This is a genomic window from Shewanella sp. SM68, assembly GCF_025653925.1.
Classification (GTDB): domain Bacteria; phylum Pseudomonadota; class Gammaproteobacteria; order Enterobacterales; family Shewanellaceae; genus Shewanella; species Shewanella oncorhynchi.
Genome location: NZ_JAKKRU010000001.1, coordinates 403,701 through 461,371, shown reverse-complemented (window position 1 = coordinate 461,371; position 57,671 = coordinate 403,701). Strand labels below are relative to the sequence as shown.

At 46.1% G+C, this 57,671-nt stretch carries 47 protein-coding genes and 1 pseudogene (1 of these 48 only partly in view); 21 read left to right on the top strand and 27 right to left on the bottom strand.

The window, feature by feature from the left end:
- Nucleotides 1-530 precede the first annotated feature (530 nt).
- The 14 genes from L5M40_RS01975 to L5M40_RS01910 form a co-directional block, all read right to left on the bottom strand.
- The gene (locus tag L5M40_RS01975) at nucleotides 531-866 is read right to left on the bottom strand and encodes a YdbL family protein (protein ID WP_173244577.1); all 336 of its coding nucleotides are present in this window, start codon (nucleotides 864-866) and stop codon (nucleotides 531-533) included.
- Between the two features lie 24 nt (nucleotides 867-890).
- Nucleotides 891-1,109 (bottom strand): YnbE family lipoprotein, encoded by a 219-nt coding sequence (locus tag L5M40_RS01970; protein ID WP_263256210.1) that lies wholly within the window; start codon nucleotides 1,107-1,109, stop codon nucleotides 891-893.
- A gap of 13 nt (nucleotides 1,110-1,122) precedes the next feature.
- On the bottom strand, nucleotides 1,123-4,560 hold the full coding sequence (locus tag L5M40_RS01965) for a YdbH domain-containing protein (protein ID WP_263256208.1): 3,438 nt from the start codon (nucleotides 4,558-4,560) through the stop codon (nucleotides 1,123-1,125).
- Between the two features lie 305 nt (nucleotides 4,561-4,865).
- Nucleotides 4,866-6,053 carry an aromatic amino acid transport family protein gene (locus L5M40_RS01960; protein ID WP_263176740.1) on the bottom strand — a complete coding sequence of 396 codons (1,188 nt, stop codon included), beginning with the start codon at nucleotides 6,051-6,053 and terminating at the stop codon, nucleotides 4,866-4,868.
- A gap of 776 nt (nucleotides 6,054-6,829) precedes the next feature.
- On the bottom strand, nucleotides 6,830-7,486 hold the full coding sequence (gene hisIE / locus L5M40_RS01955; protein ID WP_263176739.1) for a bifunctional phosphoribosyl-AMP cyclohydrolase/phosphoribosyl-ATP diphosphatase HisIE: 657 nt from the start codon (nucleotides 7,484-7,486) through the stop codon (nucleotides 6,830-6,832).
- 40 nt (nucleotides 7,487-7,526) lie between these two features.
- Nucleotides 7,527-8,300: an imidazole glycerol phosphate synthase subunit HisF gene (hisF, locus tag L5M40_RS01950; RefSeq protein ID WP_006081894.1), complete on the bottom strand. Its 774-nt coding sequence runs from the start codon at nucleotides 8,298-8,300 to the stop codon at nucleotides 7,527-7,529.
- A complete protein-coding gene (hisA, locus tag L5M40_RS01945) occupies nucleotides 8,282-9,019 on the bottom strand; it encodes a 1-(5-phosphoribosyl)-5-[(5-phosphoribosylamino)methylideneamino]imidazole-4-carboxamide isomerase (RefSeq protein WP_263176738.1) in 738 nt (245 codons plus the stop codon). The genes hisF and hisA overlap by 19 nt, the downstream gene beginning before the upstream one ends.
- A 70-nt stretch (nucleotides 9,020-9,089) precedes the next feature.
- Nucleotides 9,090-9,884, bottom strand: coding sequence for an imidazole glycerol phosphate synthase subunit HisH (gene hisH / locus L5M40_RS01940; RefSeq protein WP_263176736.1), 795 nt, complete (start codon nucleotides 9,882-9,884; stop codon nucleotides 9,090-9,092).
- A gap of 31 nt (nucleotides 9,885-9,915) precedes the next feature.
- Complete coding sequence (gene hisB / locus L5M40_RS01935) at nucleotides 9,916-11,007, bottom strand: bifunctional histidinol-phosphatase/imidazoleglycerol-phosphate dehydratase HisB (protein WP_263176735.1); 1,092 nt, start codon at nucleotides 11,005-11,007, stop codon at nucleotides 9,916-9,918.
- Nucleotides 11,008-11,112: 105 nt separating this feature from the next.
- Nucleotides 11,113-12,294, bottom strand: coding sequence for a histidinol-phosphate transaminase (hisC, locus tag L5M40_RS01930; RefSeq protein WP_263176734.1), 1,182 nt, complete (start codon nucleotides 12,292-12,294; stop codon nucleotides 11,113-11,115).
- A gap of 90 nt (nucleotides 12,295-12,384) precedes the next feature.
- Entirely contained in the window at nucleotides 12,385-13,707 is a 1,323-nt protein-coding gene (hisD, locus tag L5M40_RS01925; RefSeq protein WP_263176732.1) for a histidinol dehydrogenase, read from the bottom strand.
- 3 nt (nucleotides 13,708-13,710) lie between these two features.
- Nucleotides 13,711-14,610, bottom strand: coding sequence for an ATP phosphoribosyltransferase (gene hisG, locus L5M40_RS01920; RefSeq protein ID WP_006086295.1), 900 nt, complete (start codon nucleotides 14,608-14,610; stop codon nucleotides 13,711-13,713).
- 711 nt (nucleotides 14,611-15,321) lie between these two features.
- On the bottom strand, nucleotides 15,322-16,536 hold the full coding sequence (locus L5M40_RS01915) for an IS4 family transposase (protein WP_263256207.1): 1,215 nt from the start codon (nucleotides 16,534-16,536) through the stop codon (nucleotides 15,322-15,324).
- A 397-nt stretch (nucleotides 16,537-16,933) separates the two neighbouring features.
- Nucleotides 16,934-17,434, bottom strand: coding sequence for a GNAT family N-acetyltransferase (locus L5M40_RS01910; RefSeq protein WP_263177587.1), 501 nt, complete (start codon nucleotides 17,432-17,434; stop codon nucleotides 16,934-16,936).
- A 435-nt stretch (nucleotides 17,435-17,869) separates the two neighbouring features.
- Here L5M40_RS01910 and L5M40_RS01905 point away from each other — a divergent pair, with 435 nt between their 5' ends.
- Nucleotides 17,870-19,879 (top strand): ATP-dependent DNA helicase, encoded by a 2,010-nt coding sequence (locus L5M40_RS01905; RefSeq protein ID WP_263177586.1) that lies wholly within the window; start codon nucleotides 17,870-17,872, stop codon nucleotides 19,877-19,879.
- Nucleotides 19,880-20,116: 237 nt separating this feature from the next.
- Here L5M40_RS01905 and L5M40_RS01900 read toward each other — a convergent pair whose 3' ends face one another.
- Nucleotides 20,117-20,407 carry a cytochrome c3 family protein gene (locus L5M40_RS01900; protein ID WP_028759787.1) on the bottom strand — a complete coding sequence of 97 codons (291 nt, stop codon included), beginning with the start codon at nucleotides 20,405-20,407 and terminating at the stop codon, nucleotides 20,117-20,119.
- A gap of 535 nt (nucleotides 20,408-20,942) precedes the next feature.
- A complete protein-coding gene (locus tag L5M40_RS01895; RefSeq protein ID WP_263177585.1) occupies nucleotides 20,943-22,931 on the bottom strand; it encodes a TonB-dependent receptor domain-containing protein in 1,989 nt (662 codons plus the stop codon).
- 432 nt (nucleotides 22,932-23,363) lie between these two features.
- Between L5M40_RS01895 and L5M40_RS01890 the strand changes: the two genes are divergently transcribed.
- Nucleotides 23,364-23,942 carry a nuclear transport factor 2 family protein gene (locus L5M40_RS01890; RefSeq protein WP_263177584.1) on the top strand — a complete coding sequence of 193 codons (579 nt, stop codon included), beginning with the start codon at nucleotides 23,364-23,366 and terminating at the stop codon, nucleotides 23,940-23,942.
- Between the two features lie 7 nt (nucleotides 23,943-23,949).
- Here L5M40_RS01890 and L5M40_RS01885 read toward each other — a convergent pair whose 3' ends face one another.
- Nucleotides 23,950-24,615: a class I SAM-dependent methyltransferase gene (locus L5M40_RS01885; protein ID WP_263177582.1), complete on the bottom strand. Its 666-nt coding sequence runs from the start codon at nucleotides 24,613-24,615 to the stop codon at nucleotides 23,950-23,952.
- Nucleotides 24,616-25,102: 487 nt separating this feature from the next.
- On the opposite strand from L5M40_RS01885, the gene L5M40_RS01880 reads away from it, so the two are divergent.
- Nucleotides 25,103-26,392 (top strand): NAD(P)/FAD-dependent oxidoreductase, encoded by a 1,290-nt coding sequence (locus L5M40_RS01880; RefSeq protein WP_263256206.1) that lies wholly within the window; start codon nucleotides 25,103-25,105, stop codon nucleotides 26,390-26,392.
- Between the two features lie 45 nt (nucleotides 26,393-26,437).
- Here L5M40_RS01880 and L5M40_RS01875 read toward each other — a convergent pair whose 3' ends face one another.
- The gene (locus L5M40_RS01875; RefSeq protein ID WP_263169021.1) at nucleotides 26,438-27,316 is read right to left on the bottom strand and encodes a LysR family transcriptional regulator; all 879 of its coding nucleotides are present in this window, start codon (nucleotides 27,314-27,316) and stop codon (nucleotides 26,438-26,440) included.
- A 176-nt stretch (nucleotides 27,317-27,492) separates the two neighbouring features.
- Here L5M40_RS01875 and L5M40_RS01870 point away from each other — a divergent pair, with 176 nt between their 5' ends.
- Together L5M40_RS01870 and fghA are read left to right on the top strand one after the other, a co-directional pair.
- The gene (locus L5M40_RS01870; protein WP_025007830.1) at nucleotides 27,493-28,632 is read left to right on the top strand and encodes an S-(hydroxymethyl)glutathione dehydrogenase/class III alcohol dehydrogenase; all 1,140 of its coding nucleotides are present in this window, start codon (nucleotides 27,493-27,495) and stop codon (nucleotides 28,630-28,632) included.
- 164 nt (nucleotides 28,633-28,796) lie between these two features.
- Nucleotides 28,797-29,639, top strand: a complete 843-nt coding sequence (gene fghA / locus L5M40_RS01865) for an S-formylglutathione hydrolase (protein WP_248085055.1) — start codon at nucleotides 28,797-28,799, stop codon at nucleotides 29,637-29,639.
- A gap of 118 nt (nucleotides 29,640-29,757) precedes the next feature.
- Here the strand turns inward: fghA and L5M40_RS01860 are convergent, their stop codons facing one another.
- Nucleotides 29,758-31,134 carry an L-serine ammonia-lyase gene (locus L5M40_RS01860; protein ID WP_263256204.1) on the bottom strand — a complete coding sequence of 459 codons (1,377 nt, stop codon included), beginning with the start codon at nucleotides 31,132-31,134 and terminating at the stop codon, nucleotides 29,758-29,760.
- Between the two features lie 385 nt (nucleotides 31,135-31,519).
- On the opposite strand from L5M40_RS01860, the gene nagZ reads away from it, so the two are divergent.
- A complete protein-coding gene (nagZ, locus tag L5M40_RS01855) occupies nucleotides 31,520-32,548 on the top strand; it encodes a beta-N-acetylhexosaminidase (RefSeq protein ID WP_263256203.1) in 1,029 nt (342 codons plus the stop codon).
- Nucleotides 32,549-32,627: 79 nt separating this feature from the next.
- Complete coding sequence (gene ycfP, locus L5M40_RS01850) at nucleotides 32,628-33,167, top strand: alpha/beta hydrolase YcfP (RefSeq protein WP_028759796.1); 540 nt, start codon at nucleotides 32,628-32,630, stop codon at nucleotides 33,165-33,167.
- A 402-nt stretch (nucleotides 33,168-33,569) separates the two neighbouring features.
- On the opposite strand, the pseudogene L5M40_RS01845 reads toward ycfP, so the two are convergent.
- Nucleotides 33,570-34,327: pseudogene (locus L5M40_RS01845) on the bottom strand (EAL domain-containing protein); the annotation flags it as partial.
- A 27-nt stretch (nucleotides 34,328-34,354) separates the two neighbouring features.
- Here L5M40_RS01845 and L5M40_RS01840 point away from each other — a divergent pair.
- Nucleotides 34,355-34,945 (top strand): hypothetical protein, encoded by a 591-nt coding sequence (locus L5M40_RS01840; RefSeq protein ID WP_263256201.1) that lies wholly within the window; start codon nucleotides 34,355-34,357, stop codon nucleotides 34,943-34,945.
- A gap of 228 nt (nucleotides 34,946-35,173) precedes the next feature.
- On the opposite strand, the gene L5M40_RS01835 is transcribed toward L5M40_RS01840, so the two are convergent.
- The 3 genes from L5M40_RS01835 to L5M40_RS01825 form a co-directional block, all read right to left on the bottom strand.
- A complete protein-coding gene (locus L5M40_RS01835; RefSeq protein WP_263199571.1) occupies nucleotides 35,174-35,689 on the bottom strand; it encodes a hypothetical protein in 516 nt (171 codons plus the stop codon).
- 396 nt (nucleotides 35,690-36,085) lie between these two features.
- Complete coding sequence (locus L5M40_RS01830; protein WP_263256199.1) at nucleotides 36,086-36,808, bottom strand: hypothetical protein; 723 nt, start codon at nucleotides 36,806-36,808, stop codon at nucleotides 36,086-36,088.
- 127 nt (nucleotides 36,809-36,935) lie between these two features.
- Nucleotides 36,936-37,580 (bottom strand): hypothetical protein, encoded by a 645-nt coding sequence (locus L5M40_RS01825; protein WP_263256198.1) that lies wholly within the window; start codon nucleotides 37,578-37,580, stop codon nucleotides 36,936-36,938.
- A 534-nt stretch (nucleotides 37,581-38,114) separates the two neighbouring features.
- Between L5M40_RS01825 and L5M40_RS01820 the strand changes: the two genes are divergently transcribed.
- The 3 genes from L5M40_RS01820 to L5M40_RS01810 all read left to right on the top strand — a co-directional run bounded on the left by L5M40_RS01820 (nucleotide 38,115) and on the right by L5M40_RS01810 (nucleotide 42,944).
- The gene (locus L5M40_RS01820) at nucleotides 38,115-40,358 is read left to right on the top strand and encodes a hypothetical protein (protein ID WP_263256196.1); all 2,244 of its coding nucleotides are present in this window, start codon (nucleotides 38,115-38,117) and stop codon (nucleotides 40,356-40,358) included.
- 10 nt (nucleotides 40,359-40,368) lie between these two features.
- Nucleotides 40,369-42,069 (top strand): toxin-antitoxin system YwqK family antitoxin, encoded by a 1,701-nt coding sequence (locus L5M40_RS01815; protein WP_263256195.1) that lies wholly within the window; start codon nucleotides 40,369-40,371, stop codon nucleotides 42,067-42,069.
- Nucleotides 42,070-42,668: 599 nt separating this feature from the next.
- Nucleotides 42,669-42,944: an acylphosphatase gene (locus tag L5M40_RS01810; protein WP_263256194.1), complete on the top strand. Its 276-nt coding sequence runs from the start codon at nucleotides 42,669-42,671 to the stop codon at nucleotides 42,942-42,944.
- A 67-nt stretch (nucleotides 42,945-43,011) separates the two neighbouring features.
- On the opposite strand, the gene L5M40_RS01805 is transcribed toward L5M40_RS01810, so the two are convergent.
- The 3 genes from L5M40_RS01805 to L5M40_RS01795 form a co-directional block, all read right to left on the bottom strand.
- Nucleotides 43,012-44,013 carry a peptidoglycan binding protein CsiV gene (locus L5M40_RS01805; protein WP_263256193.1) on the bottom strand — a complete coding sequence of 334 codons (1,002 nt, stop codon included), beginning with the start codon at nucleotides 44,011-44,013 and terminating at the stop codon, nucleotides 43,012-43,014.
- Nucleotides 44,013-47,498, bottom strand: a complete 3,486-nt coding sequence (gene mfd / locus L5M40_RS01800; RefSeq protein WP_263256226.1) for a transcription-repair coupling factor — start codon at nucleotides 47,496-47,498, stop codon at nucleotides 44,013-44,015. The genes L5M40_RS01805 and mfd overlap by 1 nt, the downstream gene beginning before the upstream one ends.
- Before the next feature lie 85 nt (nucleotides 47,499-47,583).
- Nucleotides 47,584-48,225: a hypothetical protein gene (locus tag L5M40_RS01795; protein ID WP_212601065.1), complete on the bottom strand. Its 642-nt coding sequence runs from the start codon at nucleotides 48,223-48,225 to the stop codon at nucleotides 47,584-47,586.
- 94 nt (nucleotides 48,226-48,319) lie between these two features.
- Between L5M40_RS01795 and L5M40_RS01790 the strand changes: the two genes are divergently transcribed.
- The 3 genes from L5M40_RS01790 (at nucleotide 48,320) to lolE (ending at nucleotide 51,629) form a co-directional block, all read left to right on the top strand.
- Entirely contained in the window at nucleotides 48,320-49,552 is a 1,233-nt protein-coding gene (locus L5M40_RS01790) for a lipoprotein-releasing ABC transporter permease subunit (protein WP_263256192.1), read from the top strand.
- Nucleotides 49,553-49,686: 134 nt separating this feature from the next.
- Nucleotides 49,687-50,382, top strand: a complete 696-nt coding sequence (gene lolD, locus L5M40_RS01785; RefSeq protein WP_028759813.1) for a lipoprotein-releasing ABC transporter ATP-binding protein LolD — start codon at nucleotides 49,687-49,689, stop codon at nucleotides 50,380-50,382.
- Nucleotides 50,379-51,629, top strand: coding sequence for a lipoprotein-releasing ABC transporter permease subunit LolE (lolE, locus tag L5M40_RS01780; RefSeq protein WP_263236179.1), 1,251 nt, complete (start codon nucleotides 50,379-50,381; stop codon nucleotides 51,627-51,629). Before lolD ends, lolE begins: the two co-directional genes overlap by 4 nt.
- Nucleotides 51,630-51,905: 276 nt before the next feature.
- Here the strand turns inward: lolE and suhB are convergent, their stop codons facing one another.
- On the bottom strand, nucleotides 51,906-52,709 hold the full coding sequence (gene suhB / locus L5M40_RS01775; protein WP_028759815.1) for an inositol-1-monophosphatase: 804 nt from the start codon (nucleotides 52,707-52,709) through the stop codon (nucleotides 51,906-51,908).
- Between the two features lie 153 nt (nucleotides 52,710-52,862).
- Between suhB and trmJ the strand changes: the two genes are divergently transcribed.
- The 7 genes from trmJ to hscB all read left to right on the top strand — a co-directional run.
- Nucleotides 52,863-53,591, top strand: coding sequence for a tRNA (cytosine(32)/uridine(32)-2'-O)-methyltransferase TrmJ (gene trmJ, locus L5M40_RS01770; protein ID WP_028759816.1), 729 nt, complete (start codon nucleotides 52,863-52,865; stop codon nucleotides 53,589-53,591).
- A gap of 40 nt (nucleotides 53,592-53,631) precedes the next feature.
- Nucleotides 53,632-54,453 carry a serine O-acetyltransferase gene (cysE, locus tag L5M40_RS01765; RefSeq protein WP_028759817.1) on the top strand — a complete coding sequence of 274 codons (822 nt, stop codon included), beginning with the start codon at nucleotides 53,632-53,634 and terminating at the stop codon, nucleotides 54,451-54,453.
- Between the two features lie 365 nt (nucleotides 54,454-54,818).
- Nucleotides 54,819-55,280 carry a Fe-S cluster assembly transcriptional regulator IscR gene (gene iscR, locus L5M40_RS01760; protein ID WP_006081858.1) on the top strand — a complete coding sequence of 154 codons (462 nt, stop codon included), beginning with the start codon at nucleotides 54,819-54,821 and terminating at the stop codon, nucleotides 55,278-55,280.
- Nucleotides 55,281-55,360: 80 nt separating this feature from the next.
- Complete coding sequence (locus L5M40_RS01755; RefSeq protein ID WP_028759818.1) at nucleotides 55,361-56,575, top strand: IscS subfamily cysteine desulfurase; 1,215 nt, start codon at nucleotides 55,361-55,363, stop codon at nucleotides 56,573-56,575.
- Nucleotides 56,576-56,612: 37 nt separating this feature from the next.
- Nucleotides 56,613-56,996 carry a Fe-S cluster assembly scaffold IscU gene (iscU, locus tag L5M40_RS01750; RefSeq protein ID WP_006081856.1) on the top strand — a complete coding sequence of 128 codons (384 nt, stop codon included), beginning with the start codon at nucleotides 56,613-56,615 and terminating at the stop codon, nucleotides 56,994-56,996.
- A 14-nt stretch (nucleotides 56,997-57,010) separates the two neighbouring features.
- Entirely contained in the window at nucleotides 57,011-57,334 is a 324-nt protein-coding gene (iscA, locus tag L5M40_RS01745; RefSeq protein WP_006081855.1) for an iron-sulfur cluster assembly protein IscA, read from the top strand.
- A 16-nt stretch (nucleotides 57,335-57,350) separates the two neighbouring features.
- Nucleotides 57,351-57,671, top strand: the 5' portion of a protein-coding gene (hscB, locus tag L5M40_RS01740) for a co-chaperone HscB (protein ID WP_113940596.1). 204 nt of this gene lie beyond the right edge of the window; the window shows 321 of its 525 coding nt (coding positions 1-321); it begins with the start codon at nucleotides 57,351-57,353; its stop codon lies off the right edge, out of view.

Sequence of the window (57,671 nt, the reverse complement as noted above, 5' to 3'; positions counted from 1 at the left end):
TAGATATATTGTTTATTGTAGGAATCATAATCTACCTAGCCACGATTACATTTTTGGTTAAATTGCATAAATCTATGAATTTGCGCTTTGGATGGCCTAAACCACGCGGCATCGGCAACATTCTTATTTGCTACTTTATTTCTGCATTGTTCATCGTCACTGTTATCCCTATTGGAATATTTTTCCCGTTATGGCTAAACTCTGTCTTTCAAGCTATCCCTGACACCGAAAATACCAGAGTTTTTCTTTTGCTATCAGGTTGTATTGTTTTAGGTTATGTCATGTGGGCAAATTACAGGCATGAAAAATTGTTGTATTAATGTGGGATGCTTCTTACTAGAAATAGGAAGGCGAGTGACTGGGGAAGCAATGAAAATTAATATTAATTATTTTGTCGTCAGTTAGCTTTTAGTTAAGTAAATCATCTATCCAGTTATCGACAAATCCACCCATAAAAATGCCTGCTACTGCAGGCGTTTTGTTTATATCTATTCGTTTTGTTTTTACGCGCTAGAGCCTTAGAAAGCGGACTACTTTTTAATCCATTTGCCTTTGGCATCTTGTACATAGTTGCCTTTATCTGTGGCGGCTATGGCTTTTTCACCGGCGAGTTTAGCGACGTCGGCAGGGGAGAGTTTGTTCTTCTTGGCAATGGTTTCGTAGTGTGCGCGACGTTTGTTATTTACGTCGTCCATCACGACTTTGGCTTCGGGATTGGCTTGCACTAATCCCAAGTAGCCGTTGGCTTGTTCCCCTAAATAGCCCTGTGATTTAGCTTCTTGAAGTGACATGGCAAAGGCGCTTAGGCTTAAGACGCTGAGGGTTAATAGCAATAATAACTTTGTTTTTAGTCGGATTGATTTCATGGTGATTCCTCAATTCTTATTTAATTAGAACAGCTTATCGTCTGACAGGAGTTGGTCTAATTCCTTATCTACTTTGATCCGTATCTCATGTTCAATTTTCACATTGAGATTGATAACGATAGGTTTATCCGGCGGTTCTATTTTTACTGTGGGCGTACAGCCCTGCAATGAGGCTAGGGCTACCAATGCGATAAGCGCGCTTCGGGGACCTATGCTAATTTGTTGTAATTGAATTATCTTCACTGAGGTTTCCTTGTTACTTCACTGATTTTTCGATTCTGTCCTGCAAGTCATTACCAATTTGCAGACTTCTAAATAATTGCAGCATGTTCTCTTCGTGGGAGTAATTCAAGTGGATAGGGCGTTCAATCCCTTCACCGCGGCCTTTCACTTCGACGAGTAGTTTAGCATCACCGGCTTGGTCCATATCAAAGCTGCTTGATAATTGACTGTATTGTAAGTGTTCTAACGTCGAAAAGACAAAGTCTAGATACGGTTGGGATTGGCGCATCTGTTCAACGGCGGGGTTGCCTGAGATAGCGATGAGGCCGCCGGGTGCGCGCGCGGCTAATTGCCCGCCAGTGATCGACACTTTGCCGTTGATTAAATCGACGGGCAACACGCCATCGAATATGCCGTCGGCATAGATGCCAATTTGCGGTTGAATACGCAGGACCTCTTCTAGACTCATGGCCTGCAGTAACAGATAGGCATGGGATTTATCCTGCAATTTAAGATTAAATTCTGGCAGCAGAAACTGGCCGCTGAGCACTTTGCCTTTGGCGGTCATGGAAACATCGGTGTCACTTAAGCCTGTGAGTTGTTGTATCCAATTGTCGGGCAATTTCTCGGCATCTTTGCCAAGGGCGATATCGGCTTCCACTTCGATATCGGTCAGTGGGAAGCCTGGATCAAATAAGTTAAAGGTCATCAGCGTCTGCGGGCAATTGAGCTTACTGAGGCTGCTAAAATAGCCTTTATCCTGTGACTTGTTATGAGACTCTTTTTTATAAGATTGCCCCCAAGTAAACTCACATTGCGCTTGCAGTTTTCCCCCCTCAAAAATGATGTCTTTATAAAAGCCTTCAAGTTCTGTCATCGATTGAGTTATTTGCATGGCAAATTGGGTCTGATCGCGCTGTTGGGTTAAATTAAACTGCGCCTGTAATTGGTTATTACCTGTGACATTAAGCTCAGATGGTAAGGGTTGGGTTTGATTGAGCAAGGCTAGCGCCTCGGTCATGCTAGTGTTGACTACCCATTGGCCCGTTAACACTAAGGGATTGTTCGCGGTGGCAAGGTTCAACTTGTGTTGGCTTTGCAGCTCAACAGTGCCCACTTGCCAATGCTCATCACCAAAGAGCGTATTATTTTTCCAATCTAAGCTTTGTGCCAGCGTTAACTTGTCCAGCTTAAGTACGGTTTCTTTGCGGCTGCGGCCTTTGCTGCTGAGCTGTTTTTCGATATTAAGCTGACTTGCTTGCCATGCGAGTTGATTACGCCAAGTGGTAGCGAGTATTGAGTCGAACAGCGCTTCGATATCGGGTTTAAGCTCAAATGACATGGCTTTTTGTAATGCAATCGAGAAATGGCCCGCATTCATATCGGTTTTCGTTATGATGCTAGTGCTAGCATTTTTATCCGCATTAGCCTCAGTGACGACACCATCTGTCACTAAAGTCTGTTTGGTCTGCGAAAAATACAGTTGCTCCAGTGCTAAGGTTAAAGGTGGTATGGCAAGGGTTAACCTGTTTGCGGTATCAGATGTGGGTACTGAGCTTTGCGCTGGACTGACTTTCTGAATGCTAGCGTTTTGAATACCAGAACTCTGAGTATGAGTGCTTTGCAGCGAGCTTATGTTCAGCGGCGCAAGGGCATTTATCGCGATACTACCAAGGCTAAACTCTGCATGTTTAGCCGCATTTTTATTTTGCATGCTAATACGCTTAAGCTCACCCACGGCGAACTGTAGCGTGTTGCCAGTATTTTTTTTTGCTGATTGAGTCAGTTCAGTCGATTCGGTAGCAGCAGTGATAAATTGCCAATCGGTTGAACTTGGCGTCTGAACTAAGTTAAATGTGCCTGCTGTCGTTAACTGACTATTATTCCAGCTAAAATCCTGCGGCGGATTTGCCCACAATTCAGATAATTGCATTGAGCCTGTTTGCCTCGTACTAAGGCGCCAATCTGTTTTGAAGGACAGTGCTTCGGTTGATTTTGTGATTTCAACATTGGCCAAATCGACTTGGGTATCTAGCTTACTGCCTAAGGTCTTAAGCTTCACTCGAGGAAGTTTAATCGCAAGGGGATTAGCTAAGTGCACATCTTGCGGAATGTGAGTCAGCGGATAGTGGAGGGCTTCAGGCAATGTCAGTGCGATCCCCACAGGTGTATCTGTACTTTTGAGCCCCGATAGTAGCTTAGCGATTTGACTTGCTAGCGGATCAGGCACTTGCTCCGCTATCGGTTGAGATACTGGTTCAGATACTGACTGAGATGAAGGTTTAGCCAGCGTCTCATCGAGCAGCTGCATCAATCGCTGTTGCTGCGCGGCATTTGGCGTCAAGGCTAAGGTCAAGGGTTCAAGGCTTAGGTCAAGTTCGGCTAAATGTCCGGCAATCTTAAATGCTAACTTAGGTTTTGACCCAAGCTCGGGTTTAGGTGCAAGTTGCAGCGCAGCCAACTGATTAAAGGTCAGCTTTGGCTCGATTAACTGATGCTCACTGATAAGCTCGCCTGAGGTTAATGTGATACTGCTGTTGGATATCAATTGGCCTTGTAAATCAATCGCTAACGCTTGCCAATCTTTATCAAGCTCAGTTAACGGACTCAGTACACTGTCCTGCGCTTGCCTTAGGCTGATTTGATGCAAGCTTGCAAGCAGCGGCGCGAGCTGGATTTGACTCATGAGTTGCCATTTGTTGGTTTCGAGTGTGGCTTTAAGTATGGCGATGCTTTCGCCTGCATGGCTAAACTCGCTGTTGATTTCCCCTGCGCCGTTAAGGCTCAACTTATCCATTACCAAACGATAGGCGGGTAAATCATTATGGGTGTTGAGATGGTGGGAGTTGAGAATAAGGCTGGTTTTTCCGATATCGATGAGTGGTAGTGATTTGATATCTAAGGCCAATGCGGGGCCTTGTTCATCGATGGCATTCCGATTGGGTAAAAACAGTGATTGCCCTAACTCGACTTCAATATCACCTGTGGATATTTGGGTGATTTTTTGAGTGAGGTAAGAGGCTTGGCTGAACTGTTTAAGTTCGGCAAAACTCTGTGGCCAGTCAAGTTTTAGCTGAATATTCAAATCATTAAGCTTGATATGGCTATCATGCACCCTCAGATTGGCAGAGGTAATTTGCCAATGTTCTAACTGACTTTGCCCTAATTCAATGTCAATCAGTTCGCTGTCCATACCTGTGAGGGCAAAATTTGCCGCCCGTATGATGAGTTGTTCAGCCTGGGTATTTACAATCCAAACGGTTAACGCCACGCCCGCCAAGATGCCCGTTAAGCTGGTCGCCAATAAGGTTTTTTTTAGGGGGAATTTACGGCGATTTTGCGCAGCAACATGAGTATCCGTTCCAAAACCTAAAGCACCAGTGCGAGGGTCAGCGGATATCTGCATTGCCTCGTGCTGAAGTGTCTTGCTATCAGAGGCATTGCCACGGCTTGGCTTGTTGTGGATTGGCATTGGGTTTGATATTTATCCTTTATTGACTGAGCCCTGATCAAACTCGTGCTTTAGCAGTGCAAAAATACACGAATGTGTATATTTCATTGGCACTTTTACTTTGTTCGGTTACTTCGGAGCTTTTATATCGCGCACGAGCACTTGAGGCAGTTTAACACTCAAGGGCTTAGCTGACTAATGTGAAAGGATGATTGAATAGACAAGCGCCTGCTGTCAATAGTTGAGGTTTTACAGGCTCTTGTACTTCATCTTTTATTCGGGCTAGCTAACTTTTGGTTAACTCACTCTTGGTGAGTGAATTGCGGCTAGCTAAATATCTGGGCGGCGATCACCACAATTCCGCAAAGTGTGGCGAGCATTAAGGCAAACTTGCCGCCCGCGACCCGATATCCCGTCGGCATATTGGCCGCGTCCCTCGTCTGGCGCTGTGTCCACACCATGGCCACAGGTAAAAAGATGGCGAGGATCACCAGCGCAATCGCTGCGTAACCCAAGGCTGTGATAAAACCTTGTGGGTAGAAGAGGGCAAAACCTAAGGGCGGTAAAAAGGTGATGGCAGCGGTTAGGCTACGACCAGAAAAATCATCCTCACGCCTTAAGGTCGAGGCCATAAAATCGAACAAGCCTAAACTCACCCCTAAAAACGAAGTAGCAAGAGCGAGATCGGCAAACAAACTGATCGCGCTGCTTAAGTATTCGCTGTGCAGTACGCTTGCCAGTTGATTGATAAAGCTCGATAAGCTCTGATTTTCGAGCAATTGGCTTTGGCTCAGTACACCTTGGCTACCTACTTGCCACAAAAGATAAATGACCAGTGGTAAAGCGGAGCCGAGTAGCATGATCCTGCGCAGGGCTTTCACCTCAACCCCTAAGTAACGCACCACTGATGGAATCGAACCGTGAAAACCAAAGGAGGTAAAAATCACCGGAATAGCCGTGATAATTAGGCCTTGGTTGAGCGGGAGTTCGAGCAAATGTGGGCTTTCAACCTGCGGCAGTAACAAGGCCAACATAAGCAATAATGCCAATAGCTTAAGGGCAAATAAACCGCGATTGATGAGATCCACACAGTGGGTTCCCATGCCCACAATGGCGCCAACCAGCAGGGTGAATAGGATTGCACCCGCCTGCGGTGGCAAATTTAGTCCTAGCCAAGTGCTCAGCTTTTGGTTCACTTGCTCGCCGCCGCCAGCAATGTAGGCGGCGCAGAGGGCGTACAGTAAAAACATCAAGGCGCTATTGGCGATCAACTGGCCCTTACGACCCAATAAGCGCTGCGCTAAGTGATTAAGGCTGGCATCGCTGGGGGCGAATTGATGTATTTCCACCATAAGCAGTGCCGTGTAGGCCATCAGCGCCCATAGGATGAGCATAATGGCGGAGGAGGTGCCAAAACCGAGTCCAGCCGATGCGATAGGCAAAGCCAGCATACCCGCGCCGATTGTGGTGCCGGCGATAAGCAGTAAACTGCCGAAAATTTTATTCTGTGTCATAACATGATCTCAAAAGCGTGTCGCAAGAAAAAGAGATAAAGACTTGATCCTAAAGCAACCGTCTTAAAGGATTTTGATGCGATTCAAGCACAAAATGATTTAAGCAAATGAGACAGTGGCGCTCAGCGGATCCGAAAGGATATGGCCACAATGGAAGGTCAGGCGAGGTGCCTTTATACCCAAACAACCTGAAGATGCAGGATTCAGAGGGAGTTTAACGCACTTTAGGCAAGGCGGTTATTTGCAGACCTAGCGGGCTAAGTTAAAAATAACCAACACCGCATAAAGTGCGTTAAAACCCGCCGGGACGGAGCGTCTAGGGTACTCCACTCCCGTGTTGCATCAATTCAAAAGGTGGTCGACATTCTGTCATTGATGCGCCTTGAATTGAAGCCCCCTAGGCGCTCTGAAACTCGTATCTTCAGGTAGCTTGGGTATATCCATTGCGGCTACAGATAGGGAGTATAAAAGGGTGTGAAACACATAAAACTTGCCTTAGCGTGTGTTGAGTAAAAACGGATAAGTGTTTTGATGCCTTGCCTTAATAACCTAACGGCAACGGAGGTTACCATAGGGAACTGAAATGTACTTGTCAACCATTACAACAGTATTTTGATTATTTTTTGTCACAGGATTAAGGCGCAAGATATTCATTGTTTACATTGCGGCAATGGCACTTGAGGGAATCGCGCGATAAAAAATGCCGCCGACTTGATTTAAGCGGGCGGCATTTCTAGATGTCAGTGACTAGTGTGAAATCAGAATCAGTGAGCAGATTATGCTTTACTCCGTAGCGCTTTTTCATGTCTTGCCAGCAAGTTTGCTGTGATGTCACTGAGGCTTAAGTGTTGATCTTCAAGCAATACCAGCAAGTGATAGATAAGATCTGAGGCTTCGTTAACCAGCTCTTCCTTATCGTGGGTCGCGGCGGCAAGGGCGGTTTCAAGACCTTCTTCTCCGACCTTTTGGGCGATACGTTTTGTGCCGCGCGCAAACAAAGACGCCGTGTAACTGGAATCGGCACTTTGCCCTTTACGTGAGGCGATTAAGCTGGCGAGGTTGTTCAAAAAGGGGTGCGCATTGTCATCTAACCAGCAACTTTCGGTGCCTTTGTGGCAGGTTGGGCCGTTGGGGAGCACTTGCACTAACAGGCTATCGTTATCGCAGTCTTTATCGATAGCCACCAATCTTAGCGTATTGCCAGAGGTTTCACCCTTGGTCCATAAGCGCTGTTTTGAACGGCTGAAAAAGGTGACATCACCTGTGCTCAAGGTTTTTTCCAGCGCGGCCTTATCCATATAACCGAGCATTAATACCTTGCCCGATAAGTGATTTTGGATAACGGCAGGAATAAGCCCATCCTGTTTATTCCAATCCAGCTCATTAACTTGAACAGGGCTAAAATCCGACTTAGTGTTTGTTTGCGTTGACATAGTATTCACTCTTAATCTGTTTGTAGAACCTAGAACCGCTCTAGCGTCTAATCGCGATCCCTTCGGCCGCTAAATAGGCTTTTAATTCACCTATGTTGATAATCGCCTTGTGGAATACGCTCGCCGCCAGCGCCGCATCGACCTTAGCTTCAATAAATACATCGCGAAAATGCGCCATAGTCCCTGCACCGCCAGAGGCAATTAAAGGTACGTCACAGATGGCACGAACAAGACTTAACTGCTTGATATCATAGCCGCCGCGCACGCCATCTTGGTTCATCACATTGAGCACGATTTCACCACAACCTCGTTTCTGTACTTCTTCAACCCAGTCTTGGGTGAACCACTGGGTATCCTTAGTTGCCGCTTCATCGCCGGTAAATTGCTTTACCTTATAGCTGTTGCTGGTGGCATCGAAAAAGGAGTCGATACCAATCACGATACATTGGCGGCCGAACTCGTCCTGCAGGCGCGAGATCAGACTCGGATCAGTTAAGGCGGGCGAGTTAATCGAAATCTTATCCGCCCCAAAGGCTAATAATTCACGGGCTTGGCTAATGGTTTTAATGCCACCTGCCACGCAGAAGGGAATATCAATCTGCTCCGCCACGCGGCTCACCCACGATTTATCGACCACACGTTCGTGGGCGCTGGCGGTAATGTCATAAAACACCAGCTCATCGGCGCCTTCTTCGGCATAACGCGCGGCTAAGGGCACGATATCGCCGACAATTTCGTGGTTACGAAACTGTACGCCTTTCACTACTTTACCGTCTTTCACATCTAAACAGGGGACTAGTCGTTTGGCCAGCATTGGATTGCCTCCACCACGTTAAACTGATTGATAAGCAAGGCTTTACCGATAATGATGCCCGCAGCACCGCTATCACGCACGGCGGCAACATCATCAAGGGTCGCAATACCGCCGGAGGCTTGCCAAGCGATATCGGGATAGCTTGCTGCAATTTCTTGATAAAGCGCGGTATTGGCGCCCGTTAAGGTGCCGTCACGGCTAATGTCAGTCACTAGCGCGTGTTTTAAGCCGACAGCGCTAAAGGTTTCTACGAGGGATTCTAAACTCTTACCGCCACCACTTTGCCAACCGGATACGGCGACCATTTTCTCACCGTGCTGGTTGATATTGACATCGAGCGCGAGGCAAATCGCTTCGCTGCCGTATTTGATAAACCATTGTTTGACTAACTCAGGTTCTTTCACCGCCAGTGAGCCAATTACCACACGTTTTACACCGATAGCTAATAATTCAGTGACTTGTTCTTCAGTACGAATACCGCCGCCCACTTGAATATTGGCGTTTAGTCCCGCCACTAATTCACTGATAAGGCGAGTTTGGCGTTTCGCGGGATCTTTCGCGCCCGTTAAATCAACGATATGCAACCACTTAGCGCCTTGTGCCTCGTAGGATTGCAGCTGCGCCAAAGGACTTAAATCAAAGGTGGTCTGCTGGCCGTAATCGCCTTGATAAAGGCGGACGACATTGCCATCAATTAAATCAATCGCAGGAATAATCATAAGCTTAAATCCCCGATTGATTTATTTGTAAGTTGTTCATTAGTATTTATTTTTTTATTGAGTAATTTATTCATTGGTCAGCCTTCTTTACACCAGCTTGGCCATCAGCAGAGTTGCTTCGCAGCGCTTTGTTCACCAGAGCTTTGTTCATCTGTAACTCGTCCATCTGTAAAAAGTTACGCAGAATTTGCGCGCCCACGGCGGCACTTTTTTCGGGGTGGAACTGCACGCCCATAAAGTTGCCTTTGCCAATGGCGGCGCTAAAACCTTCACCATAGGAACATTGGGCTAAGGTGAATTCGCTCAATGGCGCGCGGTAACTGTGGACGAAATACACATAACTGCCATCTTCAATGCCCGCAAATAGCGGGTGAACGCTAGGGGTTTTGGCGCCTTGTGAGTTTGTCGTTAGCTTAAGTTGGTTCCAGCCCATGTGCGGCAAAGGTAAGTTTTCAGCTTTGAGTAATTGCGTATCCAGCTCGCAAATGTCGGTGGGGATTATGCCTAAGCACTCGCAATCTTGACCTTTTCCGCCGCGCTCCTTAGAAATCGCTGCCAACATTTGCATGCCAAGACATACGCCCAGCACTGGTTGAGTCAGGCCTTGAATGAGTTCGACTAAGCCTTTTTCATGTAAGGACGCCATGGCTGCTCCCGCCGTCCCCACACCCGGCAGTACCACACGTTTTGCCGCTTTGATTTTGGCTTTATCGTCTGTGACCAATACCTTCGCGCCTAAACGCTCGAAGGCGAAACGTACTGAGTTTAAATTGGCACAGCCCGTGTCTATGATGACGGTTTCAGCATCTGATGATGCATTTGCTGTTAATTGCTGGCCAGCTGTTAATAGAGTGTCTTGTTGCATTCTAACCTCTTAAACCATTTATGCTGATGCCTTAAAGCACGCCTTTACTCGATGGCAGAATATCGCCTTCGACTTTAATTGCTTGACGTAGCGCGCGGCCGAGTACTTTAAACAGGGCTTCAACCTTGTGGTGATCGTTATCGCCTTCGGTCGACACATGCAGCGTACAGCGCAGGCCATCGGCAAAGGAGCGGAAGAAGTGCGGTACCATTTCAGTGGCCATTTCGCCGACGTGCTCACGCTCAAAATCGGCCGAGAATTTGATAAAAGGGCGGCCAGAGATATCCAGCAGACATTCACCCTTGGCTTCGTCCATCGGCAGACTAAAGCCGAAACGGGCAATACCGCGTTTGTCGCCGAGCGCTTGGCGCAGGGCATCACCTATGGCCAGCGCAGTGTCTTCGACGCTGTGGTGATCGTCGATTTCCAGATCGCCATCGACTTTCACATCCATTCTAAAATTACCGTGGGTAGCAATTTGATCGAGCATGTGGTCGAAAAAGCCAATGCCAGTGTCGATTTTGCCTTTAACAGGGCTGTCGAGATCCACTGTCACGCGTATATCGGTTTCTTTGGTGGTACGCACGACCGTGGCGGTGCGGCCTTTATTCAGCAGTGCATCGGCGATGGCGTTCCAGCCCAACGTTTCGCGTTGATATTTCAGGCTTTTAATGCCCATGGCATTGCCGAGTTCCACATCGGTCTCGCGATCGCCAATCACCGCCGATTGGGTGAAATCGATGCAGCCTTGGGTGAGATAGTCTTTTACTAGCCCAAGCTTAGGTTTACGGCAGCTGCAATTTTCATCATTAAAGTGCGGGCAAATCACCACATCTTCAAAGTTAACCCCTTGGCTTTTGAGGATTTGCATCATCATATTGTGGGGCGCGTCGAAATCTTCCTGCGGGAAAGACGGTGTGCCAAGGCCGTCTTGATTGCTGACCATGACTAAACGAAACCCAGCCTTTTGCAGACGTAGCAAAGCGGGGATCACCTGTGGCTCGAACACTAGTTTCGCTAGACTATCGACCTGTTTGTCGGTGATGGGCTCTTCAATCAAGGTGCCATCGCGGTCGATAAACAGAATTTTTTGTGCAACGTTCGGGATAAATTGTGGGTTCATGGCTCTACCTTCAAATTCAATTCGTTTAGCTAATGCTTAAGCTGATTTAACTTTCAGCGTTGCATTCGCTTTTTATTGGTTTTTATTATTTTTATCAGTGACTTATTATTCGTTTTCTGATGACAACTCAGCGCGTTGCGATTCAAATAAATTCACTAACACATCGGTATCTGCCTTTGAACTAAAGCTAAAACGGATGGCCTTAGCAAGCCTTGGGTCTTTGTAGGCGCGGGCGACAACACCGCTGCCTTGCAGTAATGCTGCGACCTTGGCGACATCATCAAATTCTCCCAATACGTAGTTGCCATAGGGAGTTAGCACTCTGCCGCCCCATTGTTCACAGTAAAGATTGAGTGCCGCGGCAAGTCTTTTACCCTGTTGATTGAGTTCTTTTACCTGAATTTTCATCCGCGCAACGCCTGCGCTCGATAGAGCCTGTGTGGCGACTTCACTCACGGGTAGCGGCACAGGATAGGGCGCAATCACGCGCATAATGATTTCGACTACAGCCTCGTTTGCCAGCATAAAACCACAGCGTGCGCCGGCGAGTGCGAAGGCTTTTGACAGGGTGCGCAGTACCACTAGATTCGGATAGCTTTCCAGCAAATCCGCCACACTGTATTCAGGGCAAAACTCAATATAAGCTTCGTCGATGACCACAAGCGCGTCGGGCAAGGCTTTGATTGCTTGCTCGATAATGGCTTTGTCGATCACTGTGCCAGTCGGGTTATTGGGATTGCAGATAAACACCAGTTTTGCGCCGCGAACGTCCTCGGCATAGCTTGTCGGCAAGCCATATTCCGCGCTGAGATTTAACGCTTTAACGCCCACATTAAAGGTGTTCGCGCTGATGGCATACATGCCGTACGTCGGGCCAAAGCAGGCAATGCTGTCGACGCCTGGTATACAAAAGGCGCGAATTAACAGTTCAATCGCTTCATCGGCGCCGCGGCTGGCGACTATCTTGCTGGTGCTCACGCCGCTATATTCGCTGTAGGCACTGATAAGCTGCGGCGGTTGGCATTCTGGGTAACGATTCAATTTCGATAAATCGAGCGCTGCGGTATCGACATTATTAAAGGGCGATTCGTTGGCATTGATCCAAATATCACCACGACCGCCCAGTCTGCGGGCACTCTGGTAGGGCGTTAAATCCAGTAACTCAGGGCGCGCTAAACGCTCGGCTAAATTTAGTGGCGCCGATTGCGTTAACGTTGATGGTGTTAACTTTGATGCCGTTAATGCTGTGGGTTCTGCTGTCTTTTCCATGCTGCTCATTTGGCTCATTTTCTTCACTCAGCTCTATTTTTATAAACTTAAGGGCTAATCACTTAAGAGTTATTCACTTAAGTGCTAATCACTTAAGATCTAGGCGGGTCATTTCTCTAGGCTAGCTAAACGTACTGCGATCGCATTTTTGTGCGCATCGAGCAATTCGTTACTGGCTAACGTCATGACTGCTTGCCCCAATCCTATTAAGCCCTTAGCACTGAGTTCCTGCACGGTAAAGCGGCGGCTAAAGTCGGCTAATGACAGGCTCGACACGGCGCGGCTGTAACCGTAAGTCGGCAGCACGTGGTTGGTGCCACTGGCATAATCGCCAACAGATTCAGGTGTATAAGCGCCTAAAAATACCGAGCCCGCGGCGCGAATATTTTTCAATACCTCACGGGGAAAGCGCGTTTGGATGATCAAGTGCTCAGGCCCATATTGATTAGAAACCTGCGCGGCTTGCTGCATATCGTCAACAACAAAAGTGCGACTGCTGAGGAGCGCCGTTGTGGCTATATCACAACGCGGCAGAGCAGCGAGCTGTCTTGTCAGTGCGTCATTCACGCCATCGGCGATAGCTTGCGAATCCGTTACTAAAATCACTTGTGAATCAGGGCCGTGCTCAGCTTGTGAAAGCAAATCGGCGGCGATAAATTCGCAATTGGCGTCGCTATCGGCAATCACCAACACCTCAGAAGGACCAGCCGGCATATCGATACACACAGTGCAGCGGCCATCCTGTGACACTAAGCGTTTAGCTTCAGTCACGTAGCGATTACCAGGACCAAAAATCTTATCGACCGCCGGAATCGTTTCTGTGCCAAAGGCCAGTGCCGCAATGGCTTGTGCGCCGCCCACTTGATAGATTTCAGTGATCCCGCAGGCATTGGCTGCATAGATAATGGCATCGTTGATGGGCGGTGGGCTGACCAATACTCTTTGTTCGCAGCCGGCGATCTTGGCGGGGAGGGCAAGCATCATCACGGTAGAAATTAATGGTGCGCTGCCACCGGGGATATATAAACCCACTTTTTCAATCGGTTCGCTACGTAGCTCGCAGCGAACTCCCGCCTCGGTTTCCATATCAATCGGGCGAAATTGCTGGGCGCTGTGAAACACATCTATGTTTGCCATGGCTTTGGCGATCGCCGCTTTAAGCTCTGGTGATACTCGTGCGCTTGCTGCAGTAATGTCGGTTTCACTCAGACGCAGCTCACCACTACCTTGTCCATTTAAATCTCTAGTCGCGCTATTGAAGCCATCAAACTTTTGATTAAATTCGGCAATAGCGGCATCACCCCGCGTTGCCACCGCATCAATAATGGCGCGAACGCTTTGCTCTAAGCCGCTGTCACCAATTAAAGGCGAGCGTTTCAGCGCCGTTTTTTGCTCGGCGGTTGATAAGGTTGACCAAGTTAGGATTTCCATACATTACCCCATCATTTTTTCGATTGGCATCACCAGAATCGAGCTGGCACCGAGTGCGGTCAGCTGTTCCATAGTATCCCAGAACAAATCTTCGGTACTGACGGCGTGTATAGCAACGCGGTTAGTATCATCATTTAATGGCAATACGGTTGGGTTTTCCGCGCCGGGCAGCAGGGCGACGATTTGATCTAAGGTCTCGGTTGGCGCGTGCAGCAGGATATATTTGCTCTCACGGGCGCGGATAACGCCATTGACGCGGGACAGAATTTTGTCGATGAGTGCTTGTTTAGTCGGTGTTTGGGTTTGGGTCGATTGAATGATGCAGGCCATAGAGCGGTAAATCACTTCAGTTTCGTATAAACCGTTGGCCTCTAAGGTGGCGCCCGTTGACACGAGATCACAAATCCCATCGGCAAGGCCGGCACGCGGGGCGACTTCAACCGAGCCTTTTAACATACAGTCGCGATAAGTTATGCCTTTTTGTTGCATAAAACGGCGCAGAAGGTTCGGATAAGAAGTGGCGATGCGTAATCCTTCTAACGAGGAGGCATCGGCGTAACTGAATTCTGTTGGTACGGCTAACGAGAGGCGACATGATCCGAAATCTAACTGACGCAGTTTGAGACAATCTGCGGGTTTGTTCAGAGTTTGACGCTCGATTTGTTCTTCTTCGAGCACGTTTTCACCGATGATCCCCATATCAACCACGCCGTCCATCACCAATCCTGGGATATCGTCATCACGAACGCGCAGTAAATCGATAGGCATATTGTCAGCGTGAGCGATAAGGCGTTGTTCATTAATGGAAAATTTAACACCACAGCTTTTTAGCAGTTGCTGAGAGTCAGTAGAAAGACGGCCAGATTTTTGGATGGCGATGCGTAAACGGTTCGATTCAGTCATAGTGTTATCTCGCTCAAAAGTATCAAAATTAAAAGATTCAAAAAGTGTTGTTTAATCGGTTTAATACGCCTTGCCATTCAATGGGCCCTAGCTAAGAAATCTAGCTAAGTGTTCTAGCTAACGTATTGATAATTTATTAAATATCTAAAGTTGCTTATTTAAATTAAAACCCAAATTAACGCCTAAATGCAAAAACCCCCGGAATTCCTTCCAGGGGTTTATGATCATCTTGAATCAGTCCGCCAGAAGGATATAGTCCTCCGGCAGTGAGCGTCCGAAGGCTACCGCATATGGTGGTGATGGTGGTGGATAGCGTTCAGTAGTTGGCTCATTTTACTCTCTCGGTATTTAACTTTATTGGCTTAACTGTTCGAAATACAGTGAAGCGTTGAATTCGTTGTTACGGACGTCTATCCGTATAAGTGGATTTAAACTAACCGCTTTTATGAGCCTTTGCAACAGCCAATTTGAATTAAATGAGAATATTTATGCGTTTTTGTGAAAGGCAGAAGGTTATCGTTAAATAAAGTTATTGAGCATTTTTGTTGGGTGGATGTTGAAAGTAGATGGAAATGTGTTGGAAGTAGTGCAGGGGAACTGTAACTTGAGTTGTGAGCATTTGCTGATATTCATTAATACAGGCTTGCCATGGTGTTCACTCACCGACTCGCAGCGAGTCCGTCCTTGGATGCTCGACCCTGTAGGATCCCCTCATAATTCATAACCCCAACAACCATGAGTTAATGAGAGTTCAGTTAGTTTCTTCGCAGCACAAAGCAAATTATCTGCTGATATGGGGTAATCATGCCGTCGCCGCAGCAGTTCTTTGCCCATCCTGATTGTTGATAGCACATTCCTTTTCTTTATCGTGTTTGCTTGGAAGTGCCGCTGTAATTGCTGTGTTTCCCCATATAATCCTACCCACCAAAATGCCAGTTGCACCAATAATGCTATCAATAGCAGTATATCCATCCTCGCCGCGTAACGTGTTCTGCTATGACGTAAACCAAAGCCATAAGCGGGACTTTTTAAATCTCTAAAGGTTTCTTCTATTTGCATCCGCTTTTGGTAAATATTAACCAGTTTTTGAGGCGACATGGCTTCCATGGTCAAGTTAGTCACCAGTGCCCAAGGCTCTTTGGCGGTCAACTCATACGTCCATTGCGCAGTATGGTGACAGTCTGTTGTCGTACTTCGCTGACCTTTTCTGCCTTTACTTGGGGCCTTGAACAATACCATCTCACATAACAAAGGTTTCTTTACCGATAACGCCACCCGCCCAACATGTTTTGCGCGACGACGGGCTTGGGGATAAAGCGCTTTTAGTGAAAATTGGCGACCGAAAGGATGCGGCCGATAGACACTCAATCCTCTAACGCGACCCAGCCAATACCAACCGAGCTGCTCGACTTTTCGAAACCATGGATTACGAAAGCCCGCGTCAGTGACTATCAGCGGGGTGATGTTGTCAGATAATACTTTTCTGAGTTCATTAAAAAACTGATTATGGGCGGTTTGAGTGCCTTGCAGCACTAACGGAAATGTTCGTTCGTAGAGCGTGATAGAGCGACCTTTGATAGCGATAGAGGCGCGTAGCGCAATAAGCTCACGACCTTCACGCATATCTGACCAATCCACCAATATTGTCGGCATCGTATGTGCTGTTAGCAACCACTTTGCATGCCACTGATAAACAGCCATTCTTTCATGGTGAAGATGCGGGTTGCCCAACAATCTATCCATGCGTTTTATTGAGTGCTTAGTATGAGTGCTGGTGCCATCAATGTGCCGCCCTAAATGCGTTAGGGTGAGGCAATCCGCGTTGATAAGTGCTCGGCAAGCAACCATGAGGGTATTGAGTCGCTTTTGATGGATTTCTGGACAATGTTGATAGAGAGATTGATGTAAGATAGTTAACACTTGCACCTTGAAGCCCTGTGATTGATGTTTGTTCGCACTTCCATCAGATCACACTTCAAGGTGCAAGTTCACTCCAATCTGATGATTTATATGTAAATCATCAGGGGATTCTTCAGTGCTCGACCGCCCCGTCCATGGGGCGGACGGTCGTCTCGCGAATCACCATGGCCTACCTTTTTAGCATTAGCATAAACTATAGGTTTTAAGGAGACACGCAGCACGCTTTTGGACAAAAGCGCGGAAGATCTATTACTCACAATCGTCTAGTTCACATTACGATAAGTAAGTATGGCGAAGGTCAAAAAACGTAGACATTGCTGAGGTCAATTCTAACTAGATGGCCAAATTAACCGTACCACTACAAACAATGGGTGGCTTAGAAAAACTTGAATAACATCGATTGTTAGATGTGTTCATTTATGATGAATGTATAAAACGGCGTAGTTTCATCCTCGATTAACTCACGTACTGAATTAAGCTGTAATCGTTTTGATACCGCTTTAAAAAAGCGCAAAGCCAGTTCATTTTCTTTGAACGTAGCGACCAGTATTGGTGTGCTAATCTGCTCAAATATTTGACGGACTACTTCGAGCGCAATCCAACCACCGCGATATTTAGGAAGAATAAAGAGGTCAGCCAGTTCCCAGATAAGCCTTTTTTCATCTTCAATCCATTCTAGTAGAACAAAGCCTATCAATACTTCATTTACCCAAATGAGGTAGGCTTTTGCCTCTTGTGAGTTAACATAGGATTCAAGATCTGAGGCTGTAGAGCCATCATATAACCCATCAATGCCTATATCTTCTTTACTCCAAGATGTTGAATCAAAATAATAAAGTTGGAGCAGACGTTGTAGCGTTGTGGTGTCACTTGTTTTTAAATTGATAAGACTAACGTTTGACATCATTCATCCTGATTACCTGCGTCTTAGTATTGATGCTTGGGCACTGAAACATCCTGTTATCGAGCGTATATAATGGTATAGAGTTTTGCTTTGCTGAGGTAGCTTATTTATTTCAAATGGTTAGTGGCAGGCTGAAATCGACAGAAGTTTGCGAACTGTTACAGCTAGCGCACATGCTTTGGCGGATGTTAGCAAATACCGACGTTTAAATTGGCGTTAATTACGCGGCTAACTTGTAGTCTTATCTCAAATCAGCATAATGCTTCGAGCTGTTAAGCTTAACGCTATTGTTTACGGCCGCGGCTTGCGGCACTAACCAGTGCTTGTGGTTAATTAAAGTCATCACAATGCACTCGCTCAGCAATTTATTGTGTGGACTTGCAGTACTGTTTTCACTGACGTTCCTAACACCTTGATAAAGGATTGATTCTCCCTTTGACTCGCTCCCGCCAACCGACATCAAAGCATGCTTTCTCTAAAGAAACCGTCGCTAAGCCTTCTGCCTTAAAAGGCGCCGCTGCGGTGAGTCGACTCGCGTCCGAAGTGCAACGCGCATTTTTGCCCGATGGAGTATTGTCTAAACATATTCAAGGATTTAGTGCGCGAACAAGCCAGATGCAGATGGCACAGGAAGTGAGTGAGGCGATAGCGGCGAAGGGGAATGTAGTAATTGAGGCGGGTACGGGGGTAGGTAAAACCTTTGCGTATTTGATCCCCGCGATATTGAGCGGTAAGCAAGTCATCGTCAGTACTGGCAGTAAAAACTTGCAAGAGCAGTTGTTTTTTAAAGACTTACCCGCGCTGGTCGCCATGTTGGGAATTGAGCCTAAACTGGCGCTACTAAAGGGGCGTAATAATTATCTGTGCCAGTGGCGCCTCGATAAGCAAATGAGTGAGGCGACACATATCGATGCGCGTTTGTTGGATGATTTGTTGAAAATCAATCAGTGGGCGAGCACCTGCAAAGATGGTGATATTGGCGGCTTAACCTCAGTGCCTGAGAATTCTTCGGCGCTGCCGCTTGTGGTCAGCACTAAGGAAAGCTGTATTGGTAAGCGCTGCGATTTTTACGATGCCTGCTTTACCCGCAAGGCGCGCAGCCGTGCTCTGGATGCCAAAATTATTGTGGTTAACCACCATTTATTTTTCGCCGATAGTGTACTGAAAGACACGGGCTTTGCCGAGTTATTACCCGATCCTGATGTGGTGATTTTCGATGAAGCGCATTTATTACCCGATATTTGCGTTAACTATTTTGGCCAGCAATGTTCGAGTCGTACTATCGATGATTTCATTCAAAAGCTACTCGCTATTTATCTGACCGAACTCAGTGATACTGGGCAACTCGCCCAATTTTGCCAGCGTTGCCTCGCTAAATTAAGTGATTGGCATAATCAGTTATATTCCTGCGGCGAATCCGATTGGCGTTTAGTGCTGGGCAATAAAGCGCTCGCAGGGGCGTCATGGGATTTATTAGCGGAATTAACTGCGCTGCAGAATTTATTAATGGCCCATATTGGCCGCAGTGAATTGTTAGATGATATCGCCATCAAGTTGGCTGAGCTGAATAATAAGCTTAGTGTGTTTTTTAACTGCGATAATAATCTGGCGGCCTACTGCATCGAATTTGGTAGTCGCTTTGTGGTGCTGCGAATTTCACCAATCAATATTGCCCGTGAGTGCCAACAATTATTTGTGCCCGAAACCAGCTGGATATTTACCTCGGCAACTTTGCAGGTTAACCGCAGTCTTGTTCATTTTGCCCGAGAAATGGGTATCGTCGATGCGCAGCAAAGTATTCTCAACAGTCCCTTCGATTATCCCCGCCAAGCGGTATTTTGTGTGCCGAGACAACTTGGGAGCGTGACCAATCAACAGCAAGCGTTAAAGCAGTTGGTGGATGTGTGCGTGCAAGCGATAGATGCGGCACAGGGACGGACTTTCATTTTATTTACCAGCCATAAAATGCTCGAACAAGCGGCGCTGGCACTGCGAACTCGCACTCAGTATCCGCTGCTGGTACAAGGCCAAGCGGGTAAACAGAGTCTGCTGACTAAATTTCGCCAACTCGGCAATGCGGTATTGCTCGGTACCAGTAGTTTTTGGGAAGGGGTGGATGTGCGCGGCAAATTGTTAAGCTGCGTGATTATCGACAAATTACCTTTTGTGTCGCCCGATGAGCCCCTGTATCGCGCCCGAGCCGACAATGTGAGTCGTCAGGGACTCGATCCTTTTACTGAAGTGTCGTTACCGCAGGCGATTATTGCGCTGAAACAAGGTGTTGGCCGTCTTATTCGTGATGAAAAAGATCGTGGTGTGCTGATCCTTTGCGATAATCGCATTGTGAATCGCTACTATGGCCAAGCTTTTTTAAACTCGCTGCCACCGATGGCGCGCACCCGTGACCTAGAAAAGGCATTGGCATTCTTGAGAACAATCCCCTGAGAGTCGTCTATGGCTTACCTAGCACAATTAAACTTGCCCTATTTGCCTGACATGGGATTCTGAGCTAAGTATTGAGCCGTTACACATATTGTAAGGATATAAAAATGGAGGTAAAAATTGCCACCTGTGAGCAATAGATGGCAAACACCCTTGGAGGTTGGGTCAAGTGGCATCCTGCCTAATGGTTCCATTCAAAATAAATAATTCTTCGGCCTTTGGTTTTAGATTTTTAGTGAATTAATGGCATTCTTTGCAAGCATCTGCTGGTGCTTTTTCTTGATGAGCGATATGGCAATTGGTGCATGTTAAAACGCCATCATGTTTAGTATGAGCTTCGCCTGCGAGTGTTTTCATTTCTCCATGGCATGATACACATTGCTGATTTTCAAAAACATAATCCGCTGAAGGTTTTTTATCTTTATGGCAGGATTCACAGTCAGATCTTTCAGAATGACTGTCGGCAAGTGATACCGCCATTAAATTCGTTGAAAAGCACAGTGCGCACATTAGCATCATCTTTTTAAGCATGTTATTTCCCTTTTTTATTGTTGGTTAAATCATCATTTTGAAGCGAGTAAATCATATATCTAGCTATGAAATATGTAACTTGAAGTTGGAACTGTATTTTTCTCGCTGTTTTATTAGTGATATAAACGGAAAGATAATATCGCTTTTGCTTGGTGCGTAAGTTTAATAATCGATAATTTTACACCTCAAGCTTTAGCAGTCTTGCGTGTGTATAATAGTTTTTTAATATGACAAAACCTTGATCGTTATCAAAGGTTAACGGGTGAGTTATTTTTTAGCGTTAAAGTATGATCAAGGTTATATTGCGGAATGTAAAAGACTAATGATTTAAATCTGGATTATGTAATTTATATTTTTGATGTTTATTTAAAAATTCTATATTTTAGAAAAGATATTGATTTTACTTTTTCTAGTCTGATCTGTGATATTCATTTTGGTCTTAAAACAATAGGCGAAGCCAAAACGGGCTTCGCCTATGATGTTTAATGTTGAGTAGCAGAGCTGCAATTACACATTAGTTTCTGGCTTGTAGAGCTTAGAAACTTGCAGTTACCCCAGCATAAATACTGCGACTCTTTTGAATATAATCAAGGTCGGTGGCAACTTGGTCACGTTCAGAATCCGTTAAGTTAGTCACGCCAAGCTTCAGTCTAAACATAGGATTAATTTGATAATTCGCACCTATATCGAGCGAGCCATAACCCTCTGATTTGACATTGGCTCGCAAATACTGCTCGCCAGTATAATGGTAGGCGATAAAGGTGGATAAACCATCGAATGCCTGCCATTGCAGTTTTAGGTTATAGCTGTCGTCCGGTGTTAAGGTAAAAGGCGCGCCATTTTGCTTATCTTCGGCATCGGTTTTACTGTAATTACCGTTTAGGCTGAGATCTTGAGTTAAATTGTACCAAGCTTGTAATTCCCAACCAGTGATCTTAGCTTCGTTCACGTTTTGGTAAGTTAATACTGTACCTGGGACTCTATTCCAAGTTTCGGTGATAATTTTATTTTCTACATCGTTATGGAAGTAGGTGATCGAGCCACCAAAATCCGTGGTTTGATATTGGGTCGATAACTCGTAGTTCACTGAGGTTTCGGGTTGAAGATCAGGATTTCCCGCAACGGTACAGGCGCCACGACAAGCGGGGATAATATAATCGGCTTGGGATTGCGCCATATTTGGTGCTTTAAAGGCTTTGCCGCCACCACCTTTAATGACCCATTCAGAGCTTAAGTTATACACCAAATACAAGCGTGGGCTAAATTCGGTGCCGTACACATCGTGGTGATCGATGCGCCCACCTAAAGTGATATTGAGTTCGCCTAAGCTAAATTCATCTTGTAGATACAATGCCGATTGGCTGTCGTCTAAGGTGCCATCACCTAAAATATTGCGGCTATTTTCGAGCTGGGTCCAACGGTATTCTGCACCGCTGGTTAACATGTGATCGCCAAGCAGGACAGTAGTTTGACCGTCGAGATTGTGGTTGGTTTGGGTGATATTACCTATCTCGGCGATTAACGCTGAGTCGTCAGTCACCTCAACATTTTCATAGTAATAGCGCAGGCGAGTGTCGCCCCAGTTCCAGTGGCCATTATGGGTCAGACCTGAACTTATCCGCTCCGCGTGTTGGTTATTGGTGAGAATCGTGCCGTAGTTATTCCAATCAGACTCGCGTTCATCGTTGGCGTAACTTAAGTCAAATTGCAGATCTTGCTGGTTATCAATCAGCCATTGTAAATTGGCGAGGGCGCTGATTTCATCCCTGTCTTCTAGCGCATCAATAGTGGGTTTTAAGTCCGAGCGCCATGCATCGCGTTTATTGCTGTCGACGATTAAGTTTGCCAGTAATTTATCTTTGATCAGCGCGCCACTGCTGTAGAAATTGTACTTAGTGCTATCGCCACCCTTGCCACTGGTAGGTGCATCGTATTGCACGCCAACACTGGTTTGCCAGTCTTCAGTCGGTTGACGCAGTATGACGTTAACCACACCGCCTAAAGCTTCTGAGCCGTAGAGGGATGACATAGGCCCACGCACAACTTCGATACGTTCAATGGCAGACATTGGAATAGAGGACAAGTCAAAATCGTTGCCATAACCAGAGGTTAATGCTTCGCGGGAGTTAATGCGGCGGCCATTAATCAAGATTAAAGTGTAATCTGAATCTAAACCTCGCAGGCTGATTTCATTGCGACCATAGGGCGTGCCTTCGCTGATGTTCACACCCTGTAAATAACGGACTGCGCTAGCAAGATCGTCTATGACTAAAGCTTCAAGTTCACTGCGGTTAATCACGGACACCGAAGCGGGCGCCGAAAGCTCCGAGTGTTTAGTTTGTGTTGCTGTGATCACCATGCGTTCCATTTCTGGAGTGGTATCTTGCGTATTTGCAGCACTAGCCCATGCTGCAGGTAATAACAAACATAAACCAATAGCGCGTGATAGCTGGCTCAACATAGGTGTCTGTGTTGCATGAGATAGATGCGAGGTTTGGCGAGTGCGACGGATAAAGCGGGGCATATCATTCTTCCTTCGGTAATTTTGGCGAATGATAATTATTCTTAATTATAGCTTCAAGCTTGGATGTCTCTCTTTTGTGTAAAGGCAGTGTAAATTTTTAGTGTTTAATAACAGTGTGATAGCCCGTATATTCGACGTGTTGCTCGCTAGCATAGTCATCCTGATTGAGCGCATTGAGCATAAGGCACTGAGTATGATGATCTGAGTCTGACTGTCGTCGGATAAATCACTAAAAAATAGTGAGAATAATCAGAAACTATCACCGCACAAAATTGCGTAACGTAATATGAAGCTATATCAATATGATTAATATAGATATTTTAACTGGCATAAGCTTTGCTGGCAATGTGACTTCATGTTTCGTGGTGCATTCATGTTTGTGACGTGAATCGTCGCCATACAAAATGTATTGCCAATATTTACGGAGAGAATATGAATCCAGCATTTTATAGCCTAGCCACAGTCACTGTTTTAACTTTGTCACTCGCCACTACCGAACCTGCTGTTGCCACAGATACGCCAACATTAGCTAAAGCAGCATCGGATAAAACCGCTGATGCTCCACAAACTGACATTGCGCAGCCCGCTACTGCACTTACAGACACTTTATCTACCCAAATTGCAGCGGTGGATTTTGCTGTGTTCGACAGTTTCAATAAGTGCGCCGTCCCCGCTGAACTAAAGAAACACGCTGACTTTTTCACTGAAGATGTAGAGTTTTACCACGACACGGGTGGCGTCACTTGGAACCGCAAGGACATGATCGCTAATACCGAAAAATATGCCTGTGGCCATTACCGCCGCGAGTTAGTTGCGGGCACGATGAAAGTGTTTCCGGTGAAAGAGTTTGGCGCGATAGAGCAAGGCGTTCATCGTTTTTGCAGCTTTGAAACAGGTAGCTGTGATGGCCTAGCCGACTTTGTCATTGTGTGGCGCAAACAGAACGAACAGTGGAAAGCTACCCGAGTACTGAGCTATGGACACAGAACCGCCGAGGCCAAAACGGACTAAACCAAAGCTAGCTTTTAACAAAAAACGAGTCTCTAACAAAATGCAGTAGTCGATTATTGGCGGGCATAGCCACATCTTGCTTCAGTGTTAAGCCTTGCTCGCTGGCTAAACTGCAAATCCATTCAATATCACGAATGCCGCTGGCGGGATCCCGCTGTTTTAAAAAGGTATCAAACTGGCGATTGCTGTCACTGCTAAATTCGCCTTGGTAGTTAAAGGGGCCGTAAATACACAGGGTCTTGAGTTGGGGCAGGTACAGACCAAGACCGCTAAAAAACGCTTCAACCATATTTTTGCTCATAATATGCAAAGTGTTCGCAGTAAATACGCCATCAATATCAGGTGTTAATCCCTCTATCGGCCATGGCACAGTGACATCAAGGGTAAGTGGTAAGCGTAGGTTTGCCGCTGCATTGGGTAGCTTGCCTTCATGCATACACCTTGCGGTAATTACCTCAATATATTCAGCTTGATCGCTGGTTTGCCAGATTAGAAGGGGAAGATTTGCTGCAAAATACACAGCATGTTGCGCTGTGCCACTGCCGATTTCGAGTACATGTTGGTTGAGTGAGAATGCTTGTGTTAATACCGCTAAAATCGGCGCTTTGTTGTTTTCACACGCTTGGGAAAACGGCAATTGGACAAGTGGCTGGGTAATTGGCATTAGTGGCATAATGGACTCTAGGTTGCTGAGATAAAAAGAGGATGACGCCGCACAAGCCTATCTTAAACCAGCAAAAAGTATAAGGCTTAAAAGATAAAATCAGCCGCGCCTTAACATTCGGAGTCTCTATCTTAGGTACCTTAATTTTAGTGCCTTAATTTTAGGTACCGCCATTTCAGAAGCTTCCATCTCAAGCACCTCCATTTCAGGTTCTTCAAGAGGAGCCTGCAGCCAGCTCAACTCCCTTTGTCATGTCCTGCAAATAGTTATCGCAATTCACTGTTGACCTCGATCTCAACTCAGATATACTCACAAATTCTGAACACTTGTAAAAAATATAAAACAACGTCGGTATAATGCCGCGTTAAAACGAGTGTCCTAAAACTGAGTGTCCAGAAGAACTGAGAGCCCAGAACTAAGACTTAACACTCACTTTCAGCTTTCAACTTTCAACAGTTAATTTTCAACAGTTAACTTCCAACATCAAGGAATGACCATGTCAGCAGAGCGTTGCGCCTCCTACTACAATGCCACCATTGACCAAGAGTCAGATTATCCTGCGCTTGAAGGCGACATTCGAGTCGATGTGGCGATTGTCGGTGGCGGTTTTACTGGCGTGGCAACGGCGTTGGAATTATCTGAGAAGGGCTACAAAGTGGCGCTTATTGAGGCCAATAAAATTGCGTGGGGCGCGACTGGACGCAACGGTGGGCAGGTGACGGGCAGTTTGTCCGGCGATGTTGCGATGACAAAACAGCTGCGCCGTCAAATCGGCAATGAAGCTGAGGATTATGTGTGGAATATGCGTTGGCGCGGCCACGATATTATTAAAAATCGGGTGGCCAAGTACGGCATAAACTGTGATTTAAAGTTTGGTCATATCCAAACCGCTTACCAGCCAAAGCACATGCACGAGCTTAGGGCTATGCATGATGAGGCGCAGCGCCGCGGCATGGGTGAATTTATGACGCTGGTATCCGCCGATGAAATGCCTGCCTATTTAGGCTCGCCCTTGTATCACGGCGGCTTAGTCAATCGGCGCAACATGCATTTGCACTCAGTCAATTTATGCCTGGGTGAAGCCCGCGCGGCAGCAGGTCTTGGGGCGTTAATCTTTGAACACTCACCCGTACTTGATATTGAAGAAGGCGATGTGGCGACTGTTGTCACAGCCAAGGGAAAAGTGCGCGCCAACAGTGTGCTGATCGCCGGTAATGCTTACCATAAACTCGCCCGTCCAAAACTGCGTGGTATGTTATTTCCGGCGTCCTTAGGCAATTGCGCCACTGCGATTCTGCCCGATGATGTCGCTTTGCAAATCAATCCGCAGGATTTAGCCGTGTATGATTGCCGCTTTGTACTGGATTACTATCGCCTGACCGCGGATAAACGGCTGATGTTCGGCGGCGGCACTAACTACAGCGGCCGCGATCCTAAAAATGTGGCTGCGGAATTACGGCCCGCGATTGAGCGTACGTTTCCACAATTAAAGGGCGTTAATATCGAATTTGCGTGGGCGGGAATGGCAGGAATTGTGATTAACCGTATCCCGCAGCTCGGCAAAGTGTCGCCTAATGTGTTCTATTGCCAAGGATATTCTGGGCACGGAGTGGCGACATCACACATTATGGCCGAGATCATGGCCAATGCTATGGACGGGCAATTGCGTGAATTTGATTTGTTTGCCGCCATGCGCCATATCCGCATTCCTTTAAATGAATGGTTCGGCAATCAAGCGCTGGCGTTAGGCATGTTGTATTACACTTTGCGGGAAAACTGGCGCTAGTTTGTGCCGTTTTGTCTGCTACCAATCAATCTGCTCAAACAGTACTTAATCCTGCTCGGCGAGTTTTTCGGCAAGGTAATCGACCAATACACGGATCTTGGCCGACAGGTGGCGATTTTGCGGATAGAGTGCCCAAATGCCTTCTTTGGCTTCGCGGTGACTGTCAAGGAAGGAGAGTAACCGTCCGGCTTGAATATCTTCTTCAATATAATAATCAGGCAGTTGAACTATCCCTATGCCCTTTAGTGCCGCATCCCTTAATGCGTAGCCACTGTTACAATTGAGATTGCCGCGGACTTTAATATTGCGCTCGCGGCCATTTTCGACAAAGCGCCAGTAATTATGATTACCGATCAAACAATTGTGCTGGTTAAGCTCAGATAAGGTATGGGGCTGACCGTATTTTTCCACATAGCTTGGTGAGGCGGCGACATAGTGGGTACGGCTGCTGAGCGGTTTGGCCATCAGGCTTGAATCGGCGAGTTTTCCGAGGCGAATCGCCAGATCATAACCGCCTTCAATCAAGTCCAAGGTGCGATTGGTTAAGTCGACGCTAAATTCAACACTGGGATATTGCACCATAAAATCATTGAGTAACGGCATGATAAATTTCTCGCCATAGGCGACGGGCGCTGTGAGTTTGACTAAGCCTTGGGGTGAGTCCTTTAGGTTTGAGATGGCGCGCTCGGCTTCTTCTAACCCAGTTTGTAATTGGCGGCAATGACGATAGTAAATCGTGCCTTCTTCGGTTAACGACACTTTGCGGGTGGTGCGGTAAAAGAGTTTTGTGCCGAGGCGGTTTTCTAAGGTGCTCACTTGGCGGCTAACATGGGCGGTGGAGATATTCAGCCGCTGCGCTGCTAGGGTAAAACTTTCGGCCTCGGCCACTGCGACAAATTCAGAAATGCCGTCCCAGAGATACATTGTTGTTACTCAGTAAAAATGAATTGCTTGAATACTAGATTGTCTCTCGCTGAGAAACAAATACAATCCTCCTATTCAGTAGCATCAGTGCAATGGGCGCAAGAGTTTGCTTGGCCTGAATTGAATTTATGATACACCAATGACTTACTCCTATTACCTATTCAAGGGACGTAACAATGTCGAACGAAAAACCGCAGTTTATTAAATCAAAGGCCGCTGTTGCTTGGGGACCAGGACAACCACTTAAGATTGAAGAAGTGGATGTGATGTTACCTAAAGCGGGCGAAGTCTTAGTGCGCATTGTGGCTACAGGCGTGTGTCACACGGATGCGTTTACCTTGAGCGGCGACGATCCAGAAGGGGTATTCCCGGCGATTCTTGGCCACGAAGGCGGCGGTATCGTTGAGCAAGTGGGCGAGGGTGTGACCAGCGTACAAGTGGGCGATCATGTGATCCCACTTTATACCCCAGAGTGCGGCGAGTGTAAGTTCTGCCTATCGGGCAAAACTAACCTGTGCCAAAAAATTCGCGCGACCCAAGGTAAAGGCTTAATGCCCGATGGCACCACGCGTTTTTATCTCGATGGCAAGCCTATTTTCCATTACATGGGCTGCTCGACCTTCTCTGAATATACCGTGTTACCTGAAATCTCATTGGCTAAAGTCAATAAGAGCGCGCCATTAGAAGAAATTTGTCTGTTAGGTTGCGGCGTAACCACAGGTATGGGCGCTGTGATGAACACGGCCAAAGTGGAAGAAGGTGCGACCGTGGCGATTTTTGGCCTCGGCGGTATCGGTTTATCGGCGATTATCGGTGCTACTATGGCCAAAGCCAGTCGCATTATCGCGATTGATATTAATGAGTCTAAATTCGAGTTAGCCAAAAAACTCGGCGCGACCGATTGCATCAATCCTAAATTACTCGATAAGCCCATCCAAGAGGTGATCGTTGAAATGACCGATGGCGGCGTGGATTACTCATTCGAGTGTATCGGCAACGTCAACGTGATGCGCAGCGCCTTAGAGTGTTGCCATAAGGGTTGGGGTGAATCAGTCATCATAGGTGTTGCCGGTGCTGGTCAAGAGATTTCAACCCGTCCATTCCAATTAGTGACTGGCCGAGTATGGCGCGGTTCTGCCTTTGGCGGGGTGAAAGGGCGTTCTGAGCTGCCACACATTGTTGAGCGTTACTTAGCGGGTGAGTTTAAGCTCGATGATTTTATCACTCATACTATGGGGCTTGAGCAAATCAATGAAGCGTTTGAGCTGATGCACCAAGGTAAGAGCATTCGCAGCGTGATCCATTTTGATAAATAAGCGATTTTGCACGCTAAGTTGATGCTTCAGCTTGATGTGACTAACGGGCAGACAGGTGCAAATCTGTCTGCTGTGTTGCCAACGGAGCTGACGATAAGCGCCATGACTAACGCTAAGACTAACGTTATAAATAGCGCTAAAAGATTGAGCTTAAAAGGACTTGTATGACCATAGAAAATATCAGTTGTAACAAGAGTTTTGGCGGTTGGCATAAGCAGTATCGCCATCAATCTCAGTCATTAAACTGCGAGATGCGCTTTGCCATTTATCTGCCGCCTGAGGCGGTGAATAAACCAGTGCCTGTGCTGTATTGGCTTTCAGGTCTAACCTGTACCGATGAAAACTTTATGCAGAAGGCGGGTGCACAGCGCATGGCAGCGGTACTTGGGATGGCGATTGTCGCCCCTGATACCAGTCCTCGCGGTGACGATGTGCCCGATGCGGCGGATAAAGCTTACGATTTAGGCTTAGGCGCGGGTTTTTACCTCAATGCGACAAAAGCACCTTGGAATCGTCATTACAAAATGTACGATTACATAGTCCATGAGCTGCCTACCTTGATTGAAGCGCATTTTCCTGTCACTACCCAGCGCGCTATCTCCGGCCATTCAATGGGCGGTCATGGTGCTTTGGTGATTGGTCTGAGTAATCCACACAGATATAGCTCCATTTCAGCCTTTAGCCCGATTTCGAATCCGAGTAATGCACCTTGGGGTATTAAAGCCTTTAGCGAGTACTTAGGTGAAAATCGTGAACATTGGCGCCAGTATGATGCCTGTGAGTTGCTTAAGCTCGCGATTAGCGAAGTGCCAGTACTGATTGACCAAGGTGAAGCTGACAGCTTTTTAGACACCCAATTGATGCCACAATCGTTAGTGGATATCGCCCATGCCAAGGGTTATCCCTTGGATGTGCGGATGCAAGCGGGGTACGATCACAGCTACTACTTCATCGCGAGCTTTATTGAAGAGCACCTTAAGTTCCATAGCTTGTACTTTAAGCCTTAAATAGCCGATTCAGCAGTCACGCCGATGCGCTAAAACAAAAATGCCGCAACTTAGTGAGTTGCGGCATTTTTTATGGTGCGATTAAAGCGATTAACGAGAGTGAACTAACACTCAGCACTTAGCACTCAACAATGTTGACTGCTAGGCCGCCTTTGGCGGTTTCTTTGTATTTGCTGCGCATATCTCTGCCGGTATCCATCATGGTTTTGATCACTTTATCCAGTGAAACCTTATGGTTACCGTCGCCACGCAGGGCCATACGAGAGGCGTTAATCGCTTTAATCGCGCCCATGGCATTACGTTCGATACAAGGCACTTGCACTAGGCCGCCCACAGGATCGCAGGTTAAACCTAAGTTATGTTCCATGCCGATTTCAGCCGCGTTTTCAACGTGCTCAACCGTACCGCCCATGATTTCAGTCAGTGCACCAGCGGCCATAGAACAGGCCACGCCCACTTCACCTTGGCAACCGACTTCGGCGCCCGAAATTGAGGCATTTTTCTTGTACAAAATACCAATTGCAGCGGCAGTTAATAAATAACGGGCGCAGACATCGATATCCACTTCTTGTACGAAGGTATCGTAATAGCATAATACGGCAGGAATAATTCCCGCAGCACCGTTTGTTGGCGCAGTCACGACGCGATCACCGGCCGCATTTTGCTCGTTGACCGACAGGGCGAATAAATCGACCCAATCCATAGCGGTTAATGGATCGACATTGTTACGGCCTTCGGCTTTCAAACGGCGGTACAGTGCAGGAGCACGACGACGCAGTTTTAGGCCGCCAGGTAAAATGCCTTCCTTCTGATAACCGCGTTCGATACAGGTTTTCATCGTCTGCCAAATATTCCACAGCTTGGCTTTGACTTCCTCTTCAGAGGCTAAACTCAGTTCGTTCGCCATCATCAAAGAAGAAATGCTGAGACCTTGCTCGCCGCATAATTCCAGTAAATGAGCCGCACTCACAAAATCAAAAGGAGCCGATTCAATTTGTGAGGCTGGCGATGCATTACGTTGGCTAATTTCATCTTCATCTAAAATAAAGCCGCCACCCACTGAGTAGTAAGTGCGATCAAAAATGCATTCTCCTTTACAGTAAGCGTACAAGGTCATGGCGTTAGCATGCGCAGGTAGCGTTTTGCGTCTGTGATAGGTAATGCCTTGCTCACGGGTAAACTTAACCACTTTGCCACAGTGCAGCGTTAAGGTTTCGTCCTTGGAGACGTGTTCTAAAATACCGTCGATACTGTCAGTGTCCACGGTTTCGGGATCTTCGCCCATTAAGCCTAAAATCACTGCTTTGCCCGTGCCGTGGCCTTTGCCTGTTTGGCCGAGGGAGCCAAAGAGTTCGGCTCTTAATTCATCAATCTGGGTCACGAGTCCTGAGTCAGTCAGGTTTTGCATAAAGATTTTGCCCGCTTTCATTGGGCCGACGGTATGTGAACTCGATGGACCTATGCCGATCTTGAACATGTCAAATACGCTAATCATGATAGAAGTCCTGTTGTGTCTTGTTTATTATTTTAGTCTGAGTGCATTGGATTGCTCGCTCTGTAGATTGAAGCACGCTAATCTTGCGCGTGTACTCTGGTCAGTGGCGGCATTCTTTCATGCGAAATCTGCTTGTGTGATACTCTAACGCCAGTATCCCATAGATTAGTGTGACAATTCACATTAGTTTTTTTTATTCGTAATAGTTCGGATAAGCTGAACTTAATTGGGACTTTTTTACAGGCCATTTTATGGCCAAGAATACAGGCTTCGATAGCGCTACAAGGGTAGGTGGCTCGCTTTTTTTAGCTTTTTTGTGAGCGTGGACTACTTATGGCTTGAGTGGTTATTTTTTGAGTATTAATGAATATTTTTAGGGAGAAGTATGAGCTATTTAATGTTGGATTTACTGTCGTTGGACGTCAGTGAGGCTGAATCTGAGATGCTACGCCATCCACAGGTGGGTGGTTTAATCCTATTTTCCCGCAATTTTTCGAGCCGTGATCAGTTGATCCGTCTGGTACAACAGATACGCCAAATACGCCCAGAAATATTAATTGCCGTTGATCACGAGGGTGGCCGAGTACAACGCTTCCGCGATGGCTTTACCATTATTCCCGCCATGGGCGACATTTTACCCGCAGCAAAGGGCGATATGGTATTGGCCAAGCGTTGGGCCTGTGAGCTCGGTTTCTTGATGGCGATTGAATTACTGGCTTGCGATATCGACTTAAGTTTCGCGCCCGTATTGGACTTAAACGGTGTAAGCCAAGTCATAGGTAAACGCAGCTTTAGCCCAGAGCCCGCCGAGGTCATTACACTGGCCGAAAGTTTTATTGCTGGCATGGCCGCAGCTGGCATGGCCGCCGTGGGTAAACATTTCCCCGGGCACGGCAGTGTCGTGGCGGATTCGCACTACGAGAAACCCATTGATGATCGTGATGCCGAGGCCATTTTTGCAAAGGATATCCTGCCGTTTAAAGAATTGATCGCAAAAGAAAAGTTATTAGGCGTGATGCCCGCGCACGTGGTTTACCCTAAAGTCGACCCTAACTCTGCGGGATTCTCTGAATACTGGCTAAAACAAGTGCTGCGTAAAGAACTTGGCTTTAACGGGGTGATTTTCTCTGACGATCTCGGCATGCAAGGCGCAGGATTTGCGGGCGATTACCGTGCAAGGGCCAGCGCCGCCTTAGCCGCAGGTTGCGACATGATTTTAGTGTGTAATGACAATGCGGGCGTAATGTCGCTACTCGATGGCTTTACTTGGCCTGCGAGCGCGCCACAGTATCCTGCGAGTTTACTTAAACCCAATGCCGCGCAAACGGCAGCTGCGCTCGATAATACGGCCCGTTGGGAAAATGCCAAGCAGCTTGCCGAGCAAATTTGTTTGGCTCAACAGGCGAAAGTTTGATGTAGCGCAAGGTGTGAGATCACTCTTTTGCTAGGGTTAGTTAATTCACTGTAATCAAAAATGATTAAAAGGCCTTGATATGATTTTCTATCTTCATGGATTTGATGCGACTAGCCCAGGTAATCACGAAAAAATGCGTCAGTTGCAATTTATTGACCCTGATGTGCGTTTGATCAGTTACAGCACCTTGCACCCTAAGCACGACATGCAACACTTGCTTAAGGAAGTCGCCAAGCAAATGCAGCATAGCGACGATCCCGCGCCGTTAATGGTTGGCGTAGGACTCGGAGCTTATTGGGCCGAGCGGATTGGATTTTTAAATGGTCTTAAATCTGTGCTGATTAACCCTAATTTGCACCCAGAAAATAATATGCAGGGCAAGATTGACCGCCCAGAAGAATATGCCGATATTGCTAATAAGTGCGTGTCGCAATTTCGTGAAAAGAATACCCACAAGGCCATGTGTATATTTTCGGTGAATGATGAGATGTTCGATAATCAGCAACTCGCCAGTGAATTAAGCGCCTATTATTCGATTGATTGGGATGACGTTCAGCCCCACAAATTCCCCCAACTCGCTGCCCATCTGCCCAAAATAAAAGCCTTTAAGTTGGCTTGATTGATATCGATTGAATAAAAGTATCACTCCTCTTTTTATATTTAAGAGGGGAGTGGATTTATCTCATCGGCTATTTCGCCTTATGGTTTTGGCTTTTAATACTTCAAACCACGCACATTGTGAGTATGACTATTGGGGATAGATTAAGTAGAATTTTAGTGTTGGCTGATATCCCTGCATATAGGCTCACCATGGTATTTACTCACCGACGCGCAGCCAGTCCATCCTTGGATGCTCGACCGCCCCGTCCATGGGGCGGACGGTCGTCTCGCAAATCACCATGGCTCACCTTTCGTGCATTCACGTAACCTGTAGATTTAAAAGACATACGCAACACACTTTTGGACAAAACCTTGTTAGATAATTGGCTCTTTTTAGCCAAATTCGGATTAGCTATTCTTGGAGTAACGTCTTATCGATTTTCAAGTAATACAATGGCATGGTTTGTAACAAAGATAAGGTTGTTTGCCCAGTACCAAAGTCATCGATAGCCACTAAAATCCGTAACTGGCATAAGTTTTCAATACGCTGGCGCCACGTTAAACGCAATCCTAAAGCCCGAGTCAACCTTCATATCGGCAAAATCTTTTAATGCCCGCTCAAAAATATAGTTAGTTAATGGAACAATTAATTTGTCCTCTTCGGCAATGGGAATCAACAAATCAGGCCGCACTAGCCCATTTGCGGGTGCTGCCAACGTACTAATGCCTCGACTCCCTTAGCTTTACCTTTCTCGGCACATCACTGGCTGATAAACTAAGAAAAACTCTTCTTTCTCTATTCCACTACAATGTCATCGGTGAGGGAATGGCGAGTAACTCTTGAATCGAGTACAAATAGGATAGAACCCGTAAGTAAGACGATGCTAACTGGCCATGAAATGGCCAGAAATATCCATAAGAAATGCCAGAAAAATGCGGGGACATTTCTAATAACACTGAAAAATTGTGCTCTTCAGAATCTAGTGTTATCACCTTATTTTTTATAAACTCGAGTGATTCAGGGATCGTGTTGCCAGTTATGGATAAAGCGACATTGATAACAGCGATGGGAAACACATTCGGCTGTACAAAGGAGTCTAATAAATATCTCCCTTCTTTAATGAAGGCGGCGCCGCGCTTAGAGATAGGATCCTAGTTTAATGATACTACTGCTGGCACTGACATATTGACGAAGGTTAACAAATAATGAATTACTATAAATTAGGTATAAATTCGGAAAGTAAAAAATGGATGAGTTATATGAATCCTAGTTCATTTTTTATAGATAGCGAAGGAAATGAATTAAGTGATGTGAAACTATCTGCGATTCAATCTGGATTCAAAGGTATTTTATATTTCAATGCCTTAAAAGAAGGTGAATCACCTCCGGTGGTCTCGGTTGGAACCAGGTTGTTGGCGTTTAATGAGGATGTCTTTTTTGCGAACAATATTAATGTTAGTGGTGTCCAGTTAATACCATTTATAAATAGGCATAACAATTTAAAGTATGTGTTGATGCATGTATTTAATTACATTGACTGCGTTGATTGGGAATGTTCTAAAATTGAACGCTGGCCTCTGGACTACATTCCAGAAGTTTGGGAATCAAAGCGTGGGCGATTTTTTATTGAACCAGTTGTCTATAAGGACAAAATACCTGAAAACTTAGACGCCTTTCGTTTGTATGAGTGGGGTGGTGCATTTAATATAATAATATCAGAAGCTTTCAAAGATAAATTGTTGTCTGTGGAGTTTGATAGTTCCCTTCTTGATTTTAAACCACTATCTCTTAAATAATAAATGCCGAGGAGGTTATTAAACATCCTCGGCATAATTTTTTTGTATATCCATCCCTCAACTTTGTAGGCGCATATTGATGCGGGACACATATTGGGCAAGGTTCTTGGTGTGCAGGTCAATACCCACAGATTATTGATCACTACAATGCAGATGACTTGGTAATATCATAGCAACAGTCTAGAACCACGGTGAACAGCTCCTAGACAGCGAGCCCCCGCAGTGCTTTTAGATTCTTTCACGTACGTAATCTCCTAATTCTATAATGTTTCCAAATTCAAGATATATACCTTTCCCATCTAGAAGCCTATATGACTTAAAATCTCTACGAAAGAGCACAACAGCATCTAATGTCTTTAATTGATAAACGAGCCACCAATTCTGCCCTTCCTTTTTTGGGTAGCTCTGACGACATGATTTTAGGTACTCTTTTATAGACAAACCACGAATTTTTCTTCTATCTAAATCTGCCTCCTTCATTACATCCGGAGGATAAACATATGCACTAAGTTTTGCAGCAGAGATACCTAAGAATTCCGCCTGTCTTACTAATTCACTTGAAGGATTAATTATTTCTTCCAGTTCTGACTGTGTGAGATTGCTATAAATGTTATCTTTACCACATATTCCGCAATGAAATGAAAGATTAATTTCATTGCTGGTCATAAAGTCATCAAAAAAACACGCATCGACTTCATTATATTTTTCACAATACTTACACTTTAATGATGCTGTTGTTGACATTGTTATCCCTACAAAAAGCTAACGTCTTAGTATTTATGCGCTGCGCTGTTTGCAGGGCATAAATCGCTTGTCGGACTTGGCCGCTGCCACATCCGTGTCAATTGGTATAAATGATGCTATAGGAATTTGCTTTTTTGCGGTAGCGTTTTTTATACCGTTTGAAGAGTAATTAGTTGATATCTATGACTGGATGTTACCCTATGAACCAGACTAGGAAAGTCTGATTCACTAGCTATTTTTTGGACAAAAGCGTGTTAGGCCATCAGTTGTAACAGGTGAATTTAGGATAAAAATTCCTGTGGATTAACGCCTAACTATGGTGCTGATAAAGCTTACTAAAATAGTGTGGCGAAGCGGAACCAAGCTAAGTTTAGCCGTTCTAACACAAGTTGCTTTTTATGCGTACTGCTCGATTATTCCAGGCAAACCAACAAATCTAATTTTTAAAACGTCATTGTGCTTTAACACTACTTCCAGTTCGTTTCTATCGTACATTACTGGGCTTGCTTGTATTGAACCATTCCATGATTTCATAAGTAATATTGCTGATGTTTCAGTGTCAATACCCCACCAATTTTCAACTAATTCATTCAAAAAATTAACTAGAGATTTTAAAGCAATTAATGCGTCCTCAGCGGTATAATCTAATGGATTTACTGCCATTTTTGTAACGTTACACTTTTCTATAACATCTGAATGTTCAGCTTTATGATAATAAGCTATTTTTGCGTCCCCCTCAGATGTAACGATGCTTTGCTCTATGACCTTAATTTTTGGATGTACTAAATTATTTCTTTGGTCTATTAGCTTTTTGATTATTTGAACTTCTTTATTTCCGCGAGGTAACGAAGAGTCTTTATGCCATTGAAGAATAAAATCAAATTTATCTAAGGTAGGAAACCTATCGATCTGGGCGCTGATCTTTGAACTTGTATCTAAAGTTTTAAGAAAAGAGTTTGCCGCCGCTTCTAAAGCATAATTTACAGATAGAATTGAGGACGTTGATAAAGCTCTGCTTACGTAATTGTTACGTTCATTAAAAGCCAAGTCATAGAGTAATACTGCATCTGAAAATAGAGAGAAAAAGCTATTATCAGTTATTTCTACAGAACGCTTCATACAACTCCTTTTATGCATCTTTTTCAAAAATAGTCGACACTTTTAAAAATACTAGAAGTTGGTCAATTCCTCTGGCACTGACAAAGATTTCTCTGGTGTTTCTGTCAAGTTTTCTGGCTTGAGCATTCTAAAGTCCGCCTAGCAGCTTAATTTCTCGCTCGTAAACATCTTTCCCTTTTGCAATAGTAAGAGAATCTGAATAGTCAATATTATTTGACTGTTCTGTTCGCTGAGTCATTTGCTCTGGAGAGTAGTCATCCATTTTGTATCGTTCTTTATGCTCAGCCAAAAGAGTTGCGTTATGGTATATAACCCCAAGAGTCTTTATTGCCGATTGAATATCCCCGAGGTTAATAGATGAGAATGGTCGACACAAACGCATAGCATTAATCATATGCTCTTGCTCTTCAAGATTAAATGATAATGCTTTCAGCCCATTTCTTTGCTCAAACGTTAGTTGGGAAAAGCATACAATACTCATATCACGTAGATAAAAACCATGTACTGGGCTAGGCAACTGAATACATTTTGTATAGTCTGAACATTCATATTTGGTGGCGCAATAGATCAAGCAATAAGCGTCATACAACGTATCCATAACTATTTTTGAATTTTTAGCAATATCCGCCATTTCGATATAAAGGACATTTTTATGAGATTTAATCTCATCAGTTCGAATGTAACGCGCAGAATAAAAACCAACCAAACCGGCTAAAAAGGCACCAACCACTGCACCAACTACTGCAACCAATGTATTCACCCAAATTTCCATTATTACACGTCCCTAATGTATAACCTTATTTCACAACAAAATATTTACCCAATGGCTTTCCTTGGATAATTCCTACTTTGCTCCTTTACTAAAATTAGGTCAACTTTCAGATGATAGCTCAGGGCTATGATCGCAATGCTAAAACGCAATGGTGCAATAGCTTTTTAGCTAAACGAACTGCGAAAGTGATAGTTAGGATTGGCATTACAGCTACAGTGATAGTTGACATGATGGGTGTCGCCGTCGAGCCTATAGGGATACTTCTTATTAAATAAAAAATCGGCGAGTCACTGGGAAACAATGACAATTAATGCAGCACAGCTAGCTTTTTGCATCAGTTATTGATGCCGGAATTCGTCATTAAAAACTTGCCTAAGATTGGTATTGCTGTACCTGTGACTATCTAAAAAGGATGTCTTTGTCGCGCACTCAGGTGTTGCGCTGGACAGGCAAAATAGCCAAAGCATTTTATTTACTGGGTATGAAAGGGCATAATGCGGCGCTTACTATTTGTTTGAGATACAAGGAATAACCATGAAGTACTTGGTTAGCGTAGTTGCATGCTGTTTATTATCGGCCTGTTCTTTTGGGGATGCTGATGTTGAGTTTACACCTGAAAAAGGGGAAGAGCGCTCGTATCAGCTATATAGCACCACTAACATCACTGTAGACAATGGTCAGCGTACCGAAACGGTTAACGCCACGTCACATCAATTGCTGCGTTATAAGGTCCTCGAAACAGGCAAAAACAGTCGGTTTCAAGTGCACGTCGATTATATGAACATGCGCGATGGTCAAGGGAGTGGCGTCAGTAGTGGCCAGCGGGCCGATCGTAATCCCGAAATGCACGCTATTTTCTCGCAGGGATTTGAATTTTCTTTAAATCTAGACGATGGCAGCGTTAAAGAATTCAGTGCATTGAACAAACCTGTATGGCAGGCCCTGCTGGCTGAACGCGGCGCAGAGCTTGAGCAGGAACTGAAAAAGCTCTTTAGCTCATCGGCCTTTCTTAGCACCATACCCGCCAAAGCGGGGGCGGTTGTCGCGCTTCCTACCTATCAAGGCCACGCCAATGCCAAGCTTACTGTATTGCAAGTCACTGATACGCATGTGTTAGTTAAAGTTGAAAGTGACGGCGAGCAAGCCAAAATATACGGTCAGCTGATGTTAGAACGTGAGCGGGGTTGGTTAGCGCAGTTAGCCTTAGTGGCAGAAGCGCCGTTTGAGCGCTACGGCTATAAGGGCACAGTGCGCAGCAACGTTATTATGTTGCCGCAGGAGCGCCAGTTGGGCGATCTGACGCAGTATTTAGGTTTTTATGATTTCCCAGTATTTGAGTATCAAAAACAACCTGACGTTGTGTTGGATAACGTCAATAAGACCTTAACCCAAGATGCTGTATTTGCCTATGATGCGGGCTACTTTTACCAGCAAGATGATTTATTAAAGCTGACTTATCATTATGACTTTTCAGGTTTTAAACCCGAAGGCGGGTTTAACTTAACCGATATCACAGCACACAGTGCGGATGGCACAGTACTGCCGCTGCAATTGAGCAAGGTAGGCAGTTACAGTTATCCAGAACAGGATGGTTTCCATCAGTCTGAGCAGCAGAATTTGCTTATCGGTTGGAATGCGCCGAATGACCTCTTAGCTCAGGTTGCTGAGTTTCGCGCGACTGCCCATTATCGCGGCGCGAAATTAGTCAAACTTAACCTGACCCCCGATCCCAGCAAAACTGTGGCCTTGCAGTATGAAGATATACAGCTGGAACTCTCGCCAATCCAAGATAAACCATTCAGTTATTTGCTGAAATCGCGAGGCAGCACTGACAAATCTTGGTTATACCGGCGCTTTGACGGTGCCGAAGGCGCTATGGTGAAATATCTTTCACCGCCGCCCACTGGGCCGGATTGGTTAACCCCGGCAGAGCAAAATATGGTGGCGTTGGCCTCAGCGGCACAATATGAATCGATCACACAGTTTACCTTTCCCGCAGCGCCGCCCACGCTGACACTCTATGTGAATACTGTGGTTGACAGTGGTGAACTGACTAAGAACATTCGTTTTATTCCGACTCAAGATTACGCGCAAAATGTCGCCTATCCGCCGGTGCAGCAACAACTGCTTTATAGTGATGATATGTATGCGTCCTATGTTAATCAGCCGCAAGTTACTGCACCTGAAGACCCCGCCTTACTTGAGCCGCAAGTCGTGGCCAAATACGGCGTCAGTTTGCTGTTAACTTCCGAGCAGGCAGCTGTGTGCACGCTCAGTGTTGTCGATGCACCTAAGGTCAACGGGCACACACTGCAATGGACAAACACAAGCACTAACACTAACAACACGGGTTTTGGTGGAGGGCTGGATAAGTTTGTGCTGTACCAACTGACTAGCGCCGATGGGATCCGCCGCAATTTTTACGACATCAATGTCAGCAGCACTTTGGCCTGTACCGGTACGCCAAAATGGCAAGCGCTAGCGTATCAACCCGAGCAAAGCTGGTTGATTGATATCACTCAGTTGCCGAATGTTGATACCCATCAAACCGTGGCCGACTTTATGCGGCGCTATCGTTTTTTAAATGCGCAAAATTTACAGCTAGCTCCTGCTATTCAAGGTGACAGCAGTGATTTTTATCAGCGTCCGTTGCAGCAAGTATTACGTGAGGAACGCTGGTTTGTACTGGCGGGGCGCGCAGCACAGATAGAGCAGCTGACGATAAGCGGAGAACCGGTCAATAAACAGTGGGTTAATACATTCCCTGCGTTACCTTAAGGAGCAGAATATGAGAGTCTTATTACTATTATCTGCGCTACTTATGTCGTTTAATCTGTCGGCTGAGCGAATTTTACTCGACGAACTATGGCAGCTTAGCGATGTGCCTGGTGAAGCCATTTATTATCAGGAGCAAGCACCAACAGAGAAAGATGGCGTGTGGCCGCTACAACTCTTTTATCTGGAGACGGATAAACCCGTTTTTAAGGGTAGCGTCAACAGTCCCAATTTAGCCGAGAGTTTTATCGTTGGTGATTTCGAGTTTTTCTATCCCGATGGTCAACTGTCTCGCAAGGGCAGTAGCGATGCACAAGGGCGTTATCAGGGCACACATCTGCATTATTGGGAAGACGGAGTGCTCTCGGGAGAGTACCACTACCAGCATGGCCAGTTGCATGGAGATCAGAAAAGTTACCATACTAATGGTCAATTAAGGGAGCTTCAGCATCGTGTGAATGGGGCTGAATTAGGATTATCGCAAAGTTATTTTAACAATGGCCAGTTGCAAACACGCGTAACCTACGGCGCTAACGGTATGGAAGGGCTATATGAAAGCTTTCATAACAATGGTCAGCCGGAGCAAACCGTTAATATGGTGGCGGGAAAAAGAGAAGGCGAGCGACTGTATTGGACAAAAGAAGGCTGGTTATACACTAAAGAGTTTTATCTTAAGGGGAAAATACACGGCGAAGTGTTGATTTACCGAGCTGCCGATGTGCTGCAAGCGATTAAACACTATGAACATGATAAACAGGTGGGAAACCAGCAGCGTTTTGATGAACAAGGGCGGTTAGCAGAGCTGCAAAAGTATGATAAGGATGGTCGTGAAATTCAACATATTACCTATGATAATGCCGGTAACGTTGCGACCCAAACCGAAACGCAATACCTCGCTAAAGGTCAGACTAGCACTGAACAGCGCTTCGATTCTGCGGGTAAGTTAACTTATCAATATCAGCAAGATACTGCAAAAGACTGGAGCTTACGTCAACGTTTTGATGCAGCAGGTGAGCTGATTGAACGTGATGAACAACTCAAGGGGCGATACGATGGCTTGTATATCGGTGCAGGCTGGAATGGTTATATCAGGCGGATAAACTACCGCAAAGGTCAAATGCACGGTGCATATCGAGAAGATAAGGCCGAGGACGGCGGCTTTGTCATCGGCCAATATCACTTAGGGTTAAAGTCTGGCAAGTGGGTCACAAAAAACGTGGATACGACGCGCAATGAGCAGTTTAACCAACAAGGTGAGCTGAGTAGTGAACAAACAGAAATCGCAGCCGATGGCACGATAATGCGCCGAGAGTTTTATAAAAACGCTAAGTTACATGGCGCGTATTTACTGCGTGGCTTTGATAAACAACTGCAAGCCCAAGGTCAGTATGTTAACGGTCAGCGCGAAGGCCAATGGCTGCTGCAAGATGAAAGCAGCTACAGCATGGTTAAGCTCTGGCATGGCAACTATAAAGCTGGACACGAAGTGGGTCACTGGCAGGCCTTTTCCGTCAATGGCCATTTATTAGGGCAGGCCCAGTATGATGATAAAGGTCAATTGCAAGGTAAAGGCTATAGTTTTAATGAAGATGGCAGCCTGCTGCAAAGTGATGAGTATCTTGATAATCAACTGCACGGCAGGTCGGTGTATTACTTTAATGGCGAACCCTCATCCGAGTATCGCTATCAAAATGGTCAGATGATCAGCGAGTAGCACTTCATCACCTACCCACACAATTAAGCAAAAACCGGCTAATTAGGTCGGTTTTTTGCTTTTTTGCATCTAGTTTGCTTGCCTTGCTTTATCGTCAGGCATACGCGCCGCTTGTCATTAAAGGGCTCACTTCTCAACCCCTCGTTTCGTGTTTACTAACTTGCCAGAACAAACACAATCTCAGCGTTAAACGTCAACACGCCTTTATACTTCTTTGGCTATCACAGGGGATGTTTTTAAACATGAACAATGCAGATGGGTGTACGAGCTGATTTTCAGCTAAAAGCATTATATTCATTCGTGATGGATAGTTTTACTTTTCAAACTCTTGAAAATAATTATTTATTGTGTAAAGTAGCGACCCTTGCTATTTTGTAACAAAATGATACAGAGTTGCTGTTTTATTTGTCCATTTATTGGATATCCCTTTGCGTATGTCGCCCGACACAGCTAGCAGCAGTCTTGTTAGCTGTTTTTTTTGCCTAAATTTAAATATTGTTTGTTTTTTGCTCTACAAATCCATAGGTTAACACTTAGCCTTTGGATAATTGCGGCTATGCTTATTTCTATAACAAGGTTCCGTGAAAAAGGAGCGTGAGATGAAGCGAGTATTAATTAATTTGACGGGAAAAGTGCAAGGTGTGGGTTGCCGTCATGCGACCTTGACTAAGGCCAGAGCCTTGGGCGTGACAGGATATGTAACCAATTGCCGCGATGGCAGTGTTGAAGTACTCGCCCAAGGCAGTGACATTGCTGTTAATGCTTTAATTGCTTGGTGCGAAGTAGGTGTGCCTTGCACTGAGGGATTAACCGTAACGGTAGGAGAAATCGAGGCTGATGATATCTACCTCGATTTCTCCATCGTTCAGTCTTAATTTAAACATACCGTGTTAACTTAACTGCACCGTTTTAACTTAAGAATTGTGCGGGTTGTGCGTTTGTTCAGTATTGGCCAACAGTCTGTATTGATTCGGCATTCTGATTATTTTGCATTGCACTGGGTTGCGCCATCTTGCGGATTTGGATCACCATGCCCATTTCGGGATGATCTAAATAATGGATTTCTTCACTCTTCACACGGCGGTTTTGTTCCAAAGGCACAGACATTAAAAATGGTGTCATGACTTTGGGCGCCGTGAGTGTTGCGCTGGTATCGGCCGCATCACTGGGTACGGCTGGCATTAATTTTCGGCCTTCTTTGCGCAAGTGCAATGCGGTTTCAATATACAAATAATGGCTTAAATAGATATTCAGCGTGCCATCTAATTCCCATACCGGTGATACAGCAGGTGCAAGCATTGGCGTGCCATCGGCATTAGTCATAGGCTCTGCTTGAGCTTGCTTAATGATTTTTCTGCCATCGAAGTGATAAGTACCTGAGAAATCTTTACCCGCAAATAAGCGTATGGGTACTGAGCCACTCTTACCACGCATAGGTTGTTGCCAAGCCATGTGCAGTAAACTGCGCGTACCACGTTCGCGGGAAATACTATTGATAATGCTCGCGAACTGACTTTGGCTGCGGGTTAACAACACTGGGCTGCCATTGGCTGTAGGATAACTGATCTGTGCGCTGCTGATTTCTGATGGGATCACCGGCGGGTAACGATATTCCACACTCGCAGGCGCAGCAGGCATAGGTTCTGACGTCGAGGTACCGTTTAAGGTTTCAGCGCAGTGGCTATTTGCATCAGCATCAAATACCAGTGTGCAAGGCGCAGATGCGCTGGGTATCGGCGTGATTGCTTGCGCGAGAGCGGGGGAGATTAAGTCTATTGCGTTATCGGTTTTCGTCTTGTTCGGCGCATCAGGCCATTGTTCACTTGACTGGCTTTGGCGTTCAAACACATAGACTTCAACCTCGAACCAAGCTTCTGCTTGGACGACCTGACTGTGTGATAGTGCAATGAGTGTAGCGATAGAGACCGCGAGTTTACGTAACACTATTTATCTCCAAGACGATGTTGCGATAATTGTTCTAGCAAGAGTTTCACTAAAGCGAGCCTGTCTTTACTGGTTTCGGCTGCAAGGCTGAACTTTAACTTATTCGGTCCTTCCATTCGATAGATTTGTGGCTGGCTTTGGAGTAATCCAATAATAAACACAGGATCTATGACATGATCATCACTAAATTCGATGCTGCCACCTTTACTGTGCACTTCTATTTTAGTCGCACCTAAGCGAGTCGCCTCATGTTTATAGAGGGTCATTTCCATTAAGTTACGCGTCGGTTCAGGTAATAAGCCAAAACGGTCGATCAATTCGACTTTTAACTCATCCAGCGCCGCCTGTGTTTCGCACCCTGCGATGCGTTTATAGAGCGACAGACGAATATTTACGTCGCTCACATAGGCTTCAGGCAGTAGGGCGGGGATACGCAGTTCAATTTCGCATTGCTGATTGAGCATTTGCGCCAGTGACGGTTCTTTGCCTTGTTTTAAGGCTTTTACTGCCGCTTCGAGCATTTCCATGTATAAGCTAAAACCAATTTTCGAAATATGGCCACTCTGTTCATCGCCCAAGAGTTCACCTGCGCCGCGGATCTCTAAATCTTGGGTCGCCAGCATAAAGCCCGCCCCGAGATCTTCAAGAGCATCAATGGCTTCTAAACGTTTGCGTGCATCTGGGGTCATACGTTTGGGATGCGGCGTCATCAAATAAGCGTAGGCCTGATGATGCGATCGCCCGACGCGGCCACGCAATTGGTGTAACTGCGCCAGACCAAAGGTGTCGGCGCGCTCAATAATAATGGTGTTGGCACTTGGGACGTCGATACCGGTTTCGATAATAGTGGTACAGACTAACACGTTGAATCTTTGATGGTAAAAGTCTGACATTACCCGTTCTAGATCGCGCTCACGCATTTGACCGTGGGCAACGACGACTCGCGCTTCAGGCAATAAATCGATAATGCCTTGGGCACATTTCTCAATACTTTCAACATTATTGTGCAGGTAATACACTTGGCCGCCACGGAGAATTTCCCGCAAAATAGCCTCGCGCACAGTCGCGGGATCCGATTCCCGCACAAAGGTTTTCACTGCTAAACGTTTGGCGGGCGGGGTGGCGATAATCGATAAATCGCGCATACCCGACATGGCCATGTTTAAGGTGCGCGGAATGGGCGTCGCGGTCAGGGTTAAGATATCCACGTTGGCGCGCAGCGCCTTGATTTTCTCTTTTTGACGCACACCGAATCTGTGTTCTTCGTCGATAATCAACAGGCCTAAGTTTTCAAACTTGGCCTCAGATTGCAGTAACTTGTGGGTACCGATAACAATATCGACTTTGCCTTCTTCCAATTGCTGCAGCACTTGAGTCTGCTCTTTGGCGGTACGAAAGCGTGACATCACTTCAGTGACCACGGGCCAGTCGGCAAATCTGTCTTTAAAGTTTTCATAGTGTTGCTGGGCAAGCAGTGTGGTCGGAACTAGCACGACCACTTGTTTGCCAGCGTTGACGGCCACAAAGGCGGCGCGCATGGCGACTTCGGTTTTACCAAAGCCCACATCGCCACAGACTAATCTGTCCATTGCGGTGGGCGATTGCATATCGGCTAACACGGCGATGATGGCGCTTTCTTGATCGACGGTTTCTTCGAAGGGGAAGCCGCGGGCGAATTGAGCGTATTCTTCTTCATCAATTGCGCAGCTTTCGCCAGGACGCGCTTGTCGACGGGCATAGACATCGAGCAGCTCGGCCGCGACGTCGCGGATTTTTTCAATCGCCTTTTTCTTGGCTTTAGCCCACGTCTCGTTGCCGAGTTTATTTAAGTGGGCGTCTTCATCGGCGCCAACACTGTAACGGCTGATGAGATGCAATGAAGACACTGGCACATACAGTTTGTCACCGCCAGCGTATTCTAATTGCAAGTATTCTGCGACCAGTCCACCCGTATCTAGGGTGACTAAGCCCCTATAAAGTGCAACGCCGTGTTCTAAATGTACTATGGGCTGGCCAACTTTGAGTTCGGCCAAGTTTTTAATCAGGGCATCATTACTGATCTGACGCTGTTTTTCACGGCGACGTTGCTGGGAAATACGATGGCCGAAGAGTTCAGTCTCACAAATGATACTGATACTTTCTTTGGCGCTGATTTGCAGCAAACAACCGCGTGACAGCGGTGATACGATAAGGCCTAACTTGGTATCACTTTGAATAAATTCATCAAAATGGTTAAACAGTGCAGGTTTTAACTGAATTTTAGCGAGTAATTCAAGCAGTGCTTCGCGGCGACCCTCGGACTCAGCGCTAAACAACATGCGTTTGGCGCTGCTGGCATAATCTTGCAGCGCTAGCAGCGGTTGCTTTAATTTATGATTGGCGCTGATGTCGGGCAGGGTGCTGGCGGCAATAACAACCGCTTTCGTTGTTTCAGTGCCATCTGTTGGCACTTGCATTTGATAACGTGGCAGCGGTTTAAAGGCGGCAAATAACTCTTCTATGAGTAAATACAGCTCTTTAGGCGCCAGTAATGGCCGCAGTGGATCAACGCGTCTGTCTTGATAGCGATGCTCGACTTCTTGCAGATGGGCGCGCGCCGACTTTTCGATATCGCCTAAGGTGACGAGTTGAGTGTCTTTGGGTAAGTAATCGAATAGGGTGGCTGTGTCATCAAAAAATAGCGGCAGGTAGTTTTCGATCCCCGCCGGCATCAAGTTACGGCTCACTAGCTGATAAACCGATTCAGGCTCTTTGACTATGACCTCAAAACGGCGGCGGTATCTTTGCCTAAACCCTTCTATGGCCGAACTGTCGGTTGGGAATTCCTTCGCGGGCAATAGGCGAATCGAGTCGACAGGTTGCAATGAGCGTTGGGTTTCTGGATCAAAATGGCGAATGGTTTCCACTTCTTCATCGAATAGCTCGATGCGCAGTGGCATATTCATCCCCGTTGGGAAGATATCCAGAATCGATCCGCGAATGGCAAACTCGCCATGTTCATACACTTGCTCCACCGAATGGTAGCCAGTGTCGGTTAAATGTTGGCGTACATCGTGTAACTTGTAGCTATCACCCTTTTTGAGCACAAACACGTTGGCGCTTAAATAGGCCTTAGGTGGCAGGCGTATCATCAAGGTGGTGACGGGCACGATAACGATATTTTGCTCAATCTGAGACAACTGCGATAGCGTTTCGAGTCGCTGGGAGATTAAATCCTGATGGGGCGAAAAACTGTCGTAGGGCAAGGTTTCGCGGTCAGGGAATAATCTGACCTTAATGCCTGTTTTACTGAGCAAATAACTCAGCTCTAACTCTAAGCTTAAGGCACTTGGCGTGTCACTGGTGACGACTAAGGTCGTTCCCTTATGTTGACGCGCTAAATTGGCGAGTGTAACGGCTTGGCAGACGCCGCCCACGGTGGACAGAGTCTGAGTTTGAGTGCCATTTTTGACGGCTGGCGGCGTTAGGGCTGATATGTGAGTCATTGGCGTGCGATAAACTGATTCATTCACAAAGAGTTGCAGACATTGTAGAGACTTGATGGCGTAGGTGCCAGAGAAAAGTCAGCGGCTATTGACGCTCGTCTCTGGCGAGTTTGCGTAACTTGAGTTGTTTCTGTTGCACATTGAGGCTAGCTTTGACTAATTGCTCCACGTCAGATTCAAGAATTTGACTGAATTCAAAGTCGGTTTGCCATTGTAGATGTTCAGGTTGAGTATGTTGTTCTGTTCTGTCATTACGACTCATATCGCCTTCGGCTTGTGCTATTTTTTGTGCTTGAGTGGCGATGACTTTGCCAAAACAGAGAATGGCAACTAATTCGTCGTGAATAAACAGAGTAATTTTATAGTGGGAGCCAATGTCTAAGGCTGTTGGGGTGAGTAATCTCAGGCCACTACCACCAAATTGGTTACCAAAGCATTTTTCGCCCTCTTGGGTTTCTTTTTCTAATACATGTTGCAGCACTAGATCTACTTTGCGGGATTGCAGCTTTAAAAAATCCACGACAACTTTTGCCTCGTTATCTAAATGGCGCAGCTGTAGCAAGCAGTTAGCTTCGAGTGTTTTGACTTCGCTGAGCAGTTGAATGCCTAATGATTGCATTGATCTCAGTGCCATTTCTGAGGGTAATGGCTGGGAACTCGGCCATTGGCTTAGGTAGGCGGTAAAGTGGTGAGGCACACTAAAATACGGATTGGTGTCAGTGAACAAGGCTTGCCTCTTTATTTATAGGACCAATACCCCTATTATCGTGCCCATCTTCATGATTTAGCAAGTTCAGCACACAGGACGCAACCCTCTTTCAATGAATCCAGGATTCCCTTTCTATATTGGTTACCGTTATTGGCGGGCCAAAAAAGCGAACGCGTTCGCGTCGTTCATTACCTTATTTGCCGTTTCGGGCATTTTTTTAGGCGTTGCAGCCTTGATCGTTGTCAGCTCAGTGATGAATGGCCTTGAAGGCCAACTTAAGCAACGTATCTTAGGTGCAGTGCCACAATTAACCCTTTATAGCGAAGCGCCATTAGTCGATTGGACAAAGCAGGCGAGTGCGCTTAAAGCCTTACCGGGTGTGTTAGGCGTTACACCGAGCGTATCGACGCAGGCCATGGTGCAATCAGCGTCGAATATTCGCGCTGTGCAGGTTTATGGGGTGTTTCCCGAATTAGCGCAAAAGTTATCCTCCGTTGCGCAGCACACTTACTCAGGTGCATTTGAACAGTTGGCGAGTGGCGACTTCAAGGTGATTTTAGGATCTGAGCTCGCACGGCAACTCAAAGTCGCTCCCGGTGATACGGTACGATTATTGAGTGGCGATGGTGTGGTGTACTCCCCATTAGGCCCTGTGCCGAGTCAACGTAAGTTCTTGGTATCTGGCATTTTTGAAATGGGCTCTCAGGTTGATGCTGGCGTTGCATATATTCATTATCAAGATGCAAAGCGTCTAATGCGTCAACCGAGTGAGGCTATTGATCAGCTTAGACTTTATTTAACCGATCCCTTTAGTGCGCCCGCTTTAGCGTCTAAAGTGCAGGATGTTCTCGCTAAACAAGATATTAAGGTAACAACTAGCGATTGGCGTGATACCTATGGTCACTTGTTTGGTGCGGTAAAAATGGAAAAGAACATGATGTCACTGATGCTGAGCCTGATTGTGGCCGTGGCCGCATTCAATATTGTTTCGGCGCTAGTGATGATGGTGGTCGATAAAACCACGGATGTGGCAGTGCTAAAAACCCAAGGCGTAACCACGCCCGCCGTGATGGGCATTTTTGTGGTGCAGGGTTCGCTCAATGCTGTACTTGGTTTAGTGCTTGGGCTCGCGGTAGGTATACTTATCACTTTGAATCTGAATGGCATTATGACGATATTAGGCATTTCGATTTTAGGTGCAGGACAGAGTTTGCCAGTAAAACTGGAGTTGATGCAGTTGTCAGTGATCGTGATAGGCACACTATTGGTCACCTTGTTGGCGACCTTATATCCCGCGCTGCGTGCGGCCAGTGTGCAACCTGCAACTGCGTTGAGATACGAGTAACCCCGTGAGCTTTTACGAATAGTCGTCACCCATGGGCATTCATCCGTGAGTGATGCTTGCCAAGATGAAAATAATTTAATGCATTGATTTAATGAAATAAATCGGTGCCAAAGCATGTTTAAGAGAGAACTTCAATGCAAGACGTGTTACTGCAAGTGCAGAGTGTCAGTAAGAGTTACCATGATGGCGCCGTGACCACGCAAGTGTTGTCTAATGTCGATTTGCAGGTGTTTAAGGGCGAGCAGTTGGCGATTGTCGGCAGCTCAGGCTCAGGTAAGAGCACACTGCTGCATATTATGGGAACTTTGGATGAGCCAACCGCGGGCAAAGTCTTGTTGCTAGGCGAAGATTTATACCAAGTGTCTAGTGCGCGTCAAGCGCAGATCCGCAATCAAGATCTCGGCTTTATCTATCAATTCCATCATTTATTGCCTGAATTCACTGCGCTAGAAAACGTCGCTATGCCGGCATTTATTCAAGGTAAAGACCGTAAACAAGCGCTCGCCGATGCCAAAGTCTTATTGGAGCGGGTAGGGCTAGGCCATCGTATGACCCACATTCCTGCTGAACTATCGGGCGGCGAGCGTCAGCGTGTCGCTATCGCAAGGGCGTTGATTAATAAACCTAAGTTAGTGCTGGCCGATGAACCTACGGGTAATTTAGATGCTAACAGTGGCGATGCGGTTTATGAGTTGATCCGAGAGCTGGCCGATCAGTTAGGTACGGCGTTTGTGGTGGTGACCCATGATCATAAATTGGCTGCCCGTATGGACCGCCAACTGATGATGAAAAACGGTTACTTGCAATTAGCGGCGGAAACCCAAGTATGAAAGGACCGTTAGCCCTATCCATTGGTTGGCGTTTTTATCGCGCCCGCCAATCCAACAGTTTTATTAGTTTTATTTCCTTTGCATCGACTGCCGGTATCGCTTTAGGTGTGGCGGTATTGATCATAGTTCTGTCTGCAATGAATGGTTTTGAGCGCGAGCTAGAGCAAAGATTACTGGGTGTAGTGCCGCAGGCGGACATTGTCGGGGTGGACGAACCTATCGTCAATTGGCAGAGTGTTGCGCAAGGTGCGCTACAAATTGAAGGTATTCGTGGTGCTGCCCCCTTTATTCGCATGCAAGGTTTAGTGCAGAAGCCTGGTGGTTTTCAAGGCTTAGCCGTGGTGGGTATTGATCCGAAAGAAGAAACGAAGGTTTCAACTTTGTCACAGTTTATGAGTGATGCAAGCTGGCAGAGTCTGAGCCAAGATGAGAATCATATCGTCCTTGGCGAGAGTTTATTGACTAAGTTGGGGCTTGTGGTGGGTGATACGCTGGCCTTATATGTGCAGGATATCGATCCCGACGCGGCAGGCAGTTTACGTGCGGCGAAGAGCCATCGTTTTGTGGTGTCAGGCACCTATCATCTGGGCGGCGAGCTTGAACTGACAACCGCTTATATTCCATTGCAATACGCGGCGCAGATCTTGAACATGAATAACGGTGTAACGGGTGTGCGTATTAGTGTCGATAAAGTGTTTGATGCACCAGTAAAAGTGCGCGAACTCGGTTATGCGCAAAAGCAGTCTGTGTATATCAGTGACTGGACCCGTACCCAAGGGCATTTATATCAAGATATTCAGTTAGTTCGCACTGTGATGTATTTAGTTTTAGTGTTGGTGATTGGTGTGGCCTGCTTTAACATTGTCTCCACCTTAGTCATGGCGGTGCGGGATAAAGCGTCCGAAATTGCGATTTTGATGACCATGGGCCTGAGTCGTTTGGCTGTGATGGGGATTTTCATGGTGCAGGGCGCGTTAAATGGTCTGCTTGGCTGTGGCCTTGGCGGCATTATCGGCATTAGTGTGGCGCTGAATTTAAGTGTGCTTGCGAGCTCAGTTGAGCAATTACTCGGTATTCAACTGCTCTCGGCCGATGTTTACTTTGTCGATTTTTTACCGTCTGAATTGCATGTTTCGGATGCGGTACTGGTGATTGTGATGGCGTTTGTGATGAGTTTAATCGCGACTTTGTATCCCGCTTGGAAGGCGAGCCAAATTGCACCAGCACAAGCGTTAGCGGGTAGATAACTGGATAAGTGGCTGTTCGTCATGTTAGCCGATGTGGGCTGAAATCAGTGCAGATGTTTTCAGGACACTCCTTTCTTCCCAATGACTATTGCTTTATTTCTATACTATTTCTAAATACGATATTGTGGCGACTGAGGACTTGATGACTCGAGTACTTAAGGCTTTAGAATGAAAACCACATAAACAAAAAGGCCAGTGGGCGCTCTTAAAGAGATTACCACTGGCCTTTTTTGTATCTGTTTTATGCGTTTATTTAAAGCTAAGTGTTAATCTTGATTAACGCTTTAAGCCTTCGTTCAATAATGGACGCATGATCTTAACTAATTCTGTGGTCACCTTAGGTGAGCCAGCAACTATGTTACCCGAAACCAAATAGTTATGGTTGCCAGTAAAATCAGTCACTGTACCGCCTGCTTCGCGGCAAATCAGATCGCCAGCAGCGATGTCCCATGGCTTTAAGCCGATTTCAAAGAAACCGTCCAAACGACCCGCGGCAACATAGGCTAAATCTAATGCGGCAGAACCTGCGCGACGTAAGTCAGCACATTGGCCGAAGACTTCGCCGAAAATAGCCATGTAAGTTTCAGTGTGTTGACGCGCCTTGAATGGGAAGCCTGTACCAATCATGGTAGGCGCTAATTCATTCACGTTGGTAACACGCAGACGGAAATCATTGAGTTTGGCGCCTTTACCACGTACAGCGGTAAAGAGTTCTTCACGGACAGGATCGTAAACAACGGCAACTTCAGTCTTGCCTTTGTATTGCAGAGCGATAGAAACCGCGAAGTGGGGAATGCCTCTAACAAAGTTGTTAGTGCCATCCAGAGGGTCGACTATCCAAACATAGTCTTTATTCTCACCGCGGTTTTCGCCTTTCTCTTCACCCACGATAGTGTGATCAGGGTAAGATTTACGAATTTGGTAAGTAATTGTCGCTTCTGCTTCCTTGTCTACACTGGTAACAAAATCGTTGATACCTTTTGAACTGACTTCGATACGGTCAAGTTCAGTATAGGCGCGCATAATAGTTTGGCCGGCCGCGCGGGCAGCGCGTACAGCAATCGTCAGCATCGGATGCATTGCAATCCCCTGGATGTTAAAGAACGTTAAAATAGCGGGCGGTATTATACTCGATTTGATAGTTATATCAAATACCGATTTTCATATAAGCATTCGGCAATGGCTGTGATAATATTCGTCCCCAACGTTTTATGAATTAAATTAAGTTGTTTCATGCTAAGTAATATTCGAGTGGTTTTAGTGGGGACTTCGCACCCCGGCAATATTGGTTCTACTGCCAGAGCGATGAAGACTATGGGTCTGTCTACTCTGTATCTTGCAGAACCCCGGGTTGAGCCCGACGGTCATTCCATAGCATTAGCCGCGGGTGCATCGGATATTCTGAAACATCTTGTGAAAGTGGATTCACTTGCTGAAGCGATTGCCGATTGCAGTCTAGTGATTGCAACCAGCGCGCGCAGTCGCACCTTAGATTGGCCCATGTTAGAGCCAAGACAAGCTGGGGTGAAATTAGCGACCGAGGCACTTAAAGGCCCTGTTGCGATTGTGTTTGGCCGTGAAAACCATGGTTTAAGCAATGAAGAGCTGCAACAGTGCACTTATCATGTGGCTATCCCTGCAAATCCAGAGTATAGCTCGCTTAATCTGGCGCAAGCCGTACAAATCATTTGTTATGAAACCCGCGTTGCCCATCTTGCGCAAAAAGACGTTGCCGAAGAAGAGCTGACTGAGTATCCCTTGGCTGCCGATCAGGAACGTTTTTTCGCACACCTTGAAACAACACTGTTATCCACTGGATTTATCATCAAGAACCATCCTGGACAAGTGATGATGAAACTTCGCCGCTTGTTTAGTCGTGCACGGATTGAGAGTCAGGAAATGAATATCCTCAGGGGTATTTTGACGTCAATTGAGAAAGTGGCGGGTTCTAAAGAAAAATAGCCAAACCTTAATAATTAACACTAATCGCGAAGGATAAACAATGGGCGTGATAGCTAGGCTAAAAGAAGATATTGAATCTATATATCACCGTGATCCTGCGGCGCGTAGCGCGTTTGAGATCTTGGTTAACTATCCAGGCATGCATGCCATTTGGTTGCATCGGATAAGCCATAAGCTATGGAAGCGCGATTGGCGCTTAACGGCACGTTGTTTATCGACGTTTTCCCGTTGGTTGACAGGAGTTGAAATCCATCCTGGGGCAACCATAGGTCATCGATTTTTTATCGACCACGGTATGGGCGTTGTGATAGGTGAAACGGCTGAGATTGGTGATGATTGCACCCTTTATCACGGTGTCACGCTTGGTGGAACCACCTGGCAGGCGGGGAAACGTCACCCGACGTTAGCCAATAACGTGGTGGTGGGCGCAGGGGCAAAAATCCTCGGTCCTATTACCATGCACGATGGTGCGCGTGTGGGTTCGAATTCTGTTGTGGTGAAAGATGTGCCCAAAGATACCACGGTTGTGGGGATTCCTGGGCGCGTGGTGGCTACACCGTCACCGCAATCGAAAGAGAAAACTGAACGCCGCAGCGCGATGGCAAAAAAATATGGCTTCGATGCGTACGCGGTATCACCGGATAATCCCGATCCGGTGGCCAATGCAATAGGGCAGATGCTCGATCACATGCATTTGATGGACTCGAAAGTTCAAGAGTTGTGTCAAGCCATTCAAGGGCTGGGTGGCAATGTCTGTACTGAAAAACTGCCAGAGCTTGATATGGGCGAGTTTAATGATGCAGAAAAAGCGGCAGCGGAAAAACGCCATAGTGCATTAGATGAGTTTGATCCGAGCATCTAAGTTTCAAGAAATGGTTCAACTTAGCGGTCTAACTTGCTTAAGGGCTGACCCTTACAAGGGTCTCATTTAGTGTTTTACTTTAGCTTATCCTGTTGTAAAGGCGCATATTGCGATCAAACCTGAGTTTGATCGCGCCATAGTACCAAGATCACTTTTATCCTGCGTTTATATCGTGCTAGATGTCGATTAATTAGCGCTTTAGCATTGAATCTTAGGCTAGAAAAAGGTTAAATACCCCACCAAGATGAAAGGGTATTGGTTATGTGCACACTCATATACTTGAGTGTTTTAGTAGGTTTTAATACTTGACTGAATTACTCGGGTATGTTGAAATAATGCATACCTGTTCGGGAGCTATGGTAGTTATGAAACTTACATCAAAAGGTCGTTATGCAGTAACCGCTATGCTAGATGTGGCAATCCACTCAGCATCGGGACCAGTTCCCTTAGCGGATATCTCTGAAAGACAAGGGATTTCGCTTTCCTATCTGGAACAACTCTTCGCTAAGCTAAGAAAACACGGTTTAGTTGCCAGTGTACGTGGACCGGGCGGTGGTTATCGCTTAGGCCTAGAAGCCAATGATATTTCAGTCGGCATGGTTGTCCATGCTGTAGACGAGTCTGTCGATGCGACTCGTTGCCAAGGACTTGGCAACTGTCAGAGTGGAACTCGCTGCTTAACCCATTCACTTTGGGGCGATTTAAGCAAACAAATTTCCGATTTTTTAGATGGTATCAGTCTTGCCGGCTTGATGCAGAAGCGAGATGTGCAATTTATCTCACTTAAGCAAGACACTATGCAAAAGGAACAAAGAGTCAGTTTATAGCGGCACTTTGTTATATATAAAAATAATTTTTGTACGTTGTATGTAGCCTCTACCAGAGACTGCTCAGTACGGAGTGTGTTATGAAGCTTCCTATCTATTTAGATTATGCCGCCACCACGCCTGTTGATCCTAGAGTCGCGGAAAAGATGTTCCAATGCATGACAATGGACGGCATCTTTGGTAATCCGGCCTCACGTTCACACCGCTACGGCTGGCAAGCCGAAGAAGCGGTGGATATTGCTCGCAACCAAGTTGCCGAGTTAATTAACGCCGATCACCGCGAAATTGTGTTTACCTCTGGCGCGACGGAATCGAACAACTTAGCGATAAAAGGTGTTGCTCATTTCTATCACAAGAAAGGCAAGCACATCATCACCAGTAAGACTGAACATAAAGCGGTTCTCGATACTTGTCGCCAATTAGAGCGTGAAGGTTTCGAAGTGACTTATTTAGAGCCTGCTGCAAACGGCATCATTCCGATGGAACGTTTAGAAGCGGCAATGCGTGACGACACTATCCTTGTCAGCATCATGCACGTGAACAACGAAATCGGTGTTATCCACGATATCGATGCAATCGGTGAACTATGCCGTTCAAAAGGCATCATTTTCCACATGGATGCGGCGCAAAGTGCAGGCAAAGTACCTATCGATGTGCAAGCCACTAAAGTGGATTTGATCTCGATTTCTGGCCACAAAATGTATGGCCCTAAAGGTATCGGCGCACTATATGTTCGTCGTAAGCCACGCATTCGCCTAGAAGCGCAAATGCACGGTGGTGGTCATGAGCGTGGTATGCGTAGCGGTACGTTACCAACGCATCAAATCGTAGGTTTAGGTGAAGCTGCTGCAATCGCAAAAGCGGAAATGGCCTCTGATGACGCTCGTATCGGTGCATTACGTGACAAATTATGGAATGGCATCAAGCACATTGAAGAAACCTATATCAATGGTGATGCGATTGACCGTGTTAGCGGTAGCCTCAACGTCAGCTTCAACTATGTTGAAGGCGAGTCGTTAATGATGGCACTGAAAGATTTAGCGGTTTCATCGGGTTCGGCTTGTACCTCAGCCAGCCTAGAGCCTAGCTACGTATTACGTGCGCTTGGCTTAAACGATGAAATGGCACATAGCTCGATTCGTTTCTCAATCGGCCGTTTCACAACCGAAGAAGAAATCGATCACGCTATCGAAGTTATTACTCAATCTATTGATAAATTAAGAGAAATGTCTCCTTTGTGGGAAATGTTTAAAGATGGGATCGACCTGAACCAAGTTCAGTGGGCACATCATTAATTCTGACCTTTACAATAGATAATTTTGGAGCAGTACCATGGCTTACAGTGAAAAAGTGATAGATCATTATGAGAATCCACGTAACGTTGGTTCTTTTGATAAAAACGATCCTTCGGTCGTGACCGGTATGGTAGGCGCACCTGCTTGCGGTGACGTGATGAAACTTCAGTTGAAAATTGGTGCTGATGGCATCATTCAAGACGCTAAGTTCAAAACCTACGGTTGTGGTAGCGCGATTGCGTCTAGCTCACTGGTAACTGAGTGGGTTAAAGGCAAGACTATCGAACAAGCTGCGGCGATCAAAAACACGGATATCGCTGAAGAATTGGCATTGCCACCAGTGAAGATCCACTGTTCAATTTTGGCTGAAGATGCCATTAAAGCTGCTATCGACGAGTACAAATCGAAACAAGCTAAGTAACATCTGGAGTTAAGATGGCGATTACAATGACCCCAGCGGCAGCCGATCGTGTCAGATCTTTCTTAGTCAACCGAGGCAAAGGTGTAGGCCTGCGTCTCGGCTTAAGAACATCAGGCTGTTCTGGTATGGCTTATGTACTTGAGTTCGTTGATTCTTTAAATGATGATGATGAAGTGTTTGATATCGAAGATGTGAAAATCATCATAGATGCCAAGAGCCTTATCTATCTTCAAGGGATCGAGCTGGATTTTGTTAAAGAAGGGCTGAATGAAGGCTTCCAATTTAATAATCCTAACGCAAAAGGTGAGTGTGGTTGTGGTGAGAGTTTCACTGTTTAACCGCTAAAGTTGACGCATGAATTATTTCGAGCTGTTTAAATTTTCCCCTGCCTTCGATATTGATACCGCCTTACTTGCAGAACGCTATCGCGAACTGCAACGGGCGGTTCATCCCGATAAATTTGCCAATGATACTGATCAGCAAAAATTGCTGTCGGTGCAGCGCACGGCGCAAGTCAATGATGGTTTTCAAACCTTAAAAGATCCCATTCGCCGCGCCGAGCATATGTTATCGCTGCGTGGTATTGAATTAAGCCATGAAACCACGACAGTGAAAGATACTGGCTTCTTGATGCAGCAAATGGAATGGCGCGAGGCGTTAGAAGATATACGCGAT

What these genes read in the sequence shown, in the direction of transcription:
- hisD (WP_263176732.1), bottom strand. Translation starts at nt 13,707, where the DNA reads ATGGAAATCCTAACTTGGTCAACCTTATCAACCGCCGAGCAAAAAACG.
- ycfP (WP_028759796.1), top strand. Translation starts at nt 32,628, where the DNA reads ATGATTTTCTATCTTCATGGATTTGATGCGACTAGCCCAGGTAATCAC.
- hisIE (WP_263176739.1), bottom strand. Translation starts at nt 7,486, where the DNA reads ATGTCAACGCAAACAAACACTAAGTCGGATTTTAGCCCTGTTCAAGTT.
- fghA (WP_248085055.1), top strand. Translation starts at nt 28,797, where the DNA reads ATGACCATAGAAAATATCAGTTGTAACAAGAGTTTTGGCGGTTGGCAT.
- L5M40_RS01975 (WP_173244577.1), bottom strand. Translation starts at nt 866, where the DNA reads ATGAAATCAATCCGACTAAAAACAAAGTTATTATTGCTATTAACCCTC.
- L5M40_RS01880 (WP_263256206.1), top strand. Translation starts at nt 25,103, where the DNA reads ATGTCAGCAGAGCGTTGCGCCTCCTACTACAATGCCACCATTGACCAA.
- hisH (WP_263176736.1), bottom strand. Translation starts at nt 9,884, where the DNA reads ATGCAACAAGACACTCTATTAACAGCTGGCCAGCAATTAACAGCAAAT.
- L5M40_RS01910 (WP_263177587.1), bottom strand. Translation starts at nt 17,434, where the DNA reads ATGTCAAACGTTAGTCTTATCAATTTAAAAACAAGTGACACCACAACG.
- L5M40_RS01860 (WP_263256204.1), bottom strand. Translation starts at nt 31,134, where the DNA reads ATGATTAGCGTATTTGACATGTTCAAGATCGGCATAGGTCCATCGAGT.
- suhB (WP_028759815.1), bottom strand. Translation starts at nt 52,709, where the DNA reads ATGCATCCGATGCTGACGATTGCTGTACGCGCTGCCCGCGCGGCCGGC.
- L5M40_RS01810 (WP_263256194.1), top strand. Translation starts at nt 42,669, where the DNA reads ATGAAGCGAGTATTAATTAATTTGACGGGAAAAGTGCAAGGTGTGGGT.
- hisA (WP_263176738.1), bottom strand. Translation starts at nt 9,019, where the DNA reads ATGATTATTCCTGCGATTGATTTAATTGATGGCAATGTCGTCCGCCTT.
- nagZ (WP_263256203.1), top strand. Translation starts at nt 31,520, where the DNA reads ATGAGCTATTTAATGTTGGATTTACTGTCGTTGGACGTCAGTGAGGCT.
- L5M40_RS01890 (WP_263177584.1), top strand. Translation starts at nt 23,364, where the DNA reads ATGAATCCAGCATTTTATAGCCTAGCCACAGTCACTGTTTTAACTTTG.
- L5M40_RS01755 (WP_028759818.1), top strand. Translation starts at nt 55,361, where the DNA reads ATGAAGCTTCCTATCTATTTAGATTATGCCGCCACCACGCCTGTTGAT.
- iscA (WP_006081855.1), top strand. Translation starts at nt 57,011, where the DNA reads ATGGCGATTACAATGACCCCAGCGGCAGCCGATCGTGTCAGATCTTTC.
- L5M40_RS01870 (WP_025007830.1), top strand. Translation starts at nt 27,493, where the DNA reads ATGTCGAACGAAAAACCGCAGTTTATTAAATCAAAGGCCGCTGTTGCT.
- L5M40_RS01965 (WP_263256208.1), bottom strand. Translation starts at nt 4,560, where the DNA reads ATGCCAATCCACAACAAGCCAAGCCGTGGCAATGCCTCTGATAGCAAG.
- trmJ (WP_028759816.1), top strand. Translation starts at nt 52,863, where the DNA reads ATGCTAAGTAATATTCGAGTGGTTTTAGTGGGGACTTCGCACCCCGGC.
- mfd (WP_263256226.1), bottom strand. Translation starts at nt 47,498, where the DNA reads ATGACTCACATATCAGCCCTAACGCCGCCAGCCGTCAAAAATGGCACT.
- hisB (WP_263176735.1), bottom strand. Translation starts at nt 11,007, where the DNA reads ATGAACCCACAATTTATCCCGAACGTTGCACAAAAAATTCTGTTTATC.
- L5M40_RS01840 (WP_263256201.1), top strand. Translation starts at nt 34,355, where the DNA reads ATGAATTACTATAAATTAGGTATAAATTCGGAAAGTAAAAAATGGATG.
- lolE (WP_263236179.1), top strand. Translation starts at nt 50,379, where the DNA reads ATGAAAGGACCGTTAGCCCTATCCATTGGTTGGCGTTTTTATCGCGCC.
- L5M40_RS01835 (WP_263199571.1), bottom strand. Translation starts at nt 35,689, where the DNA reads ATGTCAACAACAGCATCATTAAAGTGTAAGTATTGTGAAAAATATAAT.
- L5M40_RS01815 (WP_263256195.1), top strand. Translation starts at nt 40,369, where the DNA reads ATGAGAGTCTTATTACTATTATCTGCGCTACTTATGTCGTTTAATCTG.
- hisG (WP_006086295.1), bottom strand. Translation starts at nt 14,610, where the DNA reads ATGACTGAATCGAACCGTTTACGCATCGCCATCCAAAAATCTGGCCGT.
- L5M40_RS01885 (WP_263177582.1), bottom strand. Translation starts at nt 24,615, where the DNA reads ATGCCACTAATGCCAATTACCCAGCCACTTGTCCAATTGCCGTTTTCC.
- L5M40_RS01830 (WP_263256199.1), bottom strand. Translation starts at nt 36,808, where the DNA reads ATGAAGCGTTCTGTAGAAATAACTGATAATAGCTTTTTCTCTCTATTT.
- hisF (WP_006081894.1), bottom strand. Translation starts at nt 8,300, where the DNA reads ATGCTGGCCAAACGACTAGTCCCCTGTTTAGATGTGAAAGACGGTAAA.
- L5M40_RS01960 (WP_263176740.1), bottom strand. Translation starts at nt 6,053, where the DNA reads ATGACACAGAATAAAATTTTCGGCAGTTTACTGCTTATCGCCGGCACC.
- L5M40_RS01790 (WP_263256192.1), top strand. Translation starts at nt 48,320, where the DNA reads ATGAATCCAGGATTCCCTTTCTATATTGGTTACCGTTATTGGCGGGCC.
- cysE (WP_028759817.1), top strand. Translation starts at nt 53,632, where the DNA reads ATGGGCGTGATAGCTAGGCTAAAAGAAGATATTGAATCTATATATCAC.
- L5M40_RS01900 (WP_028759787.1), bottom strand. Translation starts at nt 20,407, where the DNA reads ATGCTTAAAAAGATGATGCTAATGTGCGCACTGTGCTTTTCAACGAAT.
- L5M40_RS01825 (WP_263256198.1), bottom strand. Translation starts at nt 37,580, where the DNA reads ATGGAAATTTGGGTGAATACATTGGTTGCAGTAGTTGGTGCAGTGGTT.
- iscR (WP_006081858.1), top strand. Translation starts at nt 54,819, where the DNA reads ATGAAACTTACATCAAAAGGTCGTTATGCAGTAACCGCTATGCTAGAT.
- L5M40_RS01875 (WP_263169021.1), bottom strand. Translation starts at nt 27,316, where the DNA reads ATGTATCTCTGGGACGGCATTTCTGAATTTGTCGCAGTGGCCGAGGCC.
- L5M40_RS01895 (WP_263177585.1), bottom strand. Translation starts at nt 22,931, where the DNA reads ATGCCCCGCTTTATCCGTCGCACTCGCCAAACCTCGCATCTATCTCAT.
- hisC (WP_263176734.1), bottom strand. Translation starts at nt 12,294, where the DNA reads ATGAGCCAAATGAGCAGCATGGAAAAGACAGCAGAACCCACAGCATTA.
- lolD (WP_028759813.1), top strand. Translation starts at nt 49,687, where the DNA reads ATGCAAGACGTGTTACTGCAAGTGCAGAGTGTCAGTAAGAGTTACCAT.
- L5M40_RS01820 (WP_263256196.1), top strand. Translation starts at nt 38,115, where the DNA reads ATGAAGTACTTGGTTAGCGTAGTTGCATGCTGTTTATTATCGGCCTGT.
- iscU (WP_006081856.1), top strand. Translation starts at nt 56,613, where the DNA reads ATGGCTTACAGTGAAAAAGTGATAGATCATTATGAGAATCCACGTAAC.